The sequence below is a fragment of the Variovorax sp. PBL-E5 genome (genome assembly GCF_901827185.1).
Classification (GTDB): domain Bacteria; phylum Pseudomonadota; class Gammaproteobacteria; order Burkholderiales; family Burkholderiaceae_C; genus Variovorax.
In genome coordinates this window covers 659,544-712,175 of record NZ_LR594672.1, presented here as the reverse complement: position 1 = coordinate 712,175, position 52,632 = coordinate 659,544, and the positions used below count along the sequence as shown (strand labels likewise).

62 protein-coding genes and 1 pseudogene (2 of these 63 running past the window's edge) are annotated in these 52,632 nt (G+C 62.5%); 27 read left to right on the top strand and 36 right to left on the bottom strand.

Features of this window, described 5'->3' with window-relative positions:
- On the top strand, window positions 1–246 hold the end of the coding sequence (gene ligD / locus WDLP6_RS31380) for a DNA ligase D (RefSeq protein WP_162571101.1). 1,731 nt of this gene lie to the left of the window's left edge; 246 of the gene's 1,977 nt are visible here — the last part of the coding sequence; its start codon lies off the left edge, out of view; its stop codon occupies window positions 244–246.
- A 10-nt stretch (window positions 247–256) separates the two neighbouring features.
- Here ligD and WDLP6_RS31375 read toward each other — a convergent pair whose 3' ends face one another.
- The 5 genes from WDLP6_RS31375 to WDLP6_RS31355 are packed head-to-tail and all read right to left on the bottom strand — an operon-like array spanning window position 257 to window position 2,850.
- Window positions 257–625 carry an ExbD/TolR family protein gene (locus WDLP6_RS31375; RefSeq protein WP_162571100.1) on the bottom strand — a complete coding sequence of 123 codons (369 nt, stop codon included), beginning with the start codon at window positions 623–625 and terminating at the stop codon, window positions 257–259.
- Complete coding sequence (locus WDLP6_RS31370) at window positions 622–981, bottom strand: hypothetical protein (RefSeq protein ID WP_162571099.1); 360 nt, start codon at window positions 979–981, stop codon at window positions 622–624. The genes WDLP6_RS31375 and WDLP6_RS31370 overlap by 4 nt, the downstream gene beginning before the upstream one ends.
- Before the next feature lie 2 nt (window positions 982–983).
- Window positions 984–1,427 (bottom strand): MotA/TolQ/ExbB proton channel family protein, encoded by a 444-nt coding sequence (locus WDLP6_RS31365; protein WP_162571098.1) that lies wholly within the window; start codon window positions 1,425–1,427, stop codon window positions 984–986.
- Window positions 1,428–1,445: 18 nt separating this feature from the next.
- Window positions 1,446–2,177: a hypothetical protein gene (locus WDLP6_RS31360; protein WP_162571097.1), complete on the bottom strand. Its 732-nt coding sequence runs from the start codon at window positions 2,175–2,177 to the stop codon at window positions 1,446–1,448.
- A gap of 7 nt (window positions 2,178–2,184) precedes the next feature.
- Window positions 2,185–2,850, bottom strand: coding sequence for a hypothetical protein (locus WDLP6_RS31355; protein ID WP_162571096.1), 666 nt, complete (start codon window positions 2,848–2,850; stop codon window positions 2,185–2,187).
- 76 nt (window positions 2,851–2,926) lie between these two features.
- Here WDLP6_RS31355 and WDLP6_RS31350 point away from each other — a divergent pair, with 76 nt between their 5' ends.
- On the top strand, window positions 2,927–3,352 hold the full coding sequence (locus tag WDLP6_RS31350) for an HAD domain-containing protein (RefSeq protein ID WP_162571095.1): 426 nt from the start codon (window positions 2,927–2,929) through the stop codon (window positions 3,350–3,352).
- A 58-nt stretch (window positions 3,353–3,410) separates the two neighbouring features.
- Here the strand turns inward: WDLP6_RS31350 and WDLP6_RS31345 are convergent, their stop codons facing one another.
- Window positions 3,411–4,409: a 3'-5' exonuclease gene (locus WDLP6_RS31345; RefSeq protein WP_162595293.1), complete on the bottom strand. Its 999-nt coding sequence runs from the start codon at window positions 4,407–4,409 to the stop codon at window positions 3,411–3,413.
- Window positions 4,410–4,625: 216 nt separating this feature from the next.
- Here WDLP6_RS31345 and WDLP6_RS31340 point away from each other — a divergent pair, with 216 nt between their 5' ends.
- The 3 genes from WDLP6_RS31340 (at window position 4,626) to WDLP6_RS31330 (ending at window position 9,383) form a co-directional block, all read left to right on the top strand.
- Window positions 4,626–5,255, top strand: a complete 630-nt coding sequence (locus WDLP6_RS31340; RefSeq protein ID WP_162571093.1) for a hypothetical protein — start codon at window positions 4,626–4,628, stop codon at window positions 5,253–5,255.
- A 168-nt stretch (window positions 5,256–5,423) separates the two neighbouring features.
- Entirely contained in the window at window positions 5,424–8,048 is a 2,625-nt protein-coding gene (locus WDLP6_RS31335; protein WP_068673781.1) for an ATP-binding protein, read from the top strand.
- A 156-nt stretch (window positions 8,049–8,204) separates the two neighbouring features.
- Window positions 8,205–9,383, top strand: coding sequence for a hypothetical protein (locus tag WDLP6_RS31330; protein WP_162577695.1), 1,179 nt, complete (start codon window positions 8,205–8,207; stop codon window positions 9,381–9,383).
- Between the two features lie 85 nt (window positions 9,384–9,468).
- Here the strand turns inward: WDLP6_RS31330 and WDLP6_RS31325 are convergent, their stop codons facing one another.
- The 3 genes from WDLP6_RS31325 to WDLP6_RS31315 form a co-directional block, all read right to left on the bottom strand.
- Window positions 9,469–10,338, bottom strand: a complete 870-nt coding sequence (locus WDLP6_RS31325) for a mechanosensitive ion channel family protein (protein ID WP_068673785.1) — start codon at window positions 10,336–10,338, stop codon at window positions 9,469–9,471.
- A gap of 131 nt (window positions 10,339–10,469) precedes the next feature.
- Entirely contained in the window at window positions 10,470–10,715 is a 246-nt protein-coding gene (locus WDLP6_RS31320) for a hypothetical protein (protein WP_068673787.1), read from the bottom strand.
- Window positions 10,712–11,347, bottom strand: a complete 636-nt coding sequence (locus WDLP6_RS31315; protein ID WP_068673789.1) for a hypothetical protein — start codon at window positions 11,345–11,347, stop codon at window positions 10,712–10,714. The genes WDLP6_RS31320 and WDLP6_RS31315 overlap by 4 nt, the downstream gene beginning before the upstream one ends.
- Before the next feature lie 298 nt (window positions 11,348–11,645).
- Here WDLP6_RS31315 and WDLP6_RS31310 point away from each other — a divergent pair, with 298 nt between their 5' ends.
- The 3 genes from WDLP6_RS31310 to WDLP6_RS31300 all read left to right on the top strand — a co-directional run bounded on the left by WDLP6_RS31310 (window position 11,646) and on the right by WDLP6_RS31300 (window position 15,350).
- A complete protein-coding gene (locus WDLP6_RS31310) occupies window positions 11,646–14,075 on the top strand; it encodes a DNA polymerase (protein ID WP_083944133.1) in 2,430 nt (809 codons plus the stop codon).
- Window positions 14,076–14,193: 118 nt separating this feature from the next.
- Window positions 14,194–14,607 (top strand): hypothetical protein, encoded by a 414-nt coding sequence (locus WDLP6_RS31305; RefSeq protein WP_068673793.1) that lies wholly within the window; start codon window positions 14,194–14,196, stop codon window positions 14,605–14,607.
- 422 nt (window positions 14,608–15,029) lie between these two features.
- Complete coding sequence (locus WDLP6_RS31300) at window positions 15,030–15,350, top strand: hypothetical protein (RefSeq protein WP_068673795.1); 321 nt, start codon at window positions 15,030–15,032, stop codon at window positions 15,348–15,350.
- A 32-nt stretch (window positions 15,351–15,382) separates the two neighbouring features.
- Here the strand turns inward: WDLP6_RS31300 and WDLP6_RS31295 are convergent, their stop codons facing one another.
- Genes WDLP6_RS31295 through WDLP6_RS31285 form a run of 3 tightly spaced genes read right to left on the bottom strand, consistent with a single transcriptional unit; the run spans window position 15,383 to window position 16,284 of the window.
- Window positions 15,383–15,811 (bottom strand): hypothetical protein, encoded by a 429-nt coding sequence (locus tag WDLP6_RS31295; protein WP_068673797.1) that lies wholly within the window; start codon window positions 15,809–15,811, stop codon window positions 15,383–15,385.
- A gap of 6 nt (window positions 15,812–15,817) precedes the next feature.
- Window positions 15,818–16,048: a hypothetical protein gene (locus WDLP6_RS31290; RefSeq protein WP_068673799.1), complete on the bottom strand. Its 231-nt coding sequence runs from the start codon at window positions 16,046–16,048 to the stop codon at window positions 15,818–15,820.
- On the bottom strand, window positions 16,045–16,284 hold the full coding sequence (locus tag WDLP6_RS31285) for a hypothetical protein (protein ID WP_068673801.1): 240 nt from the start codon (window positions 16,282–16,284) through the stop codon (window positions 16,045–16,047). The genes WDLP6_RS31290 and WDLP6_RS31285 overlap by 4 nt, the downstream gene beginning before the upstream one ends.
- A gap of 199 nt (window positions 16,285–16,483) precedes the next feature.
- Here WDLP6_RS31285 and WDLP6_RS31280 point away from each other — a divergent pair, with 199 nt between their 5' ends.
- Complete coding sequence (locus tag WDLP6_RS31280; RefSeq protein ID WP_162571092.1) at window positions 16,484–17,251, top strand: hypothetical protein; 768 nt, start codon at window positions 16,484–16,486, stop codon at window positions 17,249–17,251.
- Window positions 17,252–17,357: 106 nt separating this feature from the next.
- Here WDLP6_RS31280 and WDLP6_RS31275 read toward each other — a convergent pair whose 3' ends face one another.
- From WDLP6_RS31275 to WDLP6_RS31260, 4 genes are all read right to left on the bottom strand, one after another.
- Entirely contained in the window at window positions 17,358–18,200 is an 843-nt protein-coding gene (locus WDLP6_RS31275; protein ID WP_068673805.1) for an exonuclease domain-containing protein, read from the bottom strand.
- An 85-nt stretch (window positions 18,201–18,285) separates the two neighbouring features.
- Window positions 18,286–19,026 carry a hypothetical protein gene (locus WDLP6_RS31270; RefSeq protein ID WP_162571091.1) on the bottom strand — a complete coding sequence of 247 codons (741 nt, stop codon included), beginning with the start codon at window positions 19,024–19,026 and terminating at the stop codon, window positions 18,286–18,288.
- A gap of 86 nt (window positions 19,027–19,112) precedes the next feature.
- Window positions 19,113–19,505 (bottom strand): FAD-dependent oxidoreductase, encoded by a 393-nt coding sequence (locus WDLP6_RS31265; RefSeq protein ID WP_162571090.1) that lies wholly within the window; start codon window positions 19,503–19,505, stop codon window positions 19,113–19,115.
- 68 nt (window positions 19,506–19,573) lie between these two features.
- The gene (locus tag WDLP6_RS31260; protein ID WP_068673811.1) at window positions 19,574–19,894 is read right to left on the bottom strand and encodes a hypothetical protein; all 321 of its coding nucleotides are present in this window, start codon (window positions 19,892–19,894) and stop codon (window positions 19,574–19,576) included.
- Window positions 19,895–20,016: 122 nt separating this feature from the next.
- On the opposite strand from WDLP6_RS31260, the gene WDLP6_RS31255 reads away from it, so the two are divergent.
- A complete protein-coding gene (locus WDLP6_RS31255) occupies window positions 20,017–20,424 on the top strand; it encodes a hypothetical protein (RefSeq protein ID WP_068673813.1) in 408 nt (135 codons plus the stop codon).
- On the opposite strand, the gene WDLP6_RS31250 is transcribed toward WDLP6_RS31255, so the two are convergent.
- Window positions 20,411–20,632: a hypothetical protein gene (locus WDLP6_RS31250; protein ID WP_146039464.1), complete on the bottom strand. Its 222-nt coding sequence runs from the start codon at window positions 20,630–20,632 to the stop codon at window positions 20,411–20,413. The two genes, WDLP6_RS31255 and WDLP6_RS31250, sit on opposite strands and share 14 nt — an antisense overlap.
- A gap of 187 nt (window positions 20,633–20,819) precedes the next feature.
- On the opposite strand from WDLP6_RS31250, the gene WDLP6_RS31245 reads away from it, so the two are divergent.
- The 7 genes and pseudogenes from WDLP6_RS31245 (at window position 20,820) to WDLP6_RS31215 (ending at window position 26,530) form a co-directional block, all read left to right on the top strand.
- Window positions 20,820–21,206 carry a hypothetical protein gene (locus WDLP6_RS31245; RefSeq protein ID WP_068673817.1) on the top strand — a complete coding sequence of 129 codons (387 nt, stop codon included), beginning with the start codon at window positions 20,820–20,822 and terminating at the stop codon, window positions 21,204–21,206.
- Between the two features lie 55 nt (window positions 21,207–21,261).
- Window positions 21,262–21,612, top strand: a pseudogene (gene ssb, locus WDLP6_RS31240) (single-stranded DNA-binding protein); the annotation flags it as partial.
- 117 nt (window positions 21,613–21,729) lie between these two features.
- Complete coding sequence (locus WDLP6_RS31235) at window positions 21,730–22,101, top strand: hypothetical protein (RefSeq protein WP_068673821.1); 372 nt, start codon at window positions 21,730–21,732, stop codon at window positions 22,099–22,101.
- A gap of 92 nt (window positions 22,102–22,193) precedes the next feature.
- A complete protein-coding gene (locus tag WDLP6_RS31230) occupies window positions 22,194–23,147 on the top strand; it encodes a queuosine salvage family protein (RefSeq protein WP_162577697.1) in 954 nt (317 codons plus the stop codon).
- A 165-nt stretch (window positions 23,148–23,312) separates the two neighbouring features.
- Window positions 23,313–24,986 carry an ATP-binding protein gene (locus WDLP6_RS31225; protein WP_068673825.1) on the top strand — a complete coding sequence of 558 codons (1,674 nt, stop codon included), beginning with the start codon at window positions 23,313–23,315 and terminating at the stop codon, window positions 24,984–24,986.
- Between the two features lie 111 nt (window positions 24,987–25,097).
- A complete protein-coding gene (locus tag WDLP6_RS31220) occupies window positions 25,098–25,412 on the top strand; it encodes a hypothetical protein (RefSeq protein ID WP_162571087.1) in 315 nt (104 codons plus the stop codon).
- 110 nt (window positions 25,413–25,522) lie between these two features.
- A complete protein-coding gene (locus tag WDLP6_RS31215) occupies window positions 25,523–26,530 on the top strand; it encodes a hypothetical protein (protein WP_162571086.1) in 1,008 nt (335 codons plus the stop codon).
- 58 nt (window positions 26,531–26,588) lie between these two features.
- On the opposite strand, the gene WDLP6_RS31210 is transcribed toward WDLP6_RS31215, so the two are convergent.
- From WDLP6_RS31210 to WDLP6_RS31195, 4 genes are all read right to left on the bottom strand, one after another.
- A complete protein-coding gene (locus WDLP6_RS31210; RefSeq protein WP_162571085.1) occupies window positions 26,589–27,545 on the bottom strand; it encodes a glyoxalase superfamily protein in 957 nt (318 codons plus the stop codon).
- 279 nt (window positions 27,546–27,824) lie between these two features.
- Window positions 27,825–29,111, bottom strand: a complete 1,287-nt coding sequence (locus WDLP6_RS31205; protein ID WP_162571084.1) for a vWA domain-containing protein — start codon at window positions 29,109–29,111, stop codon at window positions 27,825–27,827.
- A 22-nt stretch (window positions 29,112–29,133) separates the two neighbouring features.
- Entirely contained in the window at window positions 29,134–30,060 is a 927-nt protein-coding gene (locus WDLP6_RS31200; protein ID WP_068673835.1) for a hypothetical protein, read from the bottom strand.
- Between the two features lie 18 nt (window positions 30,061–30,078).
- The gene (locus WDLP6_RS31195) at window positions 30,079–31,113 is read right to left on the bottom strand and encodes an ATP-binding protein (RefSeq protein WP_162571083.1); all 1,035 of its coding nucleotides are present in this window, start codon (window positions 31,111–31,113) and stop codon (window positions 30,079–30,081) included.
- A 160-nt stretch (window positions 31,114–31,273) separates the two neighbouring features.
- Between WDLP6_RS31195 and rnhA the strand changes: the two genes are divergently transcribed.
- The gene (gene rnhA, locus WDLP6_RS31190; protein WP_162571082.1) at window positions 31,274–31,774 is read left to right on the top strand and encodes a ribonuclease HI; all 501 of its coding nucleotides are present in this window, start codon (window positions 31,274–31,276) and stop codon (window positions 31,772–31,774) included.
- Window positions 31,775–31,892: 118 nt separating this feature from the next.
- Here the strand turns inward: rnhA and WDLP6_RS31185 are convergent, their stop codons facing one another.
- Window positions 31,893–32,864 carry an AAA family ATPase gene (locus tag WDLP6_RS31185; protein WP_068673841.1) on the bottom strand — a complete coding sequence of 324 codons (972 nt, stop codon included), beginning with the start codon at window positions 32,862–32,864 and terminating at the stop codon, window positions 31,893–31,895.
- A gap of 264 nt (window positions 32,865–33,128) precedes the next feature.
- Between WDLP6_RS31185 and WDLP6_RS31180 the strand changes: the two genes are divergently transcribed.
- A complete protein-coding gene (locus WDLP6_RS31180) occupies window positions 33,129–33,635 on the top strand; it encodes a hypothetical protein (RefSeq protein WP_162571081.1) in 507 nt (168 codons plus the stop codon).
- A 696-nt stretch (window positions 33,636–34,331) separates the two neighbouring features.
- On the opposite strand, the gene WDLP6_RS31175 is transcribed toward WDLP6_RS31180, so the two are convergent.
- Window positions 34,332–35,408, bottom strand: coding sequence for a GIY-YIG nuclease family protein (locus WDLP6_RS31175; RefSeq protein ID WP_162571080.1), 1,077 nt, complete (start codon window positions 35,406–35,408; stop codon window positions 34,332–34,334).
- Window positions 35,409–35,486: 78 nt separating this feature from the next.
- Between WDLP6_RS31175 and WDLP6_RS31170 the strand changes: the two genes are divergently transcribed.
- The 3 genes from WDLP6_RS31170 to WDLP6_RS31160 all read left to right on the top strand — a co-directional run bounded on the left by WDLP6_RS31170 (window position 35,487) and on the right by WDLP6_RS31160 (window position 38,072).
- Window positions 35,487–36,872, top strand: coding sequence for a hypothetical protein (locus tag WDLP6_RS31170; RefSeq protein WP_162571079.1), 1,386 nt, complete (start codon window positions 35,487–35,489; stop codon window positions 36,870–36,872).
- 224 nt (window positions 36,873–37,096) lie between these two features.
- Window positions 37,097–37,561 (top strand): GatB/YqeY domain-containing protein, encoded by a 465-nt coding sequence (locus tag WDLP6_RS31165; RefSeq protein ID WP_162571078.1) that lies wholly within the window; start codon window positions 37,097–37,099, stop codon window positions 37,559–37,561.
- Window positions 37,562–37,661: 100 nt separating this feature from the next.
- Complete coding sequence (locus WDLP6_RS31160; protein WP_162571077.1) at window positions 37,662–38,072, top strand: hypothetical protein; 411 nt, start codon at window positions 37,662–37,664, stop codon at window positions 38,070–38,072.
- Window positions 38,073–38,123: 51 nt separating this feature from the next.
- Here WDLP6_RS31160 and WDLP6_RS31155 read toward each other — a convergent pair whose 3' ends face one another.
- From WDLP6_RS31155 to WDLP6_RS31110, 10 genes are all read right to left on the bottom strand, one after another.
- Window positions 38,124–39,233, bottom strand: a complete 1,110-nt coding sequence (locus WDLP6_RS31155; protein WP_162571076.1) for a WGR domain-containing protein — start codon at window positions 39,231–39,233, stop codon at window positions 38,124–38,126.
- A gap of 421 nt (window positions 39,234–39,654) precedes the next feature.
- A complete protein-coding gene (locus WDLP6_RS31150; RefSeq protein ID WP_162571075.1) occupies window positions 39,655–40,605 on the bottom strand; it encodes a hypothetical protein in 951 nt (316 codons plus the stop codon).
- Between the two features lie 247 nt (window positions 40,606–40,852).
- Window positions 40,853–41,572 carry an SIMPL domain-containing protein gene (locus tag WDLP6_RS31145; protein WP_162571074.1) on the bottom strand — a complete coding sequence of 240 codons (720 nt, stop codon included), beginning with the start codon at window positions 41,570–41,572 and terminating at the stop codon, window positions 40,853–40,855.
- A 130-nt stretch (window positions 41,573–41,702) separates the two neighbouring features.
- Window positions 41,703–42,116, bottom strand: coding sequence for a hypothetical protein (locus WDLP6_RS31140; protein WP_174258345.1), 414 nt, complete (start codon window positions 42,114–42,116; stop codon window positions 41,703–41,705).
- 446 nt (window positions 42,117–42,562) lie between these two features.
- On the bottom strand, window positions 42,563–42,892 hold the full coding sequence (locus WDLP6_RS31135; protein ID WP_068673858.1) for a hypothetical protein: 330 nt from the start codon (window positions 42,890–42,892) through the stop codon (window positions 42,563–42,565).
- A gap of 42 nt (window positions 42,893–42,934) precedes the next feature.
- On the bottom strand, window positions 42,935–43,279 hold the full coding sequence (locus tag WDLP6_RS31130; protein ID WP_068673860.1) for a hypothetical protein: 345 nt from the start codon (window positions 43,277–43,279) through the stop codon (window positions 42,935–42,937).
- Between the two features lie 13 nt (window positions 43,280–43,292).
- Window positions 43,293–43,712 carry a hypothetical protein gene (locus WDLP6_RS31125; protein WP_146039457.1) on the bottom strand — a complete coding sequence of 140 codons (420 nt, stop codon included), beginning with the start codon at window positions 43,710–43,712 and terminating at the stop codon, window positions 43,293–43,295.
- Window positions 43,713–44,353: 641 nt separating this feature from the next.
- Window positions 44,354–45,058: a hypothetical protein gene (locus WDLP6_RS31120; RefSeq protein ID WP_162571073.1), complete on the bottom strand. Its 705-nt coding sequence runs from the start codon at window positions 45,056–45,058 to the stop codon at window positions 44,354–44,356.
- A gap of 94 nt (window positions 45,059–45,152) precedes the next feature.
- Window positions 45,153–45,446 carry a hypothetical protein gene (locus WDLP6_RS31115; protein ID WP_068673866.1) on the bottom strand — a complete coding sequence of 98 codons (294 nt, stop codon included), beginning with the start codon at window positions 45,444–45,446 and terminating at the stop codon, window positions 45,153–45,155.
- A gap of 83 nt (window positions 45,447–45,529) precedes the next feature.
- Window positions 45,530–45,811 carry a hypothetical protein gene (locus WDLP6_RS31110; protein WP_068673868.1) on the bottom strand — a complete coding sequence of 94 codons (282 nt, stop codon included), beginning with the start codon at window positions 45,809–45,811 and terminating at the stop codon, window positions 45,530–45,532.
- A 223-nt stretch (window positions 45,812–46,034) separates the two neighbouring features.
- Between WDLP6_RS31110 and WDLP6_RS31105 the strand changes: the two genes are divergently transcribed.
- The 3 genes from WDLP6_RS31105 (at window position 46,035) to WDLP6_RS31095 (ending at window position 48,278) form a co-directional block, all read left to right on the top strand.
- Complete coding sequence (locus WDLP6_RS31105; RefSeq protein WP_162571072.1) at window positions 46,035–46,463, top strand: hypothetical protein; 429 nt, start codon at window positions 46,035–46,037, stop codon at window positions 46,461–46,463.
- Window positions 46,453–47,253, top strand: coding sequence for a vWA domain-containing protein (locus WDLP6_RS31100; RefSeq protein WP_162571071.1), 801 nt, complete (start codon window positions 46,453–46,455; stop codon window positions 47,251–47,253). Before WDLP6_RS31105 ends, WDLP6_RS31100 begins: the two co-directional genes overlap by 11 nt.
- A gap of 266 nt (window positions 47,254–47,519) precedes the next feature.
- A complete protein-coding gene (locus WDLP6_RS31095; RefSeq protein ID WP_162571070.1) occupies window positions 47,520–48,278 on the top strand; it encodes a hypothetical protein in 759 nt (252 codons plus the stop codon).
- Here WDLP6_RS31095 and WDLP6_RS31090 read toward each other — a convergent pair.
- Entirely contained in the window at window positions 48,275–49,777 is a 1,503-nt protein-coding gene (locus WDLP6_RS31090; RefSeq protein ID WP_162571069.1) for a replication initiation protein, read from the bottom strand. The genes WDLP6_RS31095 and WDLP6_RS31090 overlap by 4 nt on opposite strands.
- Window positions 49,778–51,090: 1,313 nt before the next feature.
- Between WDLP6_RS31090 and WDLP6_RS31085 the strand changes: the two genes are divergently transcribed.
- Window positions 51,091–51,579 carry a hypothetical protein gene (locus tag WDLP6_RS31085; protein ID WP_162571068.1) on the top strand — a complete coding sequence of 163 codons (489 nt, stop codon included), beginning with the start codon at window positions 51,091–51,093 and terminating at the stop codon, window positions 51,577–51,579.
- A 75-nt stretch (window positions 51,580–51,654) separates the two neighbouring features.
- On the opposite strand, the gene WDLP6_RS31080 is transcribed toward WDLP6_RS31085, so the two are convergent.
- Window positions 51,655–51,876: a DUF2158 domain-containing protein gene (locus WDLP6_RS31080; RefSeq protein WP_162571067.1), complete on the bottom strand. Its 222-nt coding sequence runs from the start codon at window positions 51,874–51,876 to the stop codon at window positions 51,655–51,657.
- 151 nt (window positions 51,877–52,027) lie between these two features.
- Window positions 52,028–52,339 carry a thioredoxin gene (gene trxA / locus WDLP6_RS31075; protein ID WP_162571066.1) on the bottom strand — a complete coding sequence of 104 codons (312 nt, stop codon included), beginning with the start codon at window positions 52,337–52,339 and terminating at the stop codon, window positions 52,028–52,030.
- A gap of 115 nt (window positions 52,340–52,454) precedes the next feature.
- Between trxA and WDLP6_RS31070 the strand changes: the two genes are divergently transcribed.
- Window positions 52,455–52,632: the 5' portion of a hypothetical protein gene (locus WDLP6_RS31070; RefSeq protein ID WP_068673886.1), read on the top strand. The gene runs 971 nt beyond the window's last position; 178 of the gene's 1,149 nt are visible here — the first part of the coding sequence; its start codon is at window positions 52,455–52,457; the stop codon falls past the right edge of the window.

Here is a 52,632-nt window from a genome sequence, read left to right as displayed (position 1 = left end):
AATCGCGCGGCCACCACCGTAGCGGCGTTTTCGGCAAGGGCCCGGCCAGGATTGGGCGTCTCGATGACTGTGGACTGGGATGACCTGCCACTTCTGACGAGTGGCGCCCATTGGACGGTGGCAAACGCAGCGGACGAGCTATCGACGAGGACGAAGGACCCGTGGAGCGACTACTGGTCTACCCCGCAACTGCTTTCCACTCCGATGGAACGGCTCGGCTTTAAGCCCCTAAAGCCTGCCAGATAAGGCCCTGCCCTCATCGGGTCAGGAGGGCTATGTCCTTTGGCGCCGCCGCCTGAAGCTCGGAAATCACCGTTGCAATCTTCTCGTAGGTGGTTGCGCGGTCCACCGAGAGCTCCACTGAAACCGTGGGCGTAATGCGCGCTTTCAGCTCCTGCAGCGTCGTGGGACTGCTGTCCAGCATCAGGCTGCCGTCTTCCTGGAGCGACACCGACAGGCTTTGGGCAACTGAGGGGGCACCGCTCAGGCTCGTCTGTGGGAGGTCCACGGGGAGCTTCTTCACGAACATGGGCATCGCCAACATCATGATGACAAGCAGGATGAGCAGCACGTCCACCAGGGGCGTGACGTTGATAGCGGCGAGTTGTTGGCGGTTGGAAGTCATCTGGCGGGGGTGAATTGAATCCAGCCGTAGGTGGCGAGGAAGTAGCGCAGCTGGCCGCCGGCGGCGCCCATCCGGTCGATGGGCTCCCGAGCTGCGGCGATGGCTCGGGTGCAGGCATTCCACGACGTCAGGTCGCGCCGAGCTTCCAGCATCCACTGGCGGGCCAGGTCGTACCAGCCGTCCTCATCTGCGACGCCCAGCTTGGCCACCTCGGCGCTCTCGAGGCGGTGCAGGCGGCACCAGGCCTGCAGGGTCGCAACGACATCGCGCGCGGCGCCTTCCCCGGCCAAGTCGCAAAAGAAGTTCAGCTCATAGCCGGCAACGGTTACGGGAGGGAGAACGACGGTATCAGCCACGCTCACCTTGCCTCCTCGTTGGCGGCGCGCAGCAGGCGGTTGTGCAGCACCTGGATGCGGCGCTGCATCAGGTTGTACGCGACAAGTGCCGGAACGGCCGCGCACAACCCGACCAAGGTGGAGTTCAACGCGGTCGCGATGGGACCACTGATGAGCGTGATGTCGATGGCGGCCGAAGACAGACGCGACAGCGCCTGCATGATGTGCAACACGGTACCTGCGAGGCCGACGAACGGCGCCGCGCTGGCCATCACAGCCAGCAGAGCCATGCCGTTTTCCAGCGTTTCAACGTGTTCATCGATGTCCGCCTTGTCAGCACTTGCGGGCGCCTTCATGCCCGCCAAGCCTGGCGCATAGAGGATAGCGCCCTTGTAAATGATGACCGCGAACGTCAATGCGACAAGTGCATACAGAAGGTAGTCGATGGAAGCGGCGAGGTGTTGCATGGATTTTCCGGATTGGATTTAGGGAAGGGTCTTCAGCCGGTCTGTGTCCGGCACAAAGGGGATGCGCAGCTCAATCCAGCGTGTTTCGCCAGGGTTGAGCGGCGGCTGCAAGTTCGTCCACTTCTGGCCGATGGACGCCCAGGCGACGGCGATATCGGACAGAGGCTTGAATGAGCTGACAAGGATGTCGGAGTCGATGACGACGCCCTGGTCGTTCACGAGCAACCCGAGCACCAACACGTTGCCGCCCTGCTCCTCTGGATACATCTTGGCGCGCGGACCTTCAGGCAGGCTCTCTGGAGGCGCCTCAGGGGCTTCCTCGAGCGCTGCTGCCATGGCCGGCAGATTGGGAAGGGCTGCAATCGGCACGGCCTGCGGAAATGCGGGCTGAGACAGCGTGGGTAGGTCCGAGGGCGGAATGGCCACATTGGGGGCGGGAGGAGCGTCCTCCGCGACCTTTGGCGCGGGCTTCGGGGCGGGCGGCTTCGGCCGCGGCTTGAGCTTCGGCTTCGGTGCCTCGACAGGCTTGTCCGACTTCAGCCTCAGTTCCTTCTCCGAGCTGGGTGCCGGGGCTGGCGCGGCGGCCACTGGTGCCGCGGAGGGAGCCTTCACGGACACCCGCACGGGCGTAGGCGGCTTGGGGAGAATCAGCGCCACGCTGGGGGCCATGAAGTGCGCAAGCGCGAGCGACAGCGCGCCGCCGGCAAAGCCAGCGCCAAGCTTGACTAGGTAGTCGCGCGTCAGCAGCACAGCCGGCTCAGCCTCGACGACGGCGCACCATCCACAACAGCAGGATGGCGCCCAAGAAACCAAGGCCGCACAGCTTGGCGAGTTGCTCGTTCGCTCTGAGGACGGTCAGGTAGGCATTGGCGTCGCGCCAGTTGAAGCCGGCTTCGACGTCGTCTTCCTCGGCATCACGGTGCTTAGTCACGGTAAGCGTCCGCTCGTTCAAGGGGTCCACGCCCGCCTCGGCCGCAGCCGCGAGCGTGGTGTAGACCTTGGCAGGCTGACCCGGAATCAGGGCAGTGTGGCTTGGCGCCGCAGCGGGCGGTTGTACGCCGCCAGGCTGGGCCTCGGAAGCAGGCGCTGGCGCGGCGGCCGTGGCGGCCGGGAGGGCCGGGACGGGGGCAGGTTGCCCCGGTGCCCCTACGGTGCCAGCAATCTGCGGCAGACCCAATGGTGCGGGAGCCACATCCTGCGGCGCAGGAGTGACCGGAGCCGTTGCCACTTGTGGCTGGGCGGACCGCGGGGTTGCCGCGCTGCCGTCCAGGTTGGCAGCAACATCGGTCTGAATGGTGCCGCGCTCAGGGACGCCCGGGGACTCCACCTTCAGCGTAAAAGGCTTGCCGTCGGCGTCGTCGGACGCGAAGGCGGGACTGGCGAAAAGGGCGGCCGACAGTACGGCCAGGGCGAAAACGCGCATTCGATGCTCCTGGAATGCCTGAATCTAGGCATGTTGTTTAGCCATCGTTAGCCAGGCGCGGAACGCTATAGGAGGAATGAATTCAACTCTCCTACTCGACTTCGACGGTGTCGTGCACCGCAACATGAATGGCACGTTTGAGCGCATGCCGCTGCTCGAAGCGTGGCTCCTCGCACGACCGAGCGTCGATATCGTGATTTCGTCGAGTTGGCGGCTCGAAAGCAGCCTGGCGCAGCTTCGGGACTGTTTCGCGAGCGAGCAGCTCCACCCGCGCGTGGTCGGCGTGACGCCAGACCTGCCCGACGCGCTCCGGTACCAGCGCCAAGCGGAGATTGAGCACTACCTGCGCGAGAGCGCGCGCGTCCGGAGACCCTTCGCTGCGCTGGACGACGACGGCAGCCTATTCGCGCCCAGCTGCCCGTTCCTGGTCAGAACGGACCCCCGCATTGCACTCACGGCCGAGCACCTAGACGAGCTCGACCGAAGGCTGAGGCTGGGTTGAGGCCTTTCCAGTCGCCTGCGCACAAGAAAAGGGCCGCATGGAAGCGGCCCTTTTTTAATCAGCGGTACGCGCGCTCCATCGGAGTGCGCCGCGACGTAAAGCGGTTGTAAGCGTCGATTCGGTCAACCGGCATGCTGAGCCCCTTGCCATACAGGCATTCGGCCTTGAGCCAGTCGAGTTCAGCCGCGAAGTCCTCGACAGCCACGTCCATCGCCCAGGCCTTTTCGGCACCGGGTTCGTTCGCGGGGTCATGCCAGTGGTAGCCGCGCTTCTTGAGCAGGTCCTTGAAGTCGAAGTGCGCCCCGGTGGCCCAGATACGGCGCGCCTCGAGCTTGTAGGTCTCGAGAATCCGCTGCAGCGGGGTCTGGCCGTCGAAGCCGGCCATGGGCGTGTTCAGCACCTTCACCAGTGCCAGGCAGTCCACGGAGGCACGGTGACCTTCGAAGAAGAAGCCCAGGCACATCGCAATGTAGTCCAGCTTCGTGCCGGTGATGCCTCCGGCCTGCCAATCCACCTGCCTTTGAGAGCAGGCGAATGCTTTCGTCGTAAACACGGGGAAACGTCGCTCGAGAATCGTGCGGTCGAATTTCGCGTTGTGGCAGATGACCAGGTCAGCGTCCTTGACGAATGCGTCGACCTCCGCGTCGGAAATGCGCTTGCCGGCGACCATCTCGTCGGTGATGCCGTTGACCGCGGCCGCCTGGGCCGGAATCGCCCGGCCCGGGTCCTCGAGCTCGTTGAAGACGCGGGTCACGCCATAGATGTAGCCGATTTCACGGTCGTAGGCGACCTCGACCATGCCGAGCTCGATGATGTCGTCCGTCGTGTTGTCCGTTCCGGTGGTCTCTGTGTCGGCGACCACCAGGAAGCCGGCGCCCTCGGGGACCTCGGCCGGCGCAATTATCAGCTCGTCGACGTTCAGGGAGCGCAACACGCGAAAGAGCTGCGGGAACTTGTCGAGCACGGCTGCCAGAAGCGCCGGTTGCTCGTTTTCGGGGCTCTTCAGGATGTCCTGCAGAGTGGTGCTGACAGATTGCATGTTGGTGTCCTGCTTCATGGTTTCTGGTTAATTAGTTGGTCTTACTTTGTGTAGCGTCAGCTCGGAACCGTGAAATGCGTCACGGGGTTAGCCCGAGCGGATTGCAGGCGGATGTGAGGATGCTCACAACTGGGTAGCGAAAGCCGTTGGGATGGTTAGCGATGACTTTTAGACTTTCGGCACTGCGGGGAATAAGCCCCGCGACATCCAAAAAAACCCACAACGGACCTCATCATGACCGCCACCGTGCTCGCCTTTCGCACCGAACTTCAACTGCCCTCTCCCTCTGCGCCCGGAAATCCGGACCTGGTGATGGTCCTGCCCGATTTCCCCAGTGAGCAGCAAGCCCTTGCCTGGTCAGAGATGGTGGTCGACTCGCTGGCCACCGAGCAAGGCCCGTTCACGGCCCAGGCCGCTCGGCGTCTGGCCAACCAGCAAGCTGGCGAGCTGACGGTCAACGAGGACGATGTAGCCGGCATTCTGGTTCGCGCAGTGGCAACCGTCCAGCGCCCGAGCGGACGAGTGGCGGGCGTCGCCCTGGTCCACCTGTCCATGCACGCCGAGCGGGTCACGACGCCGGAGGCCAGCTACGCCCGCCTGCGCGTTGGGCTGCCGGTGGTTCACACGGCGGGCCTGGCTGTCCAAACGGAGGTCCTGGAGGCGGCGCTCATGAATCTTCTAGACCAGGCGGAGGCAGCCGCAGATGCTCTGGTGCAAGAGGTTCGGCGTGAGGCCAGCGACTGCGTGGTATGGAATCTGCCGGTTCGTTTCGGCGATGGCGAACTGCTGCAGGAACTCAACCTCCGCCTCATCGAGCGCTTCTACGCTTCGAGCCTTGACGAGGAGACGATGCTGGCCGCCTAAGAGCGCGGTCCGCCTCGGGAGGGTCGCGTGCGACCCATCTCGCCGACTGCTCGATGTCGGCCTAGTCCCCTTCCCCTGATTTGATGCCAGCCGCTTTAGCTGGCCCTGCGAGCTCCCTATACGACTCACAGGAACATTTATCAACTCACTCAGGAAACGGGACCCCCAATGCAGGTTTCACAAAGCTCTTCGACTTCGGTCGTAGCAAAGCAAGGTGTCGGCCAGACCGCCACTTTCGGCATCGCCCAGAACGCCCACATGTTCAACGTGCTGTCCTCCGGGCTGTACGGGGACAAGATTGGCGCCGTGGAGCGCGAGGTCGGCTGCAACGCGATGGACGCCCACATCTTCGGGCGCATGCCCACCCGCCCCATCGAGGTCAAGCTTCCCACGAAGCTCGACCTTCAGTTCTACATCAAGGACTGGGGCCCGGGGCTCAGCGACGAGGAAGTCAAAGGCATCTACACCGTCTACGGTGTCTCGACCAAACAGCAATCGAACGACCAAACTGGTGGTTTCGGTCTCGGCTCGAAATCGCCTTTTGCGTACACGCTCTTCGACCCCGAGAACGAGGACGGCTTCACGGTCGTCGCGGTCAAGGAAGGCAAGAAGCGCGTCTACGTGTGCCACCTCGACGACAACGGCTCGCCGGCAGTGACGGACATGGGCGTCTTCGACGCCGACCCGGACTGGCAAAGCGGCGTGATGGTGACCTTCCCGGTCCAGGACCGGGACATCGCTGAATTCCACGCCAAGGCGCAGGAAATCTTCCAGTGGTTCACGGTACCCCCGCGCATCCTCGGGATGGAAAAGCCTCTCAAGAAGCCAGAGTTCCATTTCGAGGGCAGCTTCTTTAATATGGGCGCTCCTTTCGGAACCAGTGGCGAAACGTTCCACCGGGTGCCCGCGGTCGTCATGGCCAATGTGCGCTATCCCATCGAAAAGGCTCGGCTGCGCGACCTGACGCCGAACATGCAGGCGCTGCTGGACGGCGGCATCCATCTCTTCGTCGACAACGGCGAAGTTCTGATGGCCGTGTCGCGGGAAGCACTTCAATACACCGACAAGACTCGCAGCGCCATCATGGCGCGGCTGGACCAGGCGGTGAAGGAAGTCGCGGAGCGCGTACGCGCCGACGTGATGACCAAGGAGCCGACGAAGCTGGCCTGGTATCGCAAGGTCCATAGCTACGTGAGCACGCTTCCCTCGAGCATCCGCATGAATCTCATCAGCTTCCTCAAGGAGGCCGGCGTGGGCAAGGACGACATCGAGCACATCCGACAGGTCGCAAACGAGAGCGCGCTCACCTTCCCCAAGGTCGGCGACGGCATCATGGGCAAGCAGCAGCCCTACCAGAAGGATGCAGATGGCGACTGGATTCGCGACGTCGCCGGAAATCCGGTCGTCGACGCCACCTGGCAGAACAACAGCTGCCGCGTGTGGCTGTATCGCTCCACCGAAACCGGTATCCGCAAGAAGGAAGTCGTCAACGGCTATCAGGACTTCACCAAGGACAAGCCGGTTCTGACCACCGTGCCGGTGCTCTCGGACACCCGGGTTTACTACTCGGACAGCAAGTCCGCTGACGCGCGTATCCGCTACGCGCTGAGGCAGTCGGGCTCCCCGACCGATGCATTCTTCCTAGTCGTAGCTGGCCGGGGCGTGGACGCCGTTCACGCGAAGGCATTGGGTGAGCGGATTTGCGGTCCGGACGGAATCGAAGGCCTGCCGTGTGCAGGGACCTCGACGCTGCCGGTGTCTCCGAGTTACGCCTCGGACCTCGAACGACGCAGAATGCGCAAGTCGATGACGCTAGAGGAGCTGACCGCCGGCGAAGAGGTGACCTTCACCACTTTTGCCGCGGGTGGCACCTCGAAGACGACGCTGGGCGACATTGAGGAAGAAGCCGAGAAGTTCTACGTCATCCGACGCCGCGACCGGTTCATGAATCATGGCTCGACCGGCTGGGTTGGCCCGCGCGAGCGGGACTTCTGCAGCACGATGCGGACCATGCAACGGGTGCTCAAGCGCCTCGGCCACGAGGTTGCCGGCGCCGTGATGGTGGAAAGCGAGGCGACAGTGCGTCGGCTGAAACTGGTCGAACTGGGCTACCGCCCGCTGATGACCTGGACAGTCGGCAAGCTGAAATCGGGAAGCAACTGGAAGCGCTTGGTCGCAAGCATCGACCGCACGCCCAAGGCAGACCTGGCGCAGCCCTACATCGCGAAGCAGTACTCGCTGCTAGGCATCCTGGCAATGCATCTGCTGAAGCGTACCCCTGCATGGGAAGCGCTTGAGCCTCGGCTCGCCGGGCATCCCTTGCTGGAGGAGGTTGCAGCTTTTGCGTTCAAGGTGAACGGAGCGCTCGGGGACGACGACTTGGCAACGGAGCTCAAGTACCTGCAGTCACACATCGACGGCGCGTATCTCGACGTGACCGAGTGCAAGCGCAAGACGCCGTATGAGGTGAGTCAGTCAGTCGGCAAGAGCTACCCCCTGGCATCGAGCATCTTCGACGACGACGCCCTGCTGAAGGTCATGGCCGAATCGCCTGAAAAGGCGGCCACCATGCTCGTGACGGCGCTCGCGCTTGACCCCCTGCCCGGAGAAAGGGTGGAGTTGGAGGAAGCCGAAGAGCCAGAAGACGCTGTGCAGGAAGATGCAGACGAGCCGGACGTCGCCGAGGACTCATCGGACACCCAAGTCGATGTGACCGCCGAAGCTGCCAACAGCGACGGTGCTCCCGAGCCTGCCGCCGAAGTCACCGCCGAAGCCATGCTACTCGCAGCGTAGCCCTCGGCAAGTTCTCATTCGAGAGCGCTCCATTCATTTGGAGCGCTCTTTTTTTTCGCGTATAGGCCTCCTCACTGCCGCACTCGCTATAGGTCTCAGTAGCGCGGTTGTTCTGCGCTCTGTAAGGCACCTTTTTTAATTATGGAGAAACACCCAATGCAAATGAGCATGATGCACCTGCCCGGCGGAATCCACATGGTCTTCGACGGTCGCCCCATCATGGTCGCGAAGAACAGCGACCACTATGAAGCGGTCCGAAAGGCCCTGGTCGAGAAACAGAAGCCCGAAGACATCCTTGAAATCCTGGACGGCGAGAAGCGTCGGCTCGAAGCCGCCGTGCTCCTCACGCCGAACGTCGAGGTCAAGGGCGGCCAGGTCCTGTACAAGGGTGAACCGGTGGCCGGCGTCATCGTCCAACGCATGCTCGACATGCTGGAAGAGGGCTTCGACCTCACGCCGTCTGCCAATTTCCTGGAAAACCTGATGCTCAACCCGTCGCTGCGCGTGGTCGAACACCTGTACGAATTCCTCGAGGTTGGCAAGCTTGCGCTGACCGAAGACGGTTGCTTCGTCGCCTACAAGGCAATCACCGAGGACTGGCTCGACATCTACACCCGCAGCATCGACAACAGCATCGGGCAGACGCCCACCATGCTGCGCAACAAGGTCGACGAGAATCCGGACCGCACCTGCAGCCGGGGTCTCCACGTGTGCTCGTACGACTACCTGCCGCACTTCGCGAACGCCAACGGCCGCATCGTGGAATGCAAGGTGAATCCGGCCGACGTGGTGGCCATCCCCCGCGACTACAACAACACGAAGATGCGCGTGTGCAGGTACGAGGTGACTCGCGACTTGACCGACGCGTACAAGGCCGACAACAACATTCTCACCGCGGCGACGGTGGCGGCAGACATGCCGTTCATCGTCGAGGTCGACTATGGCTCCGGCTGGCGCGAGCACGAGGCCTTCGACCGCTTGTCGGACGCTGCGGCCGAGTTCGAGGACGTGGTGGAGAACGGTGACGTGAATTCCGTGCGCCTGCGCAACCGCGTGAGCGATGTGACCATCGACGAGCGCAATGGCATCGACCGCGGCGACCGCGAACTGGACAACGACGCCCACCAGGACGACCTGGAAGGCTTCACGGTGCACGGCGTGCAGCACGACGGTGTCACGGTTCAACTGGAAGACGACCATGGCGGCGGCACCAGCGAGGAAGGCGTGTTCGACAGCGTGCAGGATGCAGTCGCGTTCGCGCTCGATGACGAGACCGGCTACGCAGAGATTCGCATTCTGGACCGTCTTGGCAACACGGTGAAGACGCTCAGCTAAGCGCTCACCATCATTCAGGGCCCCGCATCCTCGCGGGGCCCTTTTTCTTGGCCGGCTCTGCGTCCCTGCGCGCAGGCGTGTCGCCTCAGTCCTGCGAGGCTGTGGGCACCGAGCCCAGCTCTTTCCAAAAGAGGCGCGTCACCGCCTGCTGTGCATTGACGCGCTCGGAGGCCGGCGAGGCGAAGCGAATGACCAGCCAGTGCTGCTTGATGTCGTGAGACTCCCAGAGCACCCGCACCCGCGATGAGGGCAGGTCGACAAAATCGGTCTTCTCGATGCGGCGGAAGTGCTCGTCGGCCGTTCCGAGCCAAGGTGCGCACACCGCATCGCCGGCGCGGACCGCTGCGGACTCGTAGGCGTCGATGTCTGCACTGTACGGCACCGCAAGGCGCAGGAGGTTGATGACAAAGCCCCCGGTGGCCGACTGGTTGCGCACTGAGGTGGACAGGAGGAAGCTGTTGGGAAACAAGACGGTGCGCCCTGTGAGCTGGTACGCCGAGGAGGTCTCGGCAAGGGTCGTACAGAGCATGTCGACATCGGTCACCCGCCCGGCCACCCCTGCGACCTCGACGAAGTCCCCTACCCGGTATGGCCGGGAGACCGTGAACAGCAGATAGCCGGTCGCGCACATGATGAGCTCCTTCGCCGACAGAACCAGCGCGCCAGCAAAGGCAGCCAGCGAAAGCGCAACTCCGGCGATTTTGGTGGCCCAGATGGTCCCGATGGCAAGACTGGCGGCGAGGAACAGCACGTTCTTGATGGCAACGACGCGGTGCCGCAACCCGTCCTGGCTGCCCTCTCGTCGCGTCGACATCCCCACGTAGCGCAGGTTGAGCCGGTGGGCCGCGACCGCAGCCAAGATGACAAGGACGGTCGCAGCAACACGGCCAATTTCTCCGGTGAAGAACAGGTGGATGTCAGTGGCGTACTGCTGCAGGGTCGGGAAAATGGACATGGGCGGGTTTAAGCGGCTTCGCGGCGAGGGTGAGCCCTGTCTAGCGCAACCGTTTAGGCGTCGCGCCAAGAGAAGACCCTGCACGCTTGTTGGCATGCAGGGTCTGAATGGAATGCTGGCGACCGGGGCCGTCAGAAATCGAGGCTGAGATTCCGGCGTTTCATGGCTTGCTCCTGACGCAGGAGCAAGCGACGTTCGCCTTCTTGGATGAGGAGCTTGGCTTGCCGCAGACCGCAGAGGTCCAGCGAGACCTCGTTGCCGTCAATGCCTAGGGTGAGTGTGAAGTTTGACGCATCCGGTTCGAAGTTTCCGACGGGCTCGCCGGCGTACAGAACCTTGCCGTCACGCTCCAGCTGTCCGACTACGTCTGGCTTCATGCGATTCGCTTGAAAACCTTCGGGCCCGCAGCGCGGTCCGTGAAGTCGTTCACGACGACCACAGCGATGTCGTCCCGGACGCTGAGCTTCCTGGCCGTGCTGAGCGCCGTTGCCTTGTCGAGCCAGCTTTCGCTGTGGCGCTCTTCACCACTCGCGGACTGACCTACGACCTCCCACCCGCCGCGCGGGTTGCGTGAGGTGAGCATGGTGTTGCCGGTCAGCGTGTTGATGATGCGGCCAGCGCCGTACTCGCGGCCGCTCTTCTCCACCTGGTCCACAAGCGTGTCGCGGGCCTCTTGGTAGCCGGGATGCTCAAGGACGAGGTCGCCTGGACGGTCGATGCCTCTGAGCTCCCCGCGATATAGGTGAAGCGTGTACCCGTCGCGGCGTGCACCAATCACGCTCTCCGGTGTCGGAATCTGCGCGAAAGTACGCTCGCCTGTTTCGGGCAGGCGCTCCAGGCCCACATTGCGTGCCTGGTCCGTGCTCAGCGACACGACCGTGGCTTTTCGCGCGGCGGCGTCGCCGAGCCGGTCGAACGCATCGGCAAGCGCGTCGACCTGATTGGTGACGCCATCGACGTAAACCTCGACTTGAACGATGGCAGGGATTTCAAAAGTTGCTTTGTACATATCGAGAACTGGTTTCTTCTAGTTGACCTAACGAGCTCGTATAGGCACGACTAGTTGACGGCAAACGCATGCCCGGGCGAAGCGATATCAGGTCTCCACGTAAACCGCGTGAGGTCTGGTGAGCACGAAATTGAGGTCGGTCTCAGGGGATAGCCATGCCCTTTAGCCCGGGGTGCGGCCATGAAGCTGCGCGATTTAAGGTCTCAGCAAAGCACGGTAGGCGCTGTTCGCTATAGGCGGGTGAGGCCACCAGCGAGGGTGGCGAAACCAAACCTCGTGCTTTTAAGGAACCACTTTCATGAACAAACAAATGGGCTTCGACCTCGACTACGTCGACCCGGTCACCCACGTAGCAGTGCCATGGGCAAAAGCTGAAAAGCTGCTCCTGGCGCGCATCACGGCGGCGCCGTGGAAAATCATCGACGTTGAAACAACGGGCCTCAACCCGGCGAGCAAGGAGCAGAAGTTCTCCGGCAAGCAGTATCAACGCGGCGTCGACTCGGAGCTTCGGCTGCGGGTGATGTCGGTTCTCTACCCGACGCCTTGCGGCTTTCCAGTCACCTCAAAGTTCCTCGTCGAATCCTTCGACCTGGACCAGCTCACCGAAGCTGAGAAGGTGGACGTGTGCTCTGCATGCTTCACAAACGTCGTCATCGCGCACAACGCGGGCTTCGACGCCTACTGGACCCGCACCTACGCGACAACCGAGCCGTCGCTGCTCCTGGATTCGATGCTCATCGCACGGGTCCTCTACCCCGAGCAGCCCGTTGTCATGGCGCGCATGTGCCAGGATGAGGACGAAGACCCCACGTTGCAGGCCGAAGCCGTGTCCATGTTCATGGGCGGCAAGTCGGGCTGGTCGCTAGCCGACCTGGCGGTCAGCCGGCTGCGCAAGGTGCTTCCGAAGGAGATGCAAGGCCCGAAGAACTGGTGCGAGCCGTTCCTGACCCAGAAGGCGTACGACTACGCAACGGACGACGTGAAGGTGCTCCTGGAGCTCCTGATGTCGTTCTTCGAAATCGACGACCCGGCGGAACTGCTGGAGCGCTATTTCGAGTTGCGCGAGGAGCACGCTCCCCTGCGCATCATCGAGCCCCAGGTCTGGGACATCGTGCGGATGCGCGAGACGGGCATGCCGTGGAACCTGGAGGAATCCGAAGGCTACGTTGCGGCCCAGTGGGAAAAGGTGCGCGAGCACGCTGCGAAGATGGCGGAACTCGAGCCTGCGCTCAAGGACTATCTGCCTGCGCTGAGCGACCCGACCACCGGGGTCAACGCGAAGCTGAAAGAGGCTATCGGGACGGCGTTCACGAGCCGCGGCATTGAGCTGGAGATGACCGAGAAGACCGGCGCCTTCAAGATTGGCGAAAAGGACCTGCGGCGCGTTCGCGCGGCCATCACGCCCGAAGCCAAGGCCCTGTTCGACACCTGGACCGCACTCAACCGTGCCAAGAAGGCCGGCGGCATGGCCAAGGAAGTCTCCTCGTACGCGGGGCGGTCGCACGATGGGCGGCTGCATCCAAACACGGGGCACGGCCCCGTGACAGGGCGCCTGTCTTCGTCGGAGCCGAACTGCCAGCAGTTTCCGCGGGACCAGAAGTTCCGAAATTGCGTTCGTGCTCGGCCTGGCCACAAGATTGTCTCCGCCGACTATTCGGCACTGGACATGCGGGTGGGCGCGGCGCTCGCGATTCGCGCTCAGAGGCAAATCGTCGAGACCTACATGGGCGACCATGTGGTGCAGAACGATGTGTTCCTGTGCATCAGCCGGGTGCTTGAGGGCCGGGTGACCTACGAAGACGCGCGAGCGCTCGAGCTGAAGGCCGTCAAGGACTTCGAGGAGTGGAAGCTGGGTCGCGAAGCGGCCATGGAAGCAGGCAAAGATGCGAGCAAGGCGTTCTGGGACAAGTACCGCAAGCTGCAGCGTACGCAGCTGCTTTCGGGCTTCCAGCGCTGCTTGGCCGAAGTGCGGATGCGCGCGGACGCCGCCGGCACCGCCGATTGGGGCTCCCTGCGCGACGCGTTCGAAATTGAAGGCATGGACATCCACACGTGGACCGCGCTGGACATGACAGGCCGCAACCCCAAGGCTCTCTTCGGAGGCCTGAAGGGCGAAGATGTGGCCAAGGAGCTGAAGAAGTGGAAGGCTGAGCTGGGCGACGTCCGTCAAACCGGCAAGGTCGGCAACCTCTCCCTCCTGTACGCGATGCAAGCACGCGGCCTGATGGACGCTGCTGCCAAGAACTACAATATCCACTGGACGTTGGAAGAGGCCACGGAAGTTCGCGCGCAATGGCTTGCGGCATACGTCGAAATCGACCTCTGGCACAAGTGGACCGAGCTGAACCCGCAGGAAACGGTGATGATTCCGGACAAGGACCGTGGCGGCCGCTTCGGCAAGAAGGCTGTCTACGCCTCCTACACGCTGGGCAACCGGCTCATCTATGCGTTCGGCTTGAACGCGGCACTGAGCTACGAAGACCAGTCGACCGGCGCCGACATTCTGGGCAAGGTGATGGAGGAGTTTCGCAAGTACCCGAAGGTCTTCGACACCATCATCAACCAGGTCCACGACGAAGTGCTTTTCGAGGTGCCCGACGAGGTGCTGGACGAGTACAACGAAATCATCGGACGGGTCATGACCGATGCAGCTGAGCACTTCCTTCGTCCCTACGGGGTGAAGGCCGGCTGCGAACCCGAAGCTGGCGAGGTCTGGCTGAAGGGATAAGCCTAAAAGGCTTCATTTTCAAAGAGCGTCGATTCGTCGACGCTCTTTTTCTTCGCCCGCGACGAGCGGCTCCGGCTAAACCACCTCTCTACAAGGCGGACCCCTCCCCAACAGAATCATGGAAAAACTCATTCGTTATCTCGGCGCCCTGGATTGGCTTCTGGCGGCAGGTACCGTGGCCGTAGGCCTTTTTCTTCAAAACTGGGTACTAGTCGCCTTTGGCGTTGCTGGCTTGCTGATGGCCTATCTCCAGCCAGCAAAGCGCGTAAACGCCTACATCACCAGGCGCATGACCCGCAAGCGAGACCCCGCGGCCGCTTCGACCGCCCAGGTCCAGCAGGACGAAGCCTTCTATGAAGCGGTCCTGGGCGAGGTCACTGACGTCGCAGTCGCAACCCCGGGTCCCAAGCGCACGTTCGCCTCCCCGCCCGTGGCCTACGGCGCGACATACCTCAGCGCGAGCAAGCACAACCAGCTCAAGCGGCCGTACCTGACGCTCCTCAACACGAAACCGCTCAACACGTTCAATTGAGCGGCTACCTATACGCGCTGTCAACTTTCTAACCCCATTTGCCATGTCCGGACCATTCCACAATTCATCCCATCAGGGAGCCTCGCTGTGACACGCTGGCTTCGTCAAAACGCAGAGCTCATCACGGGAATCTGCGTTCTCCTAAGCGTCGTCCTGGGCGGCGCCCTCATCTACCTGCTCCATCTGAAGAGCTGACCAACCTTCTCTGAGGCTCCACAATGCCGCCCTCCGACACCGACCTTCAGGCCCCGTCTTCCGCACCGGCGCTCAGGGAGCCCGGTTCGGAGGGCACATTGCTTCCGGCACACGTGGCTTCTGCGGCCGCCGGGCCATCGCTCGCCCGCTTGGTGCGCAATGCTGCACCGAGCCTATGGGCCAAGGCACGCGCAGACCGACGGCTCGCACGCGAGCAGACTGAGCGGATGCTTGACCTCCTTGTTTGGGTCTTGGAGAAAAACGGCGCACGCGTCACTCGCACCGCCAAACAGGAGTACTTTCACGAGGGACGGGTCATTGAGGGCCGCCTGGACTTGTTCGCCGAGCGGGGCGTCGAGAGACTGGCACTCGAGCTGGCCTTCCGCCCGGGCCGTACTACCTGTCTGAAGCTTCTCGCCGCGCGCCGCGCGGGCGCCGTTTCCCTGCTGCTCGCAGGCTTTGCTCGAACGCCGGAGGAAGCTCGCCAGGCAGTCGACCGGCTCCTGGGCCGGCCCACGGACGGGTGGTTCGCCCTCGCCTGCCTTTGAGCCGTTCGGGCCTTGCAGGCACCGCGGCTTTTTTAAGGCGCGATGCGCTCAGCCTTTAGAGCCCAACCCGACATCCTCAGGTGCGTGACCAGAAGAGTCTCGCCGGGGGCGGCGTCGATGGGCTTCTCAACGAAGTAGAAGCCGCCCGGGTCGCACTGCAGCCGGCTCCACCGGCTATCAGGGGCCTGCGCAACCTTGCACTGCGTCTCCACAAGCGCCAGCGAGCTTCTCGCTTCGACCAAGACCGTATCCACAGCAAGTCCAAAACTGAGAAAGCACAGCATCAACCCTACAACACCGCAGATGTGCTGGAGCTCGGATTTGACAACGTCCTTCCACTGAAGGGGGAGTATGGCGGGCAGTGCAAAGGGCAGGACGCCCACCCCGATGATGAACGCCCAGCGCCAGCCCCAGGCTGGCAACAGCACGTCCACCGCAAGCGAACGGAGCTCGGCGTCCATGGCGCCTCAGCCGGCCGGAGCGCGCTCGCGGGCCGGGCGCTCCCACTGGTAGAAGATGACGCAGCCCTTCGCGTTCTGAACCGGCGTCGACCCAGCCAGTTGCCAGCCCCCGCCCTTGGGCGGCTTGGGCGAAATCCTTGACATGTCCTCAGCCACGCGAGCGTGGTCCGGAAAGTCGGAAGGCACAACCGCGTACGTCACGCGGTATTCGAAATCGGGCTTTGCTAAATCGGTCATTGGGGGGAAGTGAGGGAAATCGACCCGCTCGAGCGGGCCTGCAACTGCGCCTCGAGCTGCGCGATGCGTTCGCGCTGCTGCGCGTACAGCAAGCGAAGCGCGAGTACCTCCAGGTGCAACGACTCGGCCTGCAAGTGGGCGTCCGCAACCGGCACTAGCGGCTGCCCGCTCTTGCTGGAATACGTGATGTGCCAAACATGCTGTGCTGGCCGGTCGGTTGCATACGAACGGGTCATGGCCTATTTAGCGTCCGGTTTTAGCCGCGTGGACGTCAAGCTTGGCCAGCCTGCCTGTTGCGCCTTCCCTGGAGGGCGATGCGGAGTCCGAGCTCTCGTACCTAAACGCGTTCCGCCCGCGGGCCCTTAAACGCCGCAGACGTTCGGGCCGCTCGCTATACGGCCCAGGAACATTTAACTATTTGAACGTTGAGTCAACATGAAAACATATTTTTTCGTACTCGGCGCTCCGGACCACGAAATGCAGGAAATTGCCCGCATCTGTGAAGAGCGCGGGCTCGCCTTCGGTTTTGCAACCGTCGGCGGGAACATCGTCCACTCGCACGAAGCCTATCAAGCAAATGGTGTCACCGCTCTCATTCCCGTGGGCGCACACCAGGTGTTTGTGGAGTGCGCCGTCATGGGGCTGAGGCCCGACGACATCATCGACCATCACCACCCGGGCGACCCCGGATACGGGATGCCGCCGGAGCAGTACTTCGAGGGTTCGTCGCTTGGCCAGTTCTTGCGCTTCATCGGCGTGAACCCCACCCAGCAACAGCTGGTCATCGCTGCGGCGGACCACTGCCTGACTTCGGCCTACCAAGGTCGATGCCCGGGCGTAACCCCTGAGGAGCTGGCCGCCTGGCGCATCGCGAGTCGCTGCCGGGCCAGGGGCCTGACCGAGGTTGAACTGCATCGCCAGATTGACCATGCGTCGAAGCTTCTGGAGGCAGCTCCACGCATCTCGCTGGCCGGCGAGCAGGTCGCGTTCATCGAGGAGCCGCCCACGGAAGTGAGCGAGGCATCCGCACGTCTCGGCATGCCCTACATCTACGTGAGGCGCCAGGATGCGAAGCAGCTCAAGGCCGGCATCAGGAGCGCGCCTGCGCACCTGGTGCAGGCATGGATGGACAACTGTGGATTGGCTCGGCTCTACGGCGACCCCCAACGCGGTTTCGCCGGTGGCTACCTACCCCGCCACTGACTACATCAACATTCGAGGCCCCTGACATTCGTGTCAGGGGCCTTTTCTATTGTGACCTTCCGCATCGGGCAAAAGAAAAACCAGCCGCAAGGGCTGGTTTCGGGAATCACACGTAGCGGATGTACATGCTACTCGACGGCGTTTGGTACTGCTTGAGGTCCACCCCTTCGAGGTGGTTGGCCTGCACCTTCTTCCAGTCGGTCTTGGTGCTGGGGGTGTATGTGACCTCAAAGAGCTCGGTCGCAAAGTCCTTGCCGGCGGTCAGCTTCTTGACAGGCTCGGTATAGCGGTCGTACTCCTTTTCCAGGACCTTCTTGAGGTCGGCCAGCAACAGCGCGCGCTTGGCCATGCCCTCAATGGAATCAGGCACCGCATCTCCGAGGGGAAACGGCAGCACGGCATTGAGGCGCGCGACAAGCTGGTTGGCGTCTGCCAGAAGGGGTGGATACACGGCTGCGAGCATTTCGCAGTCGACGAAGGCCCCGTGGAGCACGCGCTTGGTGCGGTCGATGCCGTAGCGGTCGCACAGCGCGTCCAGGGTGTGAACCTTGGCCGTCGTGTGCCGCCGCGACATCGCCAGCGTGTCAGTCGTGCGCTCGACGATTTTATCCATCTTGCCTCCGCGGACCAAGCGCAGTTCCTCGTCGAGGAAGCGCAGGTCGAAGGGCGCGTTGTGGATGACCACGTGTTGCCCGGCGATGAACTCCTTGAAGTCCTTCACGACCTCCTTGAAGACAGGTTCGCTCTTCAGGTCGGACCAGGTCTTGCCGTGCACCCGGGAGACCTCGAGGGGAATTTCCCGTTCGGGGTTGATGAACCGGTGAAAGGTGTTGCCGGTGGGCAGGCCGGTCTCGGGGTCGAAGTCGAGCGCTGCGATTTCGATGAGCCGGTCTGCGCCGGCGTCCAGGCCCGTGGTCTCGGTGTCGAGAGCGATTGTGCGAATTTGCATTGTGCAGGTGTCCTAGTGGTGGAATACCCTGCGTGTAGCTACAACGGCGCAGCGCCGCCGGGCCGGGCGGCCCGCGGATATAGGCCTACGGCTTGTCGACGCCCCGGCACGAGAGCGTCATGCCCTTGTCGTCCATCTCAGCGCGGCACCCCGGCGCCCACGGATGCGTGCCCGCCATGAAGCTCTCCAGCTCCGCGGCGTACGCGCGAAATTCAGTGTCCTTAGCGCCCTCGCACTGCTGGGTGCGTTTCAGGCTCGCGGTCTGGCTGACCTGGGTCAGCAGCGCCGCAGCGAGCGCCCTCGCGTGCGCGGGTTCGCCGATGTCAGCGCGACTCCCGAGCACTGCGATGGCGAATGGAAGGTCGCTTTCCGCCATCATTAGGAGCACCGCCTCCGGTGCCTGGATGCAGTTCAAGGCTTCTTCTCGCAAGTTCGCAAAGTCCTCCAGCTTGAGGCCAAGGGACGCCACTGCTTTACGTTGCTCTAACGTCGCGCCGTCACCCAGCAAGGCGCTGAACGCGCCCGCTCGGAACTCCGGGTCGGGGACCAGGAGTTCAGGGAGCTTCTCCGCAACGCTCTGGCGGGCTTCCTTGTCCGTGGCCACCGCCCACCCGCCCTTGCAACCAACGCTCGCCCAGCGGTCCGGCGTCACCTTGCCCTCGCTCACGAGCAGGGAGCCATACCGCGAAACTTCAGCTGGCGTCGCCTTGTCGGCAATGCACTGAGCGACGATGTCAAGGTCCGGTTTCCCGGTGCACCCCATCAAGGCGCTGAGAAGCACGCCAAACACGGGCAGTAGGAGGAAGCGGGCGAAACGACGATTCATGGCGTGTTGTGGGTTCGAAGACGCAACCTGTAGCTGGCGCGTTTAGCCAAAAGAAAGTCGCCCAATGGGGCGACTTGGAAGGAAGGTCAGAACGAATCCGCGTGCAACTCGACCAGCTGGTCGAGGGCAAGCGCTCGGCCTTGAGCGTCGTGGAGGACCCAGCCTGCGCCGGTCTGCACTGCGCGAACCCAAACTTGGCGGTCGTCCTCGAGTACGGCGACAACCTGGTCGAGGGGGCTCATGTGCAGGTCCTCTAGCGCACATTCCTGCTCGCCGAGGCCGGTGCGCACCACCACGGGGTAGTCGTGGCCTGGGTACAGCGAGAGCTCCGCGTCGTTGTAGCGCAGCACAAGGGCCAACTCGTCGGTGTCTTTCAGCACGACGAAGCGTCCCGGCGTCAGTTGACGGCTGCGGGCCGCTTCGATGGCGCCTTGCAGCTGGATGAAGTTGGTACGCATTCCTGCCGCAAGCTGGCTCATGCGGTCGAGAAAAGGGGTCTGAGGTTGAAGATTGATAGCGGGCCTCTCTGGATGTCAGCAAAAAACACTCACGCGCGCCGCTTGGGTGCTCGTGCCGTGTATAGCCATGCAGCCAGGAATGGGACCTCGACCAGCACCAGCAGGAAGCCGAAGAAGAGCGGTCCGATGCTCAGTTGTGCCTGTACGGATTCCGCCGGCAGACCGCCTGCCCAGTGCGACCGGATGGAACTCGAAAGCCACAGGGACGTGAAGGCAAAGCTGATGGCAGGAGCAACGGTGTACCAGGCGCGCTTGAGGGACGCCGCCTTGAAGAGGCGCAGGATGGCCTGCGCGTACAGCAGGCACGGCAGGAGAAACGAAAGGACCGAGGCGAGTGTAGCTTGAGTCATGGCGAATAGGCGGAGCCTCGGATGCGTGCGGCGCACGCGACGGCCGAGGCCTCACCTATAGCCCATGGATTTAGATTTCCGGCTGCGTGTTCTAGACGGGAGCAGGAAGCCACTTTTCATCCATGACAACCACCACGACCCCTCGTCCCTTCAGCCGCAGCCAGGCGCTCGCCGTCCTTGAGATGCAAGGCGCTCAGTCGGCCCACCTCGTCGACGCGGTTTTGCTCGGGCTGGCCGAACTCAACGAGCAGTCGGCAAGGGATGGCAGCGCCCAGGCACAGCTGCGCGTGCTCTTCAGCCAGGTCGACCCCACTCGGGTTCAGTTTGCGCTGTTCGCCGGCGAGCAACGGGTGCAGCTCTGCGCGTACGAGTACGACCCTGAGATGATGGGTGGCCCGGAGCTCGCCTGCACCGACGTCGACGGCCAGCTCTCTGGGCCCTGTGCCCTCACGAGGCGCCTGCATCCCTTGATGGACATGGCCCTCGCGCGGATGGAGAGCCAGGTCTGGGCGCGAGTTACGGGCGGATGAGCCCCGGCAGCGGGCCGAGCGCGCTGCGGTAGAAGCTGCGAACGGAGCGGGAGATGAAAGGCAGGACGAACATCACCGCGCTGACCGCGAGGCAGGCGCGCTCCATGGTCATGCCATCGGTGACGAGCATAGCTTGGGCGGAGATTTGCAAGGCGAAGAGCTTCGCCAGAGAGATTGCTTGGGACTTGGACATGGGTTTGATTTTCAAGGCGGTTTCCTCGCCAACTTAGCTACAGGGGAACGGGAGCGGAATGAATCACTTTAAGCCGCTTTCATCAATCTAAAGCGCAGCCATTGTAGCACACCTAAAATGCATCCCGTAAGCATTGTTTTAGGTCGAGGGCTAAACTCGTCTTTCTACAAGTCGCATCACAGCTCCGCGGGCATGAGCCGCAATGCGAAGGTTCTTCCCCCTCTACAGTGTCTACCGACAGGCAAGCAGCCAGACAAGGTTCCGTCCTTCTCTGGGCTCTTTCCTCGTCGTCCTCGACCCGCCGGTCCTGGATGCTCTCGCGCGTCAGCTCGAGGCGCTGCACTGCGTAGGGCTTCCAACAGCTCAAGTCGAGGACCTCCTGCAACTCGTTGCGGCGCTTGCCGAGGATGACGGGCTCCCCATTGAGGACGCCGCGGCGCTCCTGCCGCCCTTCGCCGCTGCCGTCGATGTCGCTCGGTTCTCAGGGCCTGATGACGTCGCGCTCAACGTCGCAACCCTGACCCTCAAACGCTTGGGCCTCTCTACACAACTTCAAGCCTCGGGCGCGCTGAGCGCGCACCTGCACTGACCCCTTTCCCACCCCCTCCTCCCACAACTCACTCTCACTTCGAACTGAACCTTCCATGTCCATCAACAAAGTCATCATCGTCGGCAACCTTGGCAACGACCCGGAAATGAACATCCTGCCTTCCGGCGAGGCCGTCGCGAACTTCAGTGTCGCCACGAGCGAACGCTGGACCGACAAGGAGTCGGGCGAGCGCAAGGAACAGACGGAGTGGCACCGTGTGACCGTGTACGGCAAGCTGGCCGACGTGGTGGCCCAATACGTCACCAAGGGGCGCCAGGTCTACATCGAGGGCAAGCTGCGCACGCGCAAGTACACCGACAAGGATGGCGTGGAGAAGTACACGACCGAAATCGTCGGCCGCGAGCTCCAGCTGCTGGGCAAGCGCGACGAGGCCGCATCCGGCGCCTGATAGCCTCCCTCCCCCCCCAAGCTCAAAGGACCGGACCACCGGTCCTTTGTCATTGGGGAGAACGCGTTTTCTCTTGGATTTTGTGATGTGAAACCCGCGTGCTAGATTCAGCCGATGGCTGCGCGTACCTCGTCACCCTCCAAGGAATTCTGGAACACCTTTCGGCATCTGGTCCTCGTGGCCGCGGATGGCCGCGTGTGGTTGACACGAGCAGGCCAGTACGCCCTGGCCGCGCCGCTCGAAACGGCGCTCGGGGCGCCCTACGTCGCTCTGCCTTGGCAAGACTTTGCGGCGTTTGCCATCAAAGCCCTTCCGTACGCCGACCTCCGTGCCCCCGACCTCACACACCTGCGGCAGCAGCCTCCTGGCAGCCCCGAGCGCCTGTTGATGGCTGAGCTTCTTGGTCAGCCGCATTTGGCGCACGCCCCCTGCGGCGCAGCACCTGTGGTCAACTTCCTGAAGTGGCGCGCGCGCCGCGCAGCCTAGCGCACGTATACCGTACGGCGAGGTATCGCCGCCATAGCGATAAGAGGGCTCCCTACACCTTTGAGGCAACACACCTCAAAGGAAACCAGGGAATGCACCCTCACCCACTTCGAAACCCCGTTCTCGTCGTCGCTGAAGCCGATTACACCCCGCACATGGTGCGCGTCGCATCGGAGGCGATTACCGCCCTCGAACGACCCTCTGACCTCGGCGCCATGGGCTCGTCCCTCGGTGCCAGCCCGCTGGCTGCGCATCCGCACATGTTCGTTCCGTATTTCATCGTCATGAACACGATGAACTTCCAGTTCTGGGACGTCGATGCGGAGGGCCAGTTCATCCGCTATGCCCACAATGGCAAGGTCGGCGCCCTTGCAATGCAGGAAGGATTCCACGCCGCCTGGCTCGAGGCCCTCGGCGGCCTAGGCGGTCACGGCTCCATCCACGAGCAGTGCACCGAAGTGGCCAGCCAACTGCGTTCCCGCATCGCGCACGAAGGCATTGGCTTCATCTTCGGAGACATCCCGGCCGCTCAAGCCCGCGCCCGCATCCTTCACGAGGTGCTGGAGCCCTCGAAGCTCACCACCGCGGCTGAATTCATTGCACGGCGCGTGCTCTGGAACGGCGAACTTGCCTGGGCGGACGCGCAGGTTCTCGCGTACATGTTCCCGCTTGCGTACGGCGACCGCTACCTGAAGAAGGCCCAGCTCACCCTCATGTTTGCCGCCAGCGAGTGGAACGCACGCATGGGGGGCCAGGAGGTGCGACTCGACGTGACCGCCGCGGCCGACTACCAGCTGCCGAAAGTCCTGCGCGCGCTGGAACTGCTCGACTACTCGCCGGCGTGGGCGGCGGCCATCGACCGACAGGAACTCATCGAGGCAGGCAGCCAGGAGGAACTGGCTATCCGTGCGGCAACCATCCTGGCTGTCAATGAACTTGCCGAACACTTCAGGTGCTCTGTGGAGGCGGTGGACTTCTGGCTATGGGCCAACCGAAACCAGGCACGCGACGCGAAATTCCACCTGACTCGGACCACCAACTACTAGGCCCCACCTCCTCGCTTCTCGCCCGGCTGTCACCACAGCCGGGCTTTTTTATGCCGGCGCCCCTGCCTAAACGGGACGGCGCCAGACCACCTGCTGGCGGTTCCTAGACGACGGACAAGGAAATATCACAACCGGAAGCTCGTCTTCCCACAACTCAAGGACACCATGAGCACTGTTATCGAGAGTCGCAAGCTGACCCTTCATCCGCTGGCCATCCACACCTTCATCAAGGCGCAAGCCGGCTCGATGGGCAAGGCATTGTCCGAGTCCGTGATGAACTCGGTCGACGCCGGCGCCACACGGGTCGACATCAACGTCTCGAGCACCGAGTACACCATCGTCGATGACGGCTCGGGCTTTCTGTCGCGCGAAGAAATTTATGCCTGGTTTGAAACCCTGGGCTTTCCGCATGACGAAGGTAACCACCGCATATACGGAAAATTCGGCCTCGGGAGAGCTCAGCAATGGGCCTACGCAAGCAACGTCTGGCACTCCAACGAGTTCCTCATGCACGTCGATGTCCAGACCAAAGGTCTCGACTACGTGCTGCAGGAGACTGAAGCTCGCCAAGGTACCTCCATCTTCGGGAAGTTCTACAAGGCCTTGAGCGACGCGGAGCTGCTGCAGCTGGAAGCCGAGCTCGAGCGCCTCGTGCGCTACGTGCCTGGCGCTGTCTATCTGAACGCGAAGCTCATCACGAAGGACCCTGCCACCGAGGCCTGGGACCTGGAGACCAACGAGGCTTACTACCGATTTGACCCGAAGGGCTACAGCCTGGATGTCTACAACGGCGGCGTGCTGGTGAACCACTTCGGCCGCTACCGGTTCTCCTGTGCCGGCGAGGTCGTGACCAAGCCGGACTTCACGCTCAGCCTGAACGTTGCTCGCAACGACATCATGTCGAGCTGCCCTGTTTGGCCCCGCATCGCCAAGCACTTCCCCGCAACCGTGGCGAAGGAGAAGGACAAGCCTAAGGTCCGAAAGGACACCGAGGAAGAGCTGAAGGAAGTCGCCAATGCCGTGAAGGCCGGCACCAAACCGCTCTTCTCCGCGCTGGAAAACCACCCTCAGCTGGTGACGTCCGTACTCGGCCGCGGCATCAAGTACTTCGACCTCGTGTCGGACTGGCGCGCACCGGTCGTTCTGTTCGCCCCGAAGGGGGACGAGCTGGGCAAGCGGATTGTCAAGCTGCGCAAGGGTACGGCCGTCTCCCTGGACACCCTCAAGCTTTGGGGCTTTACGGAGCCGAGCCAGCTGAAGGCAGTCTTCGCCGAAAGCTTGAAAGTGCAGGACCCTTCGCGCCTTGCGCGATTCGAGAATAACGTGTGGACCGCCGACGGACGGGCAACCTTCCCTTCGCTGGTGAGCAACCGCATTGTCCTGGCCCATTCGGAGCTGGAGCCTGCCGAGAAGGCAGCGCAAACAGCCTTCAAGACGTCGACCATCTACCTCGCCAAGGACCTTGCCTCGCTCGTCGAATCCCGCGGACTGGCGCTGTCGAAGGGGGCCCTGCACCTCGAGTTCGGCGATGCGCCCGACCACCTCGCGTGGCTCGGAGACGATGGCAGCCTCGTGCTGCGTCGAAAGGAAGCCACCAAGGCGGCCGAAGGCGGCCTGGCCAAGGTCATCAGCTATCTGATGCAGGCCTTGCGCGATGCACTCGCAGAGCCGCTCGGAGAGCGCGTGGACGAGATTTTGCTTGCGCTGGTGACGCAGACGTCGGCGGTCGGCGAATTTGCTGAAACCGCCGCGGCCAGGTACGTCTACGAGTGCAAGAAGAAAGACCTGCCGCTTCCGCAGCGCAAGCTCGCGGACCTGGCGAAGCTCGGCATCGAGTAATGTCATTCCAACCCGACCTCTTTGAGGTCGGGTTTTTCTTGCTAGATTCAGCTTTCTCGGGCCGCCTCCTGCCGTTGCTATACCGCGCATAGACCATTTTTTGGAGTATCCATGTCCCGCAACATGCAGCAATCGGTTCCCCTGTCGAAGCGCCTCATCACTTTCGGGTGCGCGTTGGCCTTTGGTTCACTCATCGTCGACGCTCCCTGGCCGATTTACGCGATTTTTGGCTACAACATCTCGTTGAACCTCATCTTGTGCTTCGCCTTCTCTTTCGTCGCGTTCCTCGGATTCGTCCTTGGGCTCGTCGAAACCACTGCCGCTCACGCCGGTCGTCGTCGCGTAGCATCCGCTGCCGCCGTCGAGCCTGAAGCAGAAGCCGTAACATCCAGTCCCGTGGGTGAAGCGGTCATGCCGAAAGCCTAATTACATGGACCAGTCCATCGCTTAAGCTTTCTTCATGATTCAAAAGGCGCCCCCCGGCGCCTTTTTCTTTTGATGAGAGAAAATGGACGCACTCCAGCAAAGGCCCGCGCGTGTCACCTACAGCCCTGAATTACTCCACCACCGCCATCGAGGAACTCGAAGCGCGCGTGCCAGGCTTGCGAGGTAACGGCTTCACCACCACCGCAGCGGTCCATGAGCAACTTGGCCAACTCCTGCGCGAAGCCGTGAAATTCAACCTGCCCGAACATGGCGAGCTCGTTGCGCTGGAAAACTCCACGGACAGCTTCTCGGAATTCATCCGGCTTCCGTTCGACGCCGTCGCGCTCGAGGCGCCCTTCCCCCAGGATAAGGAGGTATACGCCGGCGGAGGTGCGTTCCAGGAAACTGCATCCTCCAGGAGAATCGCTGCTTGCTGGTCCAGCAGCCTGGCCAAACGGTATCCGGCCTTGTGCCCCACAGGCATGAGCCGACCCGGCTTTTTTGTTGCGTCCGTGTACTACCACGACGATGCGAAGCGCTGGCTCGTAGCACCCCTGGCTTCGTTCATCCCACTGAACCCGGGCATCTGGCGAGGTGCAGAGGAGCCACTGCCAGGCTCGGACCAGTTGGAGCGCGAGTTTCTCTTGAGCCAGGGGCGCCTCAAACCAACGACGGCAACGTACGAGTGCCAGACCGTCAACCTGTGCCCGGAGATGGTCGCCCTCATGGCCCAAGAGACTGGTTCAATGGAGCAGGCCATCGCGCGTCTATCCATCGATGTGCGTGACGAGGCGAGCACGGCGCTGGGGTTCTGCCTGACGGTCAACGCCAGCAACGTGGGCCGTGTGCGGATGCCCGCGCCTGACAAGCTGAACAAGAAGCGCATCAAAAACGGCCGACCACCCTTCTACGAGAGCTGGGTCTTGGACCTCATGAAAGCGCCTGCTGGGCCCGCCCGGGCCGGCGGCTACGAAATTGATGGCCAGCGCAATCCGCCCCGGCAACATCTGCGACGCGGCCATATCCGTCGCCTGGCGCCAGACCGGATTACCTTCGTTCGTCCGACGACCATCGGCGCCGGCGCACGCGGCGTTGTGGACAAGGTGTATCGCCTGTAGCTGCGCGTGGCCAGTGCCAAGACAAAGCCGCCATCCGAAGATGGCGGCTCGAATGACGTCAGGCGGGAGTTGACCCGGCGACGGTGTAATGCGTACCTTGCGCGAAGACCTGCTCGTCGTTTGCAATGGCCAGCCAGGTGATTGGGGCCATCGGGTGACCTGCGAGATTGCCCGCAGGCAGTGCTTCATCGAGGATTTCGAGCTCGTTCTCGTCGAATAATGCGCCACGAAGCTCGTACTCGAAATACCGCGTGAGCGCCGAAGCGTGATACACGCTGCGAAGCTCCTCGTTGGTCAGCTTGACCCAGCCATGCACATGCACGCAGTCCAGGATGTACCGAGCCACGGTCTCCAGGGCCTCGACCGGCTCTACGACATGCTCAAGGCCGTAGGCTTTGAGCGTCACCGGCTTTCTTTCCTTGATGTCGCCTTCGCCCGGAGACATCTCGTCGATGAGCTCTGTGCTGGTTCCGTCGACTTGCACGTTCAGGTAGAGAAACGCTGCGGCCACGTCTTCTGGCACCTTGGTATCCTGTCTCAGGACACCCTTCGCAACGTCGAGCATGGCTCGGACCGCCGCTCCGTGCTTTCCGATTTCGTCGTCCCCGCACCAGCCGGTGTCGGCAATCTTTCCGGTGACCCGGTCGATGACAGACGCGATGGTGACGCTGCAGAAGTCCGCATTGCGGTCAACTTGACAGCAGACCGCGGCCTCTAGCGCGTCAGCACCCCCGAAGTCGTCCGAGTAGCGCTGATTGTTGTCTTCATAGAGGGCGTGCACGGTGTATCGCGGCTGCCCAGGCTTCCAGGCATTCGGGTCCTCCTCGGCGCGCGTGGCGGCCGGCCGATTCAGCGAGGCGAGCAGCGTACGATAGTTCTTCGCGCCGAGGGCGGTCGAAAGCGCCTCGAGAGCGATGGTGTTCTTGACCTTCACGCCCTTGGACGCAAAGAATTCGGTCATGCGGCGTGCCGACTCCTTGAAGAGGTCGACATTCGATTGTTCTTGAACTTCCATGAGATTTCTCCGTTTGGCAGTTGGCCTGTTGCTTTCAAGATGTTCGCGTTGTCCCGACATGCCAACCGCTAGGTTGAGTTGTCATGGGTGTTGAGATAGGTGTCCTTTGAGCCGAAGCTCGGGAGACGCTTCGTTTGCCGTGCCTCTTGCGAGGTGCGAACGGGAGGTGAAGCAACCCCAGCACAAGGCTGTTGCTCTGTGTCTAGCGACCTATACCGGAACCCGCACCCCAAGAAAAATCCCGGACCGCGTGAGCGTCCGGGATTGGAAAAGATGTTTTCAGTCGACGTCGAGTTCAACCATTTCGCCGAATGGCGGTAGCTTTCCTCGGTTGCTTCCTTCTGGGACTGCCCAGAGAACCGGGTAGTCGGGTGCCTCGCAGGGAAAGGTTCCCAGCAAATCGGTCAGGTAGACCATGCAGCAGCACTCGATGTCCTCGTCCTCGACGTAGCTGAACGCGGGCTCGAAGTGCGTACCGCCGCCACCATAGGTGGTCTGGTCCAGCTCCTCTGCGACGTCGTCCACCATGTCCTGTACCTTGCGGATATGCGTGTCGATGTCCAGAACCACAACCCGTTCTGGCTTGAGCCGCTCGACGATGTCGAGAATCTCCCCGTTGAACAGGCGCCGGTAGTCGTTCTTCACCGAGCCACTGGTGTCCCGCGCGACGACCAACGTCTTCATGCTCGCCCCGCGCAGGCCTGGGAGAATGAACCCCAGGTGCAGGTAGCGGCGATTGACGACGGCCATCGTGTAGTCCGGGGCGTGCATCGACGTTTCGACGAAGTTTTGCAGCACCGACTTCCAGTCGACCCTGCTTTTCAGCGCCTCACCGACTAGTGACATCACGTTGCCAGGCAGGTCACCCTGCATGTGCGTCGCCGCTTCCACCGCAAGCTGCCATTCGGTCTCCAGGCTTTTGGTGCCTTGGCCGTTCTCGGCCTCCTTGGGGGCCTGGCGTACTTCACCCAGCATCTGCGGCGTTACGGGAGCGGCCTGCGGTTGCCCGCCCTCGCCGTCCTGCTCGCCGGTCTCCGGCTCGCCCGACCCGCTTCCGTTGTCCGGTGACCGGGGCTCGGGGCCTTCCTGACCCTCGGGTGAGGGGGTGGGGTCGCTGCCTCCGTCCCCGCCATCCGCGTCCCCGCCGCCACCTTCCGGTGTGGGGGGCGCGGGCGGCGGCGCCGGCGGCCGAGCTTCGAGAAGCTTCGAGTAGATGAACTCCGCGGAGAATCCGAGGTGCTCCTTGCCTGTTGCCATGCCTTGCGGCAGTCGGAAACCCGATTTCAGGACCATCGGATGGATGGCCTCGTCGCACGCCTCGTTCCAGAGAACTGTCTCTCGACTGTCTTGCCTCCAGGGATGGCCCGCTACGATGTGCAGGACGGTAGCCGAAATCAAGCCCTTGAGCTCAACGTCGACCAGGGTATCGATATACCGGGGGTTGAATCCCAGCGTCACCGAATCCGTCCACATGCCCGCACACGTCGGGTCCTCGGCGAGTTTCAGGCGCAGCGCCAGAAACCCGAAGAACGGCTGGTCGGCCAGCATGTCGGAGCGGGCCTTCATGACCCGCTTGACGTGTGCCGACTTAGGCTGCACGCTTGAGCTCCATCACCGTCGCGTTGACCGCAGGTGCGGCCATTGGCGCCGGCGGGGCACGCTTCTGGCCCATGAACGCCTGCATGACACTGAACACCGTCTTGGCTTCGTCCGCGACGCGCTTGCGCGCGCTGGGGTCGTTTTTCACCATCGCGGCGCTGACGTTGGTCAACGAGCCCTTCAGGCGGTTTGCCAGCATGTCCAGCTTTTCGTCGTTCGTCACGTTGAGCCGAGGCAGAAGGTCCGCGAGGTCGCGCACCGCTGCAATCGTCTCTTCGCGCACGTAGGCGTCCCCGTCCATCAGCTTCGCCGACAGGCGCTCGAGGCGCTCGTGCAGGTCTTCCCACATCCGGCGGTTGGCCCGTTTGAACGTGTCACGCATGTCGGCTTCCAGCTTGGCGCAAAGGTCTTGCGCCTCCTTGTCGGCCAGGCCCAGATGCAGCATCCCTTCAGACGCCGGCATCGTCATCACCTTCATGTCGAAGTCGTACTTGTACTTGAGCGACTGCTTGTCAGGGTAGTCGCTCTCGCTGTACAGCTGGCCGAGCACCTTGCGCGCTTCTTCGCGGATACCGTCGTACTGGTCGATGAGACCGAGCACGGCGACTTCAAACTGATGCTTGAAGCCGCGCATCGCCTTCATGTAGGACTCGTAGTTTGCCGTCGGCAAGATGCGCGGGCCGTCATGCATCCACGCCAGGGTGTTTTCGTAGTGGAACGTCCGCGCCGCCCGTTGGGCCGCGTAGAGCGTGTCCAGCACCTGGCACTTCGGCAGAAGGCTCTTCCAGAATCGTCCGAGGCGGCGGTCCGTCACCTGGTGGGCGTCGGTGACCTGCTCCGAAATCTTCTTGTCTTGGCGGTTGGCTTGCCACACGCTGATGTTCAGCGAAACGAGCACTGCATTCTTGATTTCCATGTTTGATTCCTTGTTCGTTTACAGCAATGCGCCCACCTCACCAGCCAGCAGCCGTGAGTAGGCTGCGGTTTGGGTGATTCCGGGGGTCAGAACGATGCTCTTGCGGACCATGAAGGCCGCGGCTTCGCCGTAGGCTTGTTGGACCATGCGTCCTGCATAGGTGCTCAGCGCACCGAAGTTGGTCTTCGTCGCTGCCGATGCGAGCCCTGATGCCAGGACCCACAAAGTGGAGACCTCATCAGGGATGCGCGCGGTGTCCGGATACAGCAGGATGTCGTCCAGGCTCGGCAGGTCCTTCGCCACTTCCAGGAAGTTGACGAATTCGGTTGCCGCTTCCTTGCCCACAGAGCCGCTTAGCTCTTCCAGTACGCCGGCCTTGTCCTCCTTGAGGTCATCGGCAGCGCCAGCCTTGAGCAGCTTTGCCAGGTTGTGCCAGGTACGTGGCGACGGGCTGTTCACCAGCTCGGTCGTCGGGTTGGGCTTGTGAAAGAGGTCGCCCCCGCGAAACTGCAGGAAAGCGACGAGCTCCGGAGGAAGTCCCTTCGCGAGCGCCCAGTCAATCCACATATCCAGGTCAGGCTCGACCTCCAAGATGGTCACGAAGCGGCTCTTGACGGGCTCCAGCAGTCCAGAGACGCCGGCGCGGTCCTGCTTGCGATTCGTGGCGGCAACGAAGGTGACACAGTTCGGGAGAACGTGCTCGTCGATGCGCCGCGCCAGCAGCAGCTGCATGAAGGCGGCTTGCACCGCCGGGGCAGCCTGGCCAAGGTCGTCCAGGAACCAGAGCGTCGGCTTCGTGGCGCTGAGCGCCTGAGCCATCACACCGTACGGCAGAAACCGCGCTGCGTCGCCCTTCTTGTTCGGGTAGGGCAAGCCCTTCGCGTCCGTCGGGTCGGAGACCACCGGGTGCGAAACGAGCAGTTCCCGCTCAGTTTGTCTTGCGACTTCGTGCACGACGTCCGTCTTGCCGACGCCAGGGGCGCCAACAAGCAGAACCGCCAGACCCGCACTGATGTTGCGCACCAGGCTTTGACGAACTCTGTTGATTTTCATTGGTTTGTCCTCTTGAGTGAAAGTTGTCCTGCTTGGTCTAGCGAACAGCCCGCACGCGGCTATCGGTGCATCCACGACGCCCGAAGGCTAAAACGTTTTAGGGGGCTTTAGAGCCAAGCTCTTTCTGCTATAATGCTGACACCACTCACAAGAATCTAAAATGCAAAACGACCTGTTCGCCGCCCCTGCTCCGACTGCTCTCAGCTACGTCGCCTACTGCGACGGTGCCTGCAAGGCCAACGGCAAGGTCGGCGCCGCAGCCAACGGAGGTTGGGGGTTCTCGCTCCGCGACCAGAATGGCACCGTGGTTGTGGAAGGACACGGCGGTGCCCTTGGAACGACCAACAACAAGATGGAGCTGTCGGCTGCAATCGAGACGCTTCGCCGCGTCCCGGAAGGCGCCCGCATCGAGGTCTTCACCGACTCGAAGTACGTAATTCAGGGCCTAACCGAGTGGATGCCCGGGTGGAAGCGCAAGGGCTGGCGTACCGCCGGCGGCGACGCCGTCAAGAATGTCGACCTCTGGCAGCAGCTGGATGCCCTCTTCGCGAAGCGGAAGGTGAAGATGACCTGGGTTAAGGGCCACAATGGCGACCCAGGCAATGAACGCGCGGATGCGCTGGCCAATCTCGGCGCGGCGAACGCCCTCGCGTCCGCCTGACCTGGCTCCGGCCCGCCGGCAAGCCGACGGCTAGCTGCCGCAGGCCCCTCATGCCATAACGCCCAGCTAAAGCTCGGCGTTTCCCGCTCAATCACGCCCGAATCCTGCCGGCGAGCATTCAGGCTCGAAAGCCCATCGACGTCTTCTTCTTCACGTGCGAATGTCCGACGTCGTCGGCAAGGACCGTCTCACGCTTGGCCAGGCGCGCGGACCCCATGGCGTCGAGCAGGGCCTTCTTCATTTCCCGCGGGGACACTTCCGCCATGTGTTCGAGCACGGCATCGGTGAGGTCCGGGTCGAAACCCCAGCCGTTAGCGGCCAGAAGCCCCGAATAGATGCTTTGAGCGATGCTGGCGGCCTGGGCGCGCGTCGGGGACGGCACCTCGTACACCATCATTCGCTGGAGGATGTAGTCGGGGATGGCCGAGAGATTGTTCGCGGTTCCGACCCAGAAGATGCCTGACGTGTCGATTTCGACGTCGAGGAACTCATCGGTGAAGTGTTTGGCCGTGTCCGGCTCCAACAACTGCAGCAGCGCGCCGAAGGGGTCATAGCGGTGGTCGCCACCTGCCTTGTCCACCTCATCGAGGGTGAACGCCGGGTTGGCGATGGTCTCCTCAATCAGCGCCTGGGCCACCTTGCCGTGGCGTGCACCGCTCCAGCCCGACGAGCTCCCGGACAGCACCCAGCCACTGGTCATGGTGCCCATCGAGACGAAGCGATGCGGGATGTTCAGCGCCTTCGCCAGTTCTGCGGCGAAGTGCGTCTTTCCGACCCCAGGCTCGCCTGCCAGCAGGATTGGCACGAAGTTGAGCGGGGATGAGCCATAGAGCGCGAGCTCCAGGTATTTGCGCAAGTCGTCGACCACGCCCTGGAAGTTGGGGCACGCCTGGGCGAGCGGCGCAAGCGCGTCGGAGGAAGACGGCTTGGAGATGAAGCGCTGGGCACCGACGTCAAGCATTCGACCGTAGGTTTTCATCAGGAGCGCGTTGTTCGTTCCTTCTGAGCGGGCCATGGCTTTGACCACAGCTTCGGGGCTGTAAATCTCGCGGGTTCCGCCGAGGGACAGCGACATCGTGAACTGACTCATGGAATCTCCCGAAGTGAGCCTTGACGCCAGCGGCTGGCTGGATTGACGTCGTGTAGCGCTGACTTTTATGCCGTTGCGCAAACATTTAAGTCGCTTGCCTAAACAGCCGGTCACCTCAACGGGAACCATTTCATGGAAGCGTACTTCGACAGCTGCATTCGCCTTTGGGTACAGCTCGCCTTTCTGCCTTACCGCATCATCGGCGGCGGTGCGAAGTCATTGGGTGTCGAGGACGCGGGTCACTAAGCGGCCGACCCCTCAGCAATGCAAGCGCAGGTAATCGACCTCACGTACATCCAGGCCTGCCAGCAATGGAAGGTTGTGGACGAGGCCGAGCGGGAGGCAGCTTTCTTTGCGGACTCGGTGAACCGGTGCCAAGCCGAGATGGTCTGGTCGAATGCATTTTCGAGGGGCCTGGCTTCCGAAGCCCTGTCAAAGGCGCAGCTCCTGCACGACAACGCAGTGGCCAAGCAGGCTGCCGCTCGGCGCAGGGCGTTACTGCTCTCCGGCCAGGCGGCCTATCGCAACTGGGGCGTGCGCCTGGGCAGGGAATATCGTTTCTGCGCCGCTTCCGAAGAGCGTGCGCGGTTCGTTGTGGACTTTCTTCGCCCCGCGGAAGCGCTGCCTGCACCGGGCCGGTGCACTTTCATTTGCGCGGGAGACGGTCCAGCCGGCCGGGGAATGGTGTTCCTTGGGTTGGACGAAATGACGCCGCATGAGGTCGATTCCAACGTCATCAGCCTGGGGAATGTCATGCGAGGCGGCAGCTGAGCAGAAAAAAGGGCCCCCGTATTCCCGTACGTGAGCCCTCTGAATGGTCGATTCCATGGTCGGCCTGGTGAGACATAGCGCAACCTGCAACAAACCCACGGTGGCCGCCTCGTGTACCGCGGTGAAGCGAACTCCACCGGTCTCTAGGCTAAGGCAGCCCTGTGTCAACGCGTTCGGCCTGGTGAGCGTAGAGCTTACCATTGGCAACGACTTCGAGTCCCGTCGACGACGTCACCTCAAGTGGACCCAGTCAAGCAGTTTCCTGCCTGGCTCAAACCGACTGTCTGGTTTTTGCTGGCGCTCGCACGAATGCGAAGGGGATTTCAGCCCGCCGGCCCAGCACGCGCCATTGCTCTTTCGATTTCCGCGGAGCCCCGAGTTTCGTCAGGACAAATCTACGAAAGCAACGACTGGCCAAGCCAGCGGACCAACTTCCCCGCTTCAACGGCCCCGCGACACGACCCAGGCGCACTTGGTGCCACTCTGGATTCCCGGCCATCGCGACGAGCGCGCCCGGTGGGTCGGTAGTTGCTTGTTCCCCGGGAAGCAGCGCGTCCGGACACGCCGCTTGCCGATGAAAGGCCGCTGAGTGCTTCAGAAAGCGTCAGCAAACACCTATAGCAACCTCGTCTTCATCGGTTACACCTACGGGTCGAAAAGCGCAGTGGATGGGGTAAATCCTCCTGCGCCAAGGCTTTAGCGTCGCCCGCTAACGTCGATTCGGCCCGTCTTCGGTGCCTTCAAAGCGGCGCGTGTCCGGTACCGCCTTCTGATGCCGGCACCTACGCCCGCGAGGAGCAAGGCTGCAGCGAGGAAGAGCACGAAGGCCTCCGGCCGAATGGCCCAGAATGCCGCTAGACCAGCGAGGCCGACCAGGGGCCACTTCGCCTTTGTCACCAGCCGGCTGCTGAGCGTACTGGCGTATTCGTCAAGCCAGACAAGAAACTCCTTGGACGCCCCTCCCCCGCGTGCGCCGGCGCGCAACTGACGATAGTTTGCCTGGAGATAGCCATGAACCGGTGGGCATGCCTTTTCGCCGCTGAACATGTGGTCGTGCACGAAAACGAGGATGAATTCGAGCTCCTCTTCGGGAATAGGCTCGTCCGGAGGAAGCGCCGCGAGGTAGCGGCCCCAGAGCGTGGCGTACTCAAAGGTCTCTCCCAGGCGCAAAGAGGCCTCGGCGGCCCTACCGAAGCCGCGACTGACTCCGCGCTCCGCGGACAGCTGAAAGAGCTCGCGGCCCCGAGCAACCAATCGCTCGGCGACCCCTGCAGGACCCTTCTTTCTCTCGGACAGCGCAACGGCTGTTTCGCCGGCCAGATATGGCGCCAGATGGTGACCGAGAGACGCCGCGTGTTCCAAGAGCGTTAAAGCCTCCTCCAGCTCGGCGACGCTAGGCCGGGGTAAGGTCAGGTGTTGCTGGGCGCGGGCGGTGAAGGCTTCGGCGAAGACATCGGCCGTTTCGGGTACCGCAAGCCTTTCCGCGACCTTGTCAATCAGTTCTTTAGCCTGCTCGGGCGTAAGGTTAAAGAATTCGCGGTTCTTCGCCGTCCTGGCACCCTGCTCATCCAGGACCGAATGCACGACCTTTTCGGCGAGCGCGCAGTCCTCGAACGAGCGCGCGTAGAAGAGCTCAAACTGCTGCGGAACCCCGGTGGCACTGGACAGCTCCGCGCCTCGACGCTCAGGCCGTCGCCTGGTCATGCCCACTTTCACCTGCCCCGGCATCGAGGGGTTGGTGAGTACGTAGACGTAGCCAAAATCGTGGTCCATTCAATCCGCTTCAAAGTGCTTTGGGCGTATAGAGGGCCTGTTTCATACCGATAAAAAGACAGGCAATCGAAAGTGTTCATGGGCTATACTCGCCGTCTTAACGTGCTTTATTCGTTTCAGGAGCGTCTCCCTATGTATCAAAGCCCCGGAAGACACCAGGCACGGTCGAACCGACAGCCCCAATTTGGTGAGTTTCAGAAGCGCAACAATGCGCCACGGCATCAACCGCCCGCGATAGACCCCACCCAGCTCGCCTCGGCCATCCAGGTCAGAAACTTTAAAGCTCTCCTGGACGCCGCGACCTCCGTCGAAAACCTCGCCCTAGCCCTGGACATGCCACTGCAGCGCGTGAATGAGCTGCTTCGAGGCGAAAACTTTCCCCACGACGTTGCGTACCACATCGAGGTAACGCTAGAGCTGCCCAGCGGGTTCCTTGACCGCGTAAACGCCCGCTTGACACCTGAAGTTGTAAATCGTTTAAAATCTCCGCTAAACTTCAACGCGACTGAAAACGAAGCGGAATCAACCGAAACGCAAACAGCAGTGGCAGTTCAGGCACCGGTCCAGTTGACGCTCGCAGCGGTGCCGGAAGCAGCGCCAGCCAGCACAGAAGCCGCACCTCAACGACAGGACGAAGACATGGCCAAAAAACAAAGCTCTCAGCCCGCGAAGAAGACAGCGGCGGCCAAGACCGTGGCTCCGCCCGCGGCGGCCGCCAAGAAGACGCGGGCGCCCGCTGCGACCGCTCCAACGACACACACGCCCGGCGAGGACATCCTCGACACCCGCCGCATCAACTTGGCCGTGCTGACCGAAGCCCCTGGTGCCAAGAGCAAGCTCTGTGAAATCATGGGCATGAGCCCGGCCAACATCTCCCATCGGATTCACAGGAACAAGAAGCTCGACGATGCGGAGGTCAAGCGGTTTACGACTGCTCTCCACCTTCCCAAGGACTGGTTCGATGGTCCGCGGACGGCGAAGGACATTCCTCCTGCAGTCGTAAAAATGCTGGACCCGGGCCCGAAGCAGCCTCGTGGTACCAAGAAGGCCCTTCGCGAGGCTGCCCAGGGCCTCATTCCTGGCAAGCCTGCTGCTCGCAAGGGCCCCACCACCCGTGTCCTGGCGCCGGCTGATGTCAAGATGCCTCGGCTCTCGACGGGTGTTGTCGCTCCGACGCGCGCGCCCGCTCCCGTGTCAGTCCCTGCGCTGGCCTCCGTGGGTGCATCGGCGCCCGTGTCCACACCGTCGGCGGCCGATTTTGCTCCCGCCACGGTCCGCGCACCGGCTTCGGCAGAGCAGCGGCGTTTCGCTGCAGCGCCGGCTGCTTCTGCGATTCCGGAAGACGTGGGAACCATCGGGCCCATCGCGACCGCGCTGGTCCAAACGCTGGCGCTGAAGGCGCGCGAGGGTCGCTTGGATGAGGCTACCGCTCTCAAAATGCTGACGCAGGCTGCCGCACTGTAGGCGCTAGCCCCCCTCCGACCGTCAGGCGGCCCGGTCCCAACCGGGCCGTTTCGCTTTTTGGGCGGGTACCCGCACTGTGCGGCTTTCCCGCCAACCCTCCAGGTTCTAATCGGGCCATCGAGGCTGTCCACCTTCTAATCGGTAAGGCTTGGAAGGCTAGACGTGTACGACGGGCTTCGGCGTCGCCTATACGGAAGTAGACCTCTAAACAACAAAGGACCCCCATGAGTTTGCTTCAACGCATCAAAGACGACTCTCTCCAAGCCCGCAAGGCCAAGGAGGCGGCAAAGGCGGCAACACTGACCACCCTCTACTCCGAGGCAGCCATGATTGGCAAGAATGCCGGCAATCGCGAGACGACCGACGAGGAGGTCGCAGCGACCGTCAAGAAGTTCATCAAGAACGCGAAGGAAGCCATCGTGGTACTTGAGAATGCAACCGATGACGCACGTATTGCCGCGCGCGACGCGTTGCGCCAGGAAGTCAGCGTCTACAACGCCTACCTTCCGCAGCAGCTCGACCACGGGCAGCTCACCTCGGCCATCCTTGGCATTGTCCAGGGCCTGGCCGAGCGCTCACCCAAACAGATGGGCGCTGTGATGAAGGCCCTGAAGGAACAGCATGGCACCAACTACGACGGCAGTGCCGCGAGCGCCATCGCCAAGGAGGCTCTGGCATCCGCCAGCTAGGCCTATCCGGGAGCAATTTAAGAGCCCTCTCCGAGGGCTCTTTTTCTTGGCCTCTCCAGGGCACTCCGCTACACCCGGTATCAACCCTTGGAGCCCCTTCGTGAATCTAAATCTTTTTCCCTTCGTGGCCGCCTTTGCGCTACTTGCTGGCTGCAATGGCAACGTGCCCTCGAGCCCTCACCAGCTGAAGGAGCAGCTCATCCGGCTCGGACAGTCCACCGAGACAACGATGCACTCTGCGAAGCAGTCTGCCGAGACCGCAAAGTCCAGCGCAGAGGGCGCGGCGGTCACTGCGACGAGTACCGCGGATGGCGTCAAGGAGTCCCTCACCTCGTTCGGTGAGAACGTCACTTCAGCGAGCGACACTGCAGCGTCCACGCTGACCAAGGTCGGTGAGGCGGCGCAAGCCGGCGTCCAGCACGTCTCAAATAGGCTCACCTCGCTCGGCGAGTTGGTCCTTGAGGCGACTTCTGACAAGCCTGCGTCAACAGCGGCACCTGCGCAGAACTAGTGCCTCGACAAAAAGAAGGGCCGCCGAGGTAACTCGGCGGCCTTTTCAGAATCAGGCTTCGTCAGCCTCGTCGCTGCTCACGCCTTCAGGCTTGAACACGAGCTGCTTCAACGAGCAGGCGTCGGTGCCGACGTCGTCACGAGCGCCTTGGTACCGCGGCTGGAACAGGCTACCGCCCTTGAACGCATACAGATACTCGACCTCAGCCAGCGCGCGCACGGCCGGGATGAGGTGGTTGGGCGGAATCGTCACGTTGCCCACATCGACTTCGGCCCCGGCTTCGTCCAGCAGCACCATGCTCACGCTGCGCTTGGTCGTGCTTTGCGCTCCGACAATCACGGTGGCTCGATGGGTGAACACTCGCTTGAGCTGGTTGCCGCCGGAGTTGGGGCGACCAGGCACATACTGGGCGTCTCGATGCTTGAAGACAAGGCCTTCGCCGGACGCGGACTTCACAGCCGCATAGAGCGCTCTCTTGGCTTCGCTGGTGTAGGCCGTGCCGGTGATGGCCACTTGCTTGGCGCCGGCGGCCTTCAGGAGGTCCTGCACAGCCTGCAGCATACTCACCCGGTACCCGCACTCCTGCACCTTCATGTCCATGCCTTCCCACTCGAGGATGTCGAACACGAAGTACGTCTCACCGATGAGCTCGCCATCCAGGACGTAGGGTGCATGCCCTTCGAGCGCAGCAAGCGCCTTGGCCACACACTCTGGGAGGCCCGTTGCCAGGCCCTTTCGGTTGATGCCCAGCAGTTCGGTGCCGGTGTGCTGAGTGAGACGACGGTGTCCGTCGTATTTCGGCTGCATCAGCCAGTCGGGGTCGTCCAGCAAGCGCTGAGCCTGCTCTTCATCAATGACGTTGAGCAGCTGCGGCACGACGCCGGTGAAGCGCTCCTCCATCGACGTGTTGACAAAGGCGCTGCCGGCTTCACCCGGCGAGTAACCCTTGCCCACCTTCTCGCTGACGAGCTTGTCGTAGGTCTTCTTCGCCGCCTCGTAGCCGACGGGAGCCTTCGTTTTCGCGCCCGAGGTCAGCGTACCGCCACGCGGCCCGTATTGAAACAGAACCACCCACCCTGGCTCCTTCTGCTCCAACTGGGCGTGGTATTCTTTGTTGGACTTGGCGTCCTTGTAAAAGAGCGAGATTTTTTCTGCTTGCATCGATGTCCTTGTGTTGAAAACAGCATCCGCTGTACAAGGTCTAGCTAGCCTTCGGCCCTCCGCTAAAACTGGCGCCGGCGCGTCCGCAAAGGAAAGCCGCACCAGGAAACTGGTGCGGCTATGAAATTGAGCGTCAGTGCTCGTTTAGACAACTACGCCTGGTTGTCCGCGGCTGCGAATCCAACTGTCCATGCGTCTCTATCCCGAACCTCGACATCGCTGGTCGCTGCCCCCTGCAAGAGTTCCACCAAATCCATGGCGTGTGTCAGGGTTTCGACCGTGTCGTAATAGCCACCGTCAACATAAACGTTGTAGGGCCCAAACGCGTCCTTGGACAGTTTCCTCGTATCGAACGAGAACTCGCCAACGGGCGGCCGCTGCGGTCCGTTCCAGAACCGCTGCTGAGCAGCGCGGCAGGCGGCTATGGCCCCTGTGCGCTCTTGGCCGCCACGCGGGCAACACCCGATGTGGCTTGAACCCCGTCAGGCGCGCGGCAGAAAACCTCAAAAAGCTCAATCGGACCATCCTCGGACCTGGCCACCTCCGCCGCCTTGGGGGCAACGGAAGCGGAAGCTCCAAACTTCTGCTCGATGTAGAACTCGTAGAGGGTCCCTTTCTTGTTCACAAACCCGCCCTCCTTCGCGCTCCAGCGGAGTTCGCGGAGCTCGGCGACGGTCAGCGGGTGGTCCACGTCGCGCCCGTCCTCTTCGAAGTGCAAGTCGAGAACGACATGGCTTGCGTCGTCCTCCTCGTCGAAGTCGGCGGCCGGTTCCTCCAGCAGCTGCGCGACATCGCCGTCGAGGTAACGCACTGGGAACGAACGACCGTCAACGACAACGTGCGCGACCGCGTCGAAGGGGTAAAGGTCCATGATGGTGGGCGGGCGAGTCGCCTCGCGCGCCGGCCCGGACGCCTTCGCAGGCTTCTTGGCCGCGCCGACCTCGAGAGGTCCGCCCTGAACCAGGGCTCCAAGAATGGCGCCCATCACCGCCTGCGGGTCCTGCTGCCACTCATCGCTGACCCAGTAGGCAATCTCGCGGCCCAGTGGGTCGCAGATGCGCACGTAGTCCAACGGTTCGTCCCCTTGGGCGTAGCGCAGCTCAAAGCCGTTGTGGGCCATGACCGCATACTCCGGTCCATAGGTGACGTCCTGGTTGTCCTCGATGTGGTCGAGCTCGACTGGCATCAGCTTGGCGTCAATCGCCTCCTGGGAGACGCTGTCGTTCAAAGCGGCCCAATTCTGGAAGCCGGTCATGGTGGCAAGGGCGTCGAGCGCCTGGCCATGCTTGAGCTCGAAGCCCAGGCTCGTAGCGAACTTCTCGAGGGAGCGAGCCGCCTTCTTGGCGGACTGTGCGTTGTAGATGTGAAGCATGAGTTTTCCTTTGTGGATGAGCGCGAAGCGCCATCACGTTCATTTCGTGTCGATTGCCTGCATTACCGATAGGCGCCTCGCGTGACATGCACGAAGGCACTCAGGGTGTGTTTTCCTTGAATGCGCTGCTCAATTCACCGTCCCCGTGAGGGGGCAGGCGGAGGGCGACAGCGCGCGCCTGGCACGTATAGGGAAGGGCCAGAATTGAAAAAGCCCCGCTAGCGGGGCTTCAGGAGTTCACAATGGCTCAACGCTTTAGGGTGACCGCGCCGGACACCGTGACGGACACCGTCGCCTTGCCAGGCTCCATGGGCAGCGGCTCAGTCGCTCGCGATGCCATTTCGGCCGACATTGCCATCGATTTCATCATCGGCCCCGGCGGGCGGGGGTTGTAGCCGCTCTGGCCGATGGAAATTTCCTTGATTTCGGTCTGAGGGAACCCCAGGGCGAGGGCAGTCACCTTGGCCTTACCCTGGAATTCTTCGACAGCCGTCCCGATGAGTCCCTTCTCGGCCTGGGTACGCGCCGTGGTCGAGAGATAGAAGCCGGAGCCGGTCAGACGCGCTTGAGTGCCCAGTTCCGCGGCCGCTTGGGCAACGGCACTGGTGTTCTTGGATTCGATGCGAATCTCGCCGCGCGAGCGCCAACTGGCGATTTTTCCGTCGCGCCCGTAGACCGGGCCGGTGTAGAAGCTCTCCGTGCGCACATCGAGACCGGACGTCTCCTTGGCTTGTGCCACGACCTTCGCGAACGCTGCTGCAGCCTGGCGCTGGGCGTCCTTGGCCTCGCGCGCCTCACGCTCGACGGTCAGGCTGGCCCATGCAGTGTCTTCCACGACCTCCAGATTCGCCGCTGCATCGAGGCGCAGCGTCGGAGGTTGGGACTCCAGCCCTTCCTGAGCAGCGTGTGCGCCGGCGACCAAAACGGTGGCGGCGAGGATTGAAATGAGGGAGCGATGAAGGCGCATGGAAATCCTTTGGAAAAGTTGTTTTGCCAATGGTGTAGCCATGCGCGCGGACGGCAAAAGGAAGAGGTCCCCGCAAGAGCGAGGACCTCTAGGAATCGAAAAGAAGAAAATGTGTCCGTCGAAGGGTGCGCTACGCCGGCACGGTCTCGAAATCCGATTCTCGCACGTCCACCCCGAAGAGCCTGAAGGCATAGTCGATGTCCCCGGCGACCGAAGCTGCGATGACGTCATCACCGCGAACGAGGGCTGCACCGAGGCGATGGTTGCCGTCGGTCAGGGGCCAATTGACGACGCAGCCTAGGCTGGGGACGCCGACATCGACCGCTACCGCCTCTGACCAGCCGTAGTGGACCAGAAAGGCGATGCGCTCGATGTGCTCCGTCAAGGTCCACTCGACAGTGGCCATCCCGAAGGCTTCGGAGCGTAGGCGACCCTCTGCCAATGCCCGGCGCACGTCTGGTGCCGAGAAGCGGCCGGTCGTCCAGGGGTTCGAGAAGGGGTTGCAAAGCTTCGCCAGCTTCCTAACTGGAAGATTCACTGCCATGGTGTTCCTAGAAATGGTCTTCTCGGTTTAGCGAGCGTCGGCTTGGCCGGCTATAGGACGTTCGGCAACCAAGGACAACCAACATGCCAAGTCGTACATTCTCGACGAAAGACCTTTCCGCATGACGAAAGCTGCCTTGCTCGCAAGCTCCGCATTCTTCCGGACACGCGGCATTTCGCCGACACATGCCAACGGGTGCATTGAGGCCGAGGCGCTCCGCCCTGAGGCTATTCGGTCCCGCATCGGTGGTTTTCGACATGGCAACCCTCGACGCCACGTCGGAATGCTCCAGCCTACCGGCGCTCCTGGGTGCTTGGAACGAGGCCGGCCAAGGCAACTTCCAGTACTGGCCCGCCAACTGCACCGCCACGTCGAAATTCAATGCCGAACCTTCGAGGCGCTTTTTTCGGGGGCGCGACGTCTCTGGTGTAAGCCGATGACCGAGCTTATGGCGCCAGGGGGTCGACCGAGCAAAGGATAAGCGGCGTTCGCTCGCCGACGAAGGCGCCTTCGACGTTGAACGAGACCCACTCGTCCGCCTCTTCCTCGGTCATGCCCTCCTCAGCAAAGGCCTGCACCAGCTTGTTCCGGTCGTATACGACGACCGGCCCGAGGTTGATGCGCTCGGCGACACCAACGATTGCCTTGTCGAGACTTGGAGGGTCCAGGAACAGCATCTCGTCGTCGTAAGCAGCTGCAAGTCGGTCTCGCAGGAGCTCTGGCGCGTCATGCTCACCACCGTGGTGGTCGGGGCGGGGCTCAATGGAGTTGGGCATAGGTCCGGCGTGTAGCGCCGCGACTTATCTGCTGAACGCCGCTTAGCTGTTTGTCGGCTCCGGCTCAAGGGTGCCCGCCCTGGCGCGCGCCAGGACTTCGGCTGCATGCCCAGGCTGGGTGAAGCAGCGGTTCAGCTCGACCACCGGAATTCGGCCGGTGAGCACCACCAGGCGCTCGGCCTCCGCGGAATTCTTGTCGGCTCGAAGCTTGGCGCGGCGGTCCATGCCCCACGGCTCCACGAGCTCCGGGCTGCCGTGCTGAAGCACCGCACCGCTTACCTCATCGAGAGCCAATGAGACGGCCAGCATGGGCTGGCCAAGCAACTTCTCCCCCTGGTACAACTCGTACAGGTCGTTCCGAAGCCGATAGGAGAACTCGCCGCTCATCGCCGCCGAAGGCTCACTGGCCCGAAGATTCGCCGTCGGCCTTTGCAGGCGTATCCGCGGCCGCCAAAGCCTTCACGAGCTCCTTTTGGCTGAGCCCCAGCGCTGCAAGGTTGGTCTCCAGCGATTCGACCGCAGCCAGCACGTGCCGCTGGGCCTCGTCGACGACAGCCATCAAGGCCTCGACGTCGGCGAGCGACCTGGTGGTCACCTCCGCGGCCGCCTGGGCGTCAGCCCCGTTCGCACGGATGATGTGGTTGAACAGCCAGAGCGAAGCGTTTCGGACGTCGCGGCAGTACGCCAGCGTTTCCTCGTACTCCTGGCCGGCGTTCTTCGATGACGCCCCGCGGCGCTTGACCACGACGACGTTCATGGAGTGCCAGTCGGCTCTGAGTCCGTACCGGGCGACTTCGTTGGGGATAAGGTCGAGAGACATGATTTTTCAGACCGCCAGCGGCGGAAGTTTGGGTTGACCCTCGATTTCGGCCACGAAGTTGATAGCCGCACAGGCGGCACCCCTCCAGGCACTCGAAGGCTTTTTGTCATCGCATTGACCCGGGCGGTATTCCCGCCACACGTCGCGCTGCAGTGCTCGAGGAACCATTCGCCAGTGCTTCGCGCACATCAGCAGCTCGGGGCGCACAGCGGTCAGGCAGGCCTGCGCATGGCACCGGTGTGTCACGGCGGGGCGGGTTCGTTGAACATGCAAGGTATAGGGGCGAGTTTTTAGACCGGGCTTGAGCGGTCGCGCGCTCGCGCTCGCACGAAGGACTCTTGCTCTTGTTTAAGAGTTATTGATGAAGTCTCAGGCGAGAGAAAGAGTCTTTTAGCGGATGACGTTTATTTTTCTGTAAACGGTCTCTCGCGACCTCTGCCACCCGCCGACCCCTTCGAACCTTCGACCCAGGCCGCCCTGGCTCCCCCTGTCGTCGCCTTGGCCGCCAAGTGACCAGCTAAGGAGGCTGCGCTTGTGCGCTGAGGCGGAAGAAAAGGAGTTTTTGTGGAGGTAGCGAAGGACGCGATGAGCGCGCCTCCAAAAAAAAGGAAGGGACCGCAGATGCGGCCCCTTGGAGAGAATCACGCGACGGAAAACGCCGCGGGGAGATGGTCAAGCCAGGTAGGCCTGCCCGGGTCGACTGCGCCGGCCCCGTGGTGGAACGTGCTTGAGCCTTCGCAGTGCCAACCGTAGGCCTGCTTGAGGTTGAGCTCGTCCACCCCGACGAGGCCAAAGGAGAGGGTCGGATGGAGCGCGCCGAGCTGGTCGAGAATCCGAACGTCCAGGGTGTGCCACGTGAAGTGGTACTGCCCTCGGCGGTTCGTGACACGCTCGAACTGCGCGCATGTCAGCCGGTCGTCAAACTGCCCCCAGTTCTTCTGCGCCCACTGGGCACGTGTGAGGGCGTTGTACTGACGCACGTTCTTGCGAACAAGGGCAACGCCGGCTAGCGCCTCGGTGTCCAGTGTGCGGTTCAGGAGCACGCGTGCTTCCTGGTGCTTGGCGGGGTCCTTCAGCAACGCCACCAGCTTGGGCTCTTCGTTGAGCGCCTCCAGCGCCTCAGCCGCCATGCGGTATTGGTTCTGGATGAAGTGATAGTACGGGATAGCGAAGGGGTCGACGGCCTCCAGGCCAGCAGGCACCGGTACCGCCCTACTCGGCTGGAACAGCTTGTCGCCGTCCGTCGGATGCCGCACGCTGGTCACGAAGACCTCGAGTTCCTCTGGCTGCCCCTGCACTGTCAGCAGGTAGCGCACCGAAAGGCCGGTGTTCGAATCTTGGTTCATGGTGTGTTCCTGGCAAATTTCCTGCCTCGTGTAGCTAGTCGGCAAGGCCGAGGCCCAAAAAGAAACGCGCCCGGGTTAGGGGCGCGGAATCAATTTAAGCGAATGCCAGGGACGGATTGCGTTGCGGGAACAACGCGGCCGACAAGTCATTGCGCTCAGCGATGAAAGCAGCGTAGTCGTCCATTTCAGCTTGGGAAAGCTTACGGGACTTCGAGTCTGCTTCCAGGTGCCGGAGGTTCATTTCCAGCGTGCGGAGACGTTGATGCTTGGCGGCCTTTTCGGCAGCCACGCGACGTTCAGCCTTGACCTGCTCGATGAGCATCGTTACCAGGACAGAAGTCGAGGCGATGACAACAGCGAGGATGGCGATAGCGAAAACGGTTTGCATGATTTGCCTTTAAAGAGAAGATGTGACCTTCCCCCTATAGTCACCGCGGCCAAGGGGCCTCCGCGCCGCCCGAGGCGGGCTCACTACGCCGGTTTTGCCGCGCGAGTTTGTGCGAGCCGGCGGTCGCGCAGGACCGCTACGGACGCCAAGGCGAGCGCCCAGCCGAGAAATATGGCGGTCGTCCAGCCTGGTGCCTGCGCTCGCGATTCGAGCAAGTGCAGCAAGGGGGCCGCAGACAAGGCGCAAACGACAATCGCATAGCGCTTCAGCCCACGCCCAATGGGAAGCGTGAGCGCGTCCATGGCGAACCACGCTGCGAGCAGCATGACGACCAGGCAATAGGCGGCGGGAACGAGGACAGGCATCCCTCGGATAGCAATCAAGCTCTTGTGCCCATGGGCGTGACACGGGTACGGACCGGTTGGACCTCCGGCTCTCGGCGGGACATCCGAGGGGCCCGCCCGCCCCTTCGCAAGGCGCTGGTTCTCGCTCGGCACTGTGGGGCGGGCGGGCCTTTAACCAGCGAACTGACGAAAACGGCGCGTATAAAACATCACGCTAGACGTTACCGGTAACGACAGAAAACCGATGACGTACAAGCAATCACCACCCCCCGAGCCACTCGAGCCCGCGGAACGAACGAAGGCCTTTCGAAGCCGCTTGGCGGAGAGCAGCTTCCGCCGAGTCGAGGGCTATATCGCCAGCGACGAAAAGGAGCGCGTGGACCGCGTCCGCCAAGAGCTGCAGGTGACCTCCGACGTTGCGGTCGCAGGCCTTGTTCGGCTGGGGCTGAGCGCCTACGAAAGCGCAATGCGCCAGGGACCTGGCGCGAGCCTTCAGACAACTTCTTCCGACTGGCTCGCCGCATCTGGCGGTGTGCAGGGCGCATGCGCCCATTCGGCCCAGGCCAACTTCCCGACCACCCCCAGCGCGGCCTCTCCTGAGCTCGTGCACACCCCCGCCAACCCCATCGCTCAATTCTTCAAATCGCGCAAGGAGACTCACCGTGCTCAATAACCCCCGCCTCGGCCCCCTGGTACTGCCCTACCTTGGCCTCACCGTCCAGTCCCATGTCCGGCCCACCCTCCCGGCCTTCGAGTTACCTGCCGCCATCCAGCGCCTGCTCGCGCGTTCGATTGAAGACTGTCGCGCCGAGCGTTCCCGGCCCGCCGTTGGCGAACAAACCACACATGCGGCGCTGCTCCTCGACGAGTCCTGGTCGATGAACCGCCACCGCGCAGCTGCCTTGGCTGGCTACAACCACCAGGTCGGCGTCATCAAGGAAGGCGCCAAGGAGGCCGGAAAGACACTGGTCACGCTGAACGTGTTCAGCAGCACGCCGCGGGAAGTCCTGAGCGCGGCGCCGACGGAGCAACTGAGTCCGCTGCCCGAGGAAGAGTACACGCCCACCGGCGGCACCGCCCTCTACGACGCCATCGGGGACACCATCGCCTCGCTCCTGGCCCGCCCGGACGCTGATTCGCCGTCGACTGCGTTCCTCGTGGCACCGTTCACCGATGGCGAGGACACCTCGTCGTACCGCTACCCTCCGCAGCTGCTGCGCGAACTCGTCGCCAAGCTCGAGGCCACAGGCCGCTGGACGTTCACCCTGGTGGGCCCCACCGGCCAGGTGGACGAGTTTGCCGCTGCCCTGAACCTCCAGGCGGGCAACATCAAGGCCTACGATGCGACCAAAACCGAATCGGTGACCTCCGCATTCACGGAGATGGCAGGGGCCAGTACACGCTACATGGCGATGCGCTCTGCCGGGGTTATGGCCTCCGCCTCGCTCTACGCCGGCCGATAGGGCTTGCTAGCTTTGTCAGCGAACGCCCCGCCCAGCGCGGGGCGTCTTGCCATGGGCCGTCCAGCGGGCACGCCCGGTCCCCACGGCACATTCCCCCAGGAGAGCCCCAGGCTCTCTTTTTTTCTGGGCTCGCGCGGCCGGCCTGCCCTAATTCCACGCAGCCGCGCCGTTCTTCTTGACCTCAAGGTGTAGCCTGGGTAAAGTTATACTTCAACGCCTTAAAGTCGCAGTACAACCTGACCCGAGGCTGTCAGCAAGGAGTGACCATGAACCCCGCCGCACATGTCGCCCAGCTCCTTGAGCAATCGCCCGACTTGGCAGGTGCCGTGGCAAAAGCTGCTGAATGCTCAGTGCCACTGCTTCAGCGAGCCATGGACGACTACGGGTTGCTGTCCCCCTTGCAATGGGCACAAATCGCGGAGTGCGCCGAGGTACCGGCGACGTGGCTGGGTTCGGGCGAGCCTTGGCATCCGGACATGATTCGAGCGCTTCAGCGCAACTCCAGGGCGAAAGCCAGCAGCGTGGAACTCCAGCGTTTGCGGCGCGGCAACCTTAGGCGACTGGCGGACGCCTGCACGCATACGACCCATTTGGCGACGTTGCTGAACACGGCACCGTCGATGCTCTCTGACCTGATGAACTCGGAGACGCGGGCTGCTAGCCAGCGGCGCGCCTTCGGACCGCGACGGGCGCGAGCGATGGAGGACGCTCTTGGCCTGCCGGACGGCTGGTTGGACCGGGACGAGCCGGTACCCCCGGCTTTAGGGATGCGAGCCCGGCAGTTGAGCTCTGCCCCTCGTACACGAGCCATTGCCGCACGTGGGCCTTCGGTGGGGGGCGCTGCCGGGCTGGGCGACTGGCCGCTGCCGACGGCAGTGGCGCCAATTCACCAAACGGTGCTGGCTAAGTATCTAGACTTGGCCAAGGCTGGGGTCGTCGACGAAGCGTTCGCTTACAGCCTGCTTGGCACCTTGCTCGACAAGGAGCGCCCGCCAGGCGCTGCCGTGGCGGCAATACCGGGCTAGTCGGCCGGAACCTCCCGAGGCGATGCCGCCTTCTTTCGCGTGCCGGAAGAGATTGGCCCCCCTACAGAGATTTTGGTCGACAAAACTCTCGGGCCCTTGCTTCTTTTGGGTTCGTTGCGCCAGTCGAGGTACGCATCTAGTGATGCGTCTTCCGGAAGGGAAAGAACTCCTTCTTGCTTCGCCATCCACGCGTAGAACGTCCCGGACACGGCGGGTGTCTTGAACCCCTTTTTCGCGAACTGTTCTCGCACCAGGTTCGGAGTGTCCGGGCTGTTGAGGAAGGCCTGGAGCAGCTGGTCCTGGACAAATCGCGGCTGGCCCAAGTAGTACTTTCGAACTCGCTGCGCAATATGCTTGGCGAAATCGGCCTCATCCTGCTTCCGCGTGTCCACCGCGGGAGCCGGGAGAGCGGGGGCGTCGGCCTGACCTTCCTGCTGGGGACTGCGACCGTAGTAATCATTCTTGACCTGATGGACGAAGGCTGCAGCCTTGTCCCGGATACCCCCTTCCGCCAGGCGCTTGTCGAACGCGGCTATGTGGAGCCTGAGAACGGGCTCGTCGTATTTCGTCAGCAGTTGGTCGATGCCCCGTTCCGTGATTCCGTATTCACGCAGCTTGGCCTCGAGGCGAGGGTCCCCGGTCTGGCTGGTGTCCATGTCTAAAGCGGCCTGGACCTTCAGGTGCAGCCGGAATTGAAGGTGGGTCACCTTATTACGCGAACCTGTGGTCTCCAGCAGCTCGACGCTAAACGGACAGGCCTCGGTGCTCTCCAGCTCTCGCATTGCCGGTAAGAGAATGTCGCGCTTGAAGTAGCGATAGTTCCCTTGCTGGAGAAAGGTCTCGGCCGCATCAGGGCTCACGAGCAGCTTGACCCAATCGACAACCGGCATCCGCGCCGTCAGTTGAACGCGAATGTACCGGTGCGTGTTTTCATAGAGCGCGAGCGAATGGCCCGAATTGAACCGGTTTGCTAGGTGGATATCGATGGCCGCCCAGCGCCCTGGGCTCATGAGCATCTCGAATACATCCGGCGGAAACTCCCATTGCACCTCTCCCGAGCCGTCCGAACTCCTCGAATACTGGGATATCAGGCGGCTGGCCACCTTGTACATGTCGCCCCGCTCGCCCATCGCGTCGAAGCGGAATTCCTGGCCGTACAGGTTCTCCACGGCGTCGTAAATTCTCTCAGTTGCTCTGGTCGTGGCCCGCAACACCTTACCCAGCTCCCCCACGGTGGCGGCGAACCTGAGGACTCGTCGCTCGTCTAGAACCTTGGCCTGCAGCTCGGAAGGGATAGATTGCCAGCCCTTGGTCGTCACCAACAACAAAGCGTTGAACACCCGGCGGCAAAAATGGCTGTATTGGCCGGACACCGGGTACATGTGAACGACCTCAACGGCCTTGCGAAGTCGCTCCGGCAGATTGCTGTCGGCGAGCAAGGATAGCTGGCGGCTGTCATCGGTCAGTATCTCGCCGGTGACCCCTATGACTTTGGCCAATGGGATTTTCGCGTAGGTCGTTTGATGTGAGAAGGCTAACAGTCACCTCCTCACAGGTCAACGGCGAGCAACGAGGTAATGAGGCCGCTGTTCTTTCGATGGGCATCGGGGTCCTCGGACGAGGTTGTCTCCTTGCAAACAGACATCCCCTCATTTATCGGCGAGTTGCCACGCGGTCGAGTAGGTCCCTCAAAAAGCTCACAGGTCGCGCACGGATTCTCAGTCCCTCGAAACACTCACAGGTCGGCCTGTCCAGGGAAGGTCCCTCAAAAAGCTCACAACTGCCCGGGCCTGGCCGACACGTGCACATGACTCTCCCTCAAAAAGCTCACATGTCGGCGGTTCGGGTATCCCTCAAAAAGCTCACATGTCGTCCTTTGCGAAGCTGGCCGGTTATCCACAGCCCAGTCCCTCAAAACGCTCACATGTGGGGCTTTATGCGCCCTCCTTATGCTCACAACGGTCCCTCCAAAAGCTCCGGGTGTCCCTCAATTCGCTCACATTTGCCCCTCAAAAGACTCACATGTCCAACGGAAATTCCTTCCATATCAACAGCTTAGATGGCGTAAAGCAAGTAAACATTGAATTAAAGAAATCAAACGCATCGGTCACGAAAAGCAACGCTACTGCATTGCCTCACATCGCATAAACGACATAATACGGCATAACTTATGCGAGTTATGTTTATGTTATGCCGGTCGGACAGGCATAATTCGAAGTTATGTCGGCTGAAGACCCCGTTTACCTTGAAGCCCTTCGAGCCTTAGCGGCCGCCGGTGCGTCGGACCAATTGCTCAGCCAAGCCGTACGCGAGTTGCTTGCAGCGGGGGAGCGCACGGGCTTCTCGGCAGTTCCGCCAACGAGCGACCGTGCACAAACGGTCCCCACGCCGGCGAGCCCGCGCGACATAACGACGCCATTCGGCCTCCCCCGTAGCACCGCGGAACGGCCGGGTGGCCTGGTATCCCCCAATCTGTCCACAGGGGCGCAGCCGAAACGCAAGCCCGTCATCGTTGTTTTCAAGGAAGCCAACGGCCACCGAACGTCAGTCAGCCTGGCAGCCGACAAGTGGGCCGCCCTCCTGGAGTTGCAGCCCGACGCCGGGACGGTCACGAAACTTGTGAGGGCGGTCGGCCCGGCGGCTCCGGCGGAGGTGAATCGCAGCAGCTGGGTGTATGAGCAGGTGGTGAACCGGCTACGGCTGCCAGCGAACGGGTAGGCGGCGCGGAGCCCCACGGAGACGCCCAGGGCGGCCCCTCGTCGAGCGGGCTAAAGGCGGGAAGCTAGACGCGGTTGTTCACTTCCTCTGCACCATGCTCAAGCCCCTACTCGCGCTCACTGCTGCCCTGTACCTGGGAAGCGGAGCCGCGTCCGCACCTCCTCCCGCCGCCCCCGCCGATGGCGCCTTCCAGCTTCTGCAAGTCGGCGATGCGCCGCAAGGCGAGTGCGGGACCTACGTGCACAGCAAGGGGACGCTGCCCGGCGCAGCCAGTGTGATGTTCATGTCGACCGACCGAGTGCTCTTCCTGCGCACCGCGGACGGCGTTCGCACACTCGAGCTTGCCAGCCTGGACCAAAAACTACGGGTGAAGGACGTATTGGGCCGAGGCGACACGCTTAACCTGAAATTCCGGGCCCCGGGTAAGGAGCGCGCATGGCTCGTGGCCACTGTGTCGGAGGCGGTGGTGGACGATGACGGGGGCTACCCACTCATCGCGTTTGACGTTAAAGGGGGCTACATCTCTCCCACAGGTGCCCGGTTCGACTCGCCGAACCTGGTGGCCCACGACACCTGCCTGTAATCGGGCCTCGCGCGCCGGGCCGGGCGCGCGTGAAGAAGCCGCCTCGTGGGCGGCTTCAGTCTTGGGTGTTACCCGTTACTCAGCGGTGGGCGCCGTACCACCTTCGGGTGACGGTTTGATGCCCTTTACCTGAAAGGAATCCTTCGGCAGCACTTCCTGCTTCAGAACCGCCGCACCGTCGAACCATGCGACCTGGACGAACTTGCTGCCCTGCTCGACGCGGTCCTTGACCACGGTCAGCAGCGGGCCGCCCGACTTGAGTTCTACGACGTCGCCGACGGCGAGCTTGATTGCCATGTTGTGTGTCTCCTGCCCTGCTCGGGCGAATCTGTTGAGGAAGCCACGTGTAGGGACGTCGGAAAAATTGGCGGCCGGCCAGGAATCGCGGGGGTTGGTTTCTAACAAAAAGGCCCGCACGAAGCGGGCTGTGAAAAAAGAGGCTGACGGCTTAGGCGGCGACCATCGCTTCAAGCTTTCCTAGCGACTGGGCGCCGGTTGCTCGGGCAACGACCTCCCCGTGCCGGTAAAGCACGAGCGTGGGCACCCCGCGAATGGCCAGCTTCTTGGCGTGTTCCCGGTCCTCGTCGATGTTGACCTTGACAACCTTCAGCTTGCCCTCGTGGTTGGCCGCGAGTTGGTCCAGGACAGGCGCAAGCAGCTTGCAGGGGCCGCACCAGGGCGCCCAGAAGTCGACGAGCACGGGCACATCGGACTTGACGACGTCTTGCTCGAAGGTGGAGTCAGTGATGGAAGCAACCATTGTGTAAGTCCTAAAAAATAGTTCGGCAACCGTATAGGCAGGGCACGATTTGACTGACAGTGATAGAACTGGTTACAATACTACCAGCACCTTACTACTACAACGTACCCGCCCCATGACCCCGCAAGACCTGGCCCAGAGCTTCTACGCATTCGCACGGGGAGATGAAGCGCATCGGCGAGCACTCATCGAAGACATGTTCGAGATGCTGGACGCGCGGAACAGCCTGAAGCTGATGCGGCTGTCCGTAGAGCTCACCCGACTCAATGACGATGGTGCGCTGAGCGCCTTCG

Bases quoted from the DNA above. Each gene is read 5' to 3' on its own strand.
- WDLP6_RS31375 (WP_162571100.1), bottom strand. From the start codon at position 625: ATGACTTCCAACCGCCAACAACTCGCCGCTATCAACGTCACGCCCCTG.
- WDLP6_RS31365 (WP_162571098.1), bottom strand. From the start codon at position 1,427: ATGCAACACCTCGCCGCTTCCATCGACTACCTTCTGTATGCACTTGTC.
- WDLP6_RS31355 (WP_162571096.1), bottom strand. From the start codon at position 2,850: ATGCGCGTTTTCGCCCTGGCCGTACTGTCGGCCGCCCTTTTCGCCAGT.
- WDLP6_RS31350 (WP_162571095.1), top strand. From the start codon at position 2,927: ATGAATTCAACTCTCCTACTCGACTTCGACGGTGTCGTGCACCGCAAC.
- WDLP6_RS31345 (WP_162595293.1), bottom strand. From the start codon at position 4,409: ATGAAGCAGGACACCAACATGCAATCTGTCAGCACCACTCTGCAGGAC.
- WDLP6_RS31340 (WP_162571093.1), top strand. From the start codon at position 4,626: ATGACCGCCACCGTGCTCGCCTTTCGCACCGAACTTCAACTGCCCTCT.
- WDLP6_RS31335 (WP_068673781.1), top strand. From the start codon at position 5,424: ATGCAGGTTTCACAAAGCTCTTCGACTTCGGTCGTAGCAAAGCAAGGT.
- WDLP6_RS31330 (WP_162577695.1), top strand. From the start codon at position 8,205: ATGCAAATGAGCATGATGCACCTGCCCGGCGGAATCCACATGGTCTTC.
- WDLP6_RS31325 (WP_068673785.1), bottom strand. From the start codon at position 10,338: ATGTCCATTTTCCCGACCCTGCAGCAGTACGCCACTGACATCCACCTG.
- WDLP6_RS31320 (WP_068673787.1), bottom strand. From the start codon at position 10,715: ATGAAGCCAGACGTAGTCGGACAGCTGGAGCGTGACGGCAAGGTTCTG.
- WDLP6_RS31315 (WP_068673789.1), bottom strand. From the start codon at position 11,347: ATGTACAAAGCAACTTTTGAAATCCCTGCCATCGTTCAAGTCGAGGTT.
- WDLP6_RS31310 (WP_083944133.1), top strand. From the start codon at position 11,646: ATGAACAAACAAATGGGCTTCGACCTCGACTACGTCGACCCGGTCACC.
- WDLP6_RS31305 (WP_068673793.1), top strand. From the start codon at position 14,194: ATGGAAAAACTCATTCGTTATCTCGGCGCCCTGGATTGGCTTCTGGCG.
- WDLP6_RS31300 (WP_068673795.1), top strand. From the start codon at position 15,030: ATGCTTGACCTCCTTGTTTGGGTCTTGGAGAAAAACGGCGCACGCGTC.
- WDLP6_RS31295 (WP_068673797.1), bottom strand. From the start codon at position 15,811: ATGGACGCCGAGCTCCGTTCGCTTGCGGTGGACGTGCTGTTGCCAGCC.
- WDLP6_RS31290 (WP_068673799.1), bottom strand. From the start codon at position 16,048: ATGACCGATTTAGCAAAGCCCGATTTCGAATACCGCGTGACGTACGCG.
- WDLP6_RS31285 (WP_068673801.1), bottom strand. From the start codon at position 16,284: ATGACCCGTTCGTATGCAACCGACCGGCCAGCACAGCATGTTTGGCAC.
- WDLP6_RS31280 (WP_162571092.1), top strand. From the start codon at position 16,484: ATGAAAACATATTTTTTCGTACTCGGCGCTCCGGACCACGAAATGCAG.
- WDLP6_RS31275 (WP_068673805.1), bottom strand. From the start codon at position 18,200: ATGCAAATTCGCACAATCGCTCTCGACACCGAGACCACGGGCCTGGAC.
- WDLP6_RS31270 (WP_162571091.1), bottom strand. From the start codon at position 19,026: ATGAATCGTCGTTTCGCCCGCTTCCTCCTACTGCCCGTGTTTGGCGTG.
- WDLP6_RS31265 (WP_162571090.1), bottom strand. From the start codon at position 19,505: ATGAGCCAGCTTGCGGCAGGAATGCGTACCAACTTCATCCAGCTGCAA.
- WDLP6_RS31260 (WP_068673811.1), bottom strand. From the start codon at position 19,894: ATGACTCAAGCTACACTCGCCTCGGTCCTTTCGTTTCTCCTGCCGTGC.
- WDLP6_RS31255 (WP_068673813.1), top strand. From the start codon at position 20,017: ATGACAACCACCACGACCCCTCGTCCCTTCAGCCGCAGCCAGGCGCTC.
- WDLP6_RS31245 (WP_068673817.1), top strand. From the start codon at position 20,820: ATGCGAAGGTTCTTCCCCCTCTACAGTGTCTACCGACAGGCAAGCAGC.
- WDLP6_RS31235 (WP_068673821.1), top strand. From the start codon at position 21,730: ATGGCTGCGCGTACCTCGTCACCCTCCAAGGAATTCTGGAACACCTTT.
- WDLP6_RS31230 (WP_162577697.1), top strand. From the start codon at position 22,194: ATGCACCCTCACCCACTTCGAAACCCCGTTCTCGTCGTCGCTGAAGCC.
- WDLP6_RS31225 (WP_068673825.1), top strand. From the start codon at position 23,313: ATGAGCACTGTTATCGAGAGTCGCAAGCTGACCCTTCATCCGCTGGCC.
- WDLP6_RS31220 (WP_162571087.1), top strand. From the start codon at position 25,098: ATGTCCCGCAACATGCAGCAATCGGTTCCCCTGTCGAAGCGCCTCATC.
- WDLP6_RS31210 (WP_162571085.1), bottom strand. From the start codon at position 27,545: ATGGAAGTTCAAGAACAATCGAATGTCGACCTCTTCAAGGAGTCGGCA.
- WDLP6_RS31205 (WP_162571084.1), bottom strand. From the start codon at position 29,111: ATGAAGGCCCGCTCCGACATGCTGGCCGACCAGCCGTTCTTCGGGTTT.
- WDLP6_RS31200 (WP_068673835.1), bottom strand. From the start codon at position 30,060: ATGGAAATCAAGAATGCAGTGCTCGTTTCGCTGAACATCAGCGTGTGG.
- WDLP6_RS31195 (WP_162571083.1), bottom strand. From the start codon at position 31,113: ATGAAAATCAACAGAGTTCGTCAAAGCCTGGTGCGCAACATCAGTGCG.
- rnhA (WP_162571082.1), top strand. From the start codon at position 31,274: ATGCAAAACGACCTGTTCGCCGCCCCTGCTCCGACTGCTCTCAGCTAC.
- WDLP6_RS31185 (WP_068673841.1), bottom strand. From the start codon at position 32,864: ATGAGTCAGTTCACGATGTCGCTGTCCCTCGGCGGAACCCGCGAGATT.
- WDLP6_RS31180 (WP_162571081.1), top strand. From the start codon at position 33,129: ATGCAAGCGCAGGTAATCGACCTCACGTACATCCAGGCCTGCCAGCAA.
- WDLP6_RS31175 (WP_162571080.1), bottom strand. From the start codon at position 35,408: ATGGACCACGATTTTGGCTACGTCTACGTACTCACCAACCCCTCGATG.
- WDLP6_RS31170 (WP_162571079.1), top strand. From the start codon at position 35,487: ATGGGCTATACTCGCCGTCTTAACGTGCTTTATTCGTTTCAGGAGCGT.
- WDLP6_RS31165 (WP_162571078.1), top strand. From the start codon at position 37,097: ATGAGTTTGCTTCAACGCATCAAAGACGACTCTCTCCAAGCCCGCAAG.
- WDLP6_RS31155 (WP_162571076.1), bottom strand. From the start codon at position 39,233: ATGCAAGCAGAAAAAATCTCGCTCTTTTACAAGGACGCCAAGTCCAAC.
- WDLP6_RS31150 (WP_162571075.1), bottom strand. From the start codon at position 40,605: ATGCTTCACATCTACAACGCACAGTCCGCCAAGAAGGCGGCTCGCTCC.
- WDLP6_RS31145 (WP_162571074.1), bottom strand. From the start codon at position 41,572: ATGCGCCTTCATCGCTCCCTCATTTCAATCCTCGCCGCCACCGTTTTG.
- WDLP6_RS31140 (WP_174258345.1), bottom strand. From the start codon at position 42,116: ATGGCAGTGAATCTTCCAGTTAGGAAGCTGGCGAAGCTTTGCAACCCC.
- WDLP6_RS31135 (WP_068673858.1), bottom strand. From the start codon at position 42,892: ATGCCCAACTCCATTGAGCCCCGCCCCGACCACCACGGTGGTGAGCAT.
- WDLP6_RS31130 (WP_068673860.1), bottom strand. From the start codon at position 43,279: ATGAGCGGCGAGTTCTCCTATCGGCTTCGGAACGACCTGTACGAGTTG.
- WDLP6_RS31125 (WP_146039457.1), bottom strand. From the start codon at position 43,712: ATGTCTCTCGACCTTATCCCCAACGAAGTCGCCCGGTACGGACTCAGA.
- WDLP6_RS31120 (WP_162571073.1), bottom strand. From the start codon at position 45,058: ATGAACCAAGATTCGAACACCGGCCTTTCGGTGCGCTACCTGCTGACA.
- WDLP6_RS31115 (WP_068673866.1), bottom strand. From the start codon at position 45,446: ATGCAAACCGTTTTCGCTATCGCCATCCTCGCTGTTGTCATCGCCTCG.
- WDLP6_RS31110 (WP_068673868.1), bottom strand. From the start codon at position 45,811: ATGCCTGTCCTCGTTCCCGCCGCCTATTGCCTGGTCGTCATGCTGCTC.
- WDLP6_RS31105 (WP_162571072.1), top strand. From the start codon at position 46,035: ATGACGTACAAGCAATCACCACCCCCCGAGCCACTCGAGCCCGCGGAA.
- WDLP6_RS31095 (WP_162571070.1), top strand. From the start codon at position 47,520: ATGAACCCCGCCGCACATGTCGCCCAGCTCCTTGAGCAATCGCCCGAC.
- WDLP6_RS31085 (WP_162571068.1), top strand. From the start codon at position 51,091: ATGCTCAAGCCCCTACTCGCGCTCACTGCTGCCCTGTACCTGGGAAGC.
- WDLP6_RS31080 (WP_162571067.1), bottom strand. From the start codon at position 51,876: ATGGCAATCAAGCTCGCCGTCGGCGACGTCGTAGAACTCAAGTCGGGC.
- trxA (WP_162571066.1), bottom strand. From the start codon at position 52,339: ATGGTTGCTTCCATCACTGACTCCACCTTCGAGCAAGACGTCGTCAAG.